This window comes from Bradyrhizobium sp. 956_D2_N1_4 (genome assembly GCF_052076025.1).
GTDB lineage: Bacteria > Pseudomonadota > Alphaproteobacteria > Rhizobiales > Xanthobacteraceae > Bradyrhizobium > Bradyrhizobium barranii.
In genome coordinates this window covers 1,956,456-2,013,516 of sequence record NZ_CP197237.1, presented here as the reverse complement: position 1 = coordinate 2,013,516, position 57,061 = coordinate 1,956,456, and the positions used below count along the sequence as shown (strand labels likewise).

The 57,061-nt window shown below is 63.9% G+C and carries 50 protein-coding genes and 2 pseudogenes (2 of these 52 only partly in view); 21 read left to right on the top strand and 31 right to left on the bottom strand.

The annotated features are described in order from the left end of the window. Together AB7535_RS09015 and AB7535_RS09010 are read right to left on the bottom strand one after the other, a co-directional pair. Positions 1-485, bottom strand: the 5' portion of a protein-coding gene (locus tag AB7535_RS09015) for a TauD/TfdA dioxygenase family protein (RefSeq protein ID WP_085404214.1). The gene continues 442 nt to the left of window position 1, outside the view; the window shows 485 of its 927 coding nt (coding positions 1-485); the start codon lies at positions 483-485; the stop codon falls past the left edge of the window. Positions 486-782: 297 nt separating this feature from the next. Further along, complete coding sequence (locus tag AB7535_RS09010; RefSeq protein WP_085404167.1) at positions 783-2,222, bottom strand: FAD-dependent oxidoreductase; 1,440 nt, start codon at positions 2,220-2,222, stop codon at positions 783-785. Positions 2,223-2,595: 373 nt separating this feature from the next. On the opposite strand from AB7535_RS09010, the gene AB7535_RS09005 reads away from it, so the two are divergent. The 11 genes from AB7535_RS09005 (at position 2,596) to AB7535_RS08955 (ending at position 13,921) form a co-directional block, all read left to right on the top strand. Continuing rightward, positions 2,596-3,432 (top strand): class I SAM-dependent methyltransferase, encoded by an 837-nt coding sequence (locus AB7535_RS09005; protein WP_085404168.1) that lies wholly within the window; start codon positions 2,596-2,598, stop codon positions 3,430-3,432. Between the two features lie 36 nt (positions 3,433-3,468). After that, on the top strand, positions 3,469-4,812 hold the full coding sequence (locus AB7535_RS09000) for an LLM class flavin-dependent oxidoreductase (RefSeq protein WP_439037276.1): 1,344 nt from the start codon (positions 3,469-3,471) through the stop codon (positions 4,810-4,812). Between the two features lie 45 nt (positions 4,813-4,857). Then, a complete protein-coding gene (locus AB7535_RS08995) occupies positions 4,858-5,673 on the top strand; it encodes a MetQ/NlpA family ABC transporter substrate-binding protein (RefSeq protein WP_085404170.1) in 816 nt (271 codons plus the stop codon). Positions 5,674-5,682: 9 nt separating this feature from the next. Further along, positions 5,683-6,009 (top strand): hypothetical protein, encoded by a 327-nt coding sequence (locus AB7535_RS08990; RefSeq protein WP_085404171.1) that lies wholly within the window; start codon positions 5,683-5,685, stop codon positions 6,007-6,009. 213 nt (positions 6,010-6,222) lie between these two features. Next, entirely contained in the window at positions 6,223-6,375 is a 153-nt protein-coding gene (locus tag AB7535_RS08985) for a hypothetical protein (protein WP_155795282.1), read from the top strand. A 45-nt stretch (positions 6,376-6,420) separates the two neighbouring features. Then, positions 6,421-6,930 (top strand): Lrp/AsnC family transcriptional regulator, encoded by a 510-nt coding sequence (locus AB7535_RS08980; protein ID WP_063984182.1) that lies wholly within the window; start codon positions 6,421-6,423, stop codon positions 6,928-6,930. A gap of 867 nt (positions 6,931-7,797) precedes the next feature. Next, positions 7,798-8,187, top strand: a complete 390-nt coding sequence (locus AB7535_RS08975) for a hypothetical protein (RefSeq protein ID WP_085404172.1) — start codon at positions 7,798-7,800, stop codon at positions 8,185-8,187. A 511-nt stretch (positions 8,188-8,698) separates the two neighbouring features. After that, complete coding sequence (locus AB7535_RS08970) at positions 8,699-10,351, top strand: ABC transporter substrate-binding protein (RefSeq protein ID WP_085404215.1); 1,653 nt, start codon at positions 8,699-8,701, stop codon at positions 10,349-10,351. 38 nt (positions 10,352-10,389) lie between these two features. Further along, the gene (locus AB7535_RS08965) at positions 10,390-11,400 is read left to right on the top strand and encodes an ABC transporter permease (RefSeq protein WP_085404173.1); all 1,011 of its coding nucleotides are present in this window, start codon (positions 10,390-10,392) and stop codon (positions 11,398-11,400) included. Continuing rightward, positions 11,397-12,245: an ABC transporter permease gene (locus AB7535_RS08960; RefSeq protein WP_354114257.1), complete on the top strand. Its 849-nt coding sequence runs from the start codon at positions 11,397-11,399 to the stop codon at positions 12,243-12,245. Before AB7535_RS08965 ends, AB7535_RS08960 begins: the two co-directional genes overlap by 4 nt. Beyond that, positions 12,224-13,921, top strand: a complete 1,698-nt coding sequence (locus AB7535_RS08955; protein ID WP_135215578.1) for an ABC transporter ATP-binding protein — start codon at positions 12,224-12,226, stop codon at positions 13,919-13,921. Before AB7535_RS08960 ends, AB7535_RS08955 begins: the two co-directional genes overlap by 22 nt. A 43-nt stretch (positions 13,922-13,964) precedes the next feature. On the opposite strand, the gene AB7535_RS08950 is transcribed toward AB7535_RS08955, so the two are convergent. Both AB7535_RS08950 and AB7535_RS08945 read right to left on the bottom strand, forming a co-directional pair. Next, on the bottom strand, positions 13,965-14,978 hold the full coding sequence (locus AB7535_RS08950; RefSeq protein ID WP_085404176.1) for a DUF2891 domain-containing protein: 1,014 nt from the start codon (positions 14,976-14,978) through the stop codon (positions 13,965-13,967). Further along, on the bottom strand, positions 14,975-15,898 hold the full coding sequence (locus AB7535_RS08945) for a hypothetical protein (protein WP_085404177.1): 924 nt from the start codon (positions 15,896-15,898) through the stop codon (positions 14,975-14,977). Before AB7535_RS08945 ends, AB7535_RS08950 begins: the two co-directional genes overlap by 4 nt. A gap of 89 nt (positions 15,899-15,987) precedes the next feature. Here AB7535_RS08945 and AB7535_RS08940 point away from each other — a divergent pair, with 89 nt between their 5' ends. Continuing rightward, positions 15,988-16,902: a LysR family transcriptional regulator gene (locus tag AB7535_RS08940; RefSeq protein ID WP_085404178.1), complete on the top strand. Its 915-nt coding sequence runs from the start codon at positions 15,988-15,990 to the stop codon at positions 16,900-16,902. 25 nt (positions 16,903-16,927) lie between these two features. Here AB7535_RS08940 and AB7535_RS08935 read toward each other — a convergent pair whose 3' ends face one another. The 13 genes and pseudogenes from AB7535_RS08935 to AB7535_RS08875 form a co-directional block, all read right to left on the bottom strand. Continuing rightward, positions 16,928-17,329, bottom strand: a complete 402-nt coding sequence (locus tag AB7535_RS08935; RefSeq protein ID WP_135215579.1) for a VOC family protein — start codon at positions 17,327-17,329, stop codon at positions 16,928-16,930. A gap of 134 nt (positions 17,330-17,463) precedes the next feature. Beyond that, positions 17,464-18,270 (bottom strand): annotated as a pseudogene (locus AB7535_RS08930) (class II aldolase/adducin family protein); the annotation flags it as partial. Further along, positions 18,264-19,256: an NAD(P)-dependent oxidoreductase gene (locus AB7535_RS08925; RefSeq protein ID WP_135215581.1), complete on the bottom strand. Its 993-nt coding sequence runs from the start codon at positions 19,254-19,256 to the stop codon at positions 18,264-18,266. The pseudogene AB7535_RS08930 and the gene AB7535_RS08925, both read right to left, overlap by 7 nt. Positions 19,257-19,855: 599 nt before the next feature. Continuing rightward, positions 19,856-21,553 (bottom strand): GMC family oxidoreductase, encoded by a 1,698-nt coding sequence (locus AB7535_RS08920; RefSeq protein ID WP_439037275.1) that lies wholly within the window; start codon positions 21,551-21,553, stop codon positions 19,856-19,858. A gap of 63 nt (positions 21,554-21,616) precedes the next feature. Next, the gene (locus AB7535_RS08915; protein WP_085404182.1) at positions 21,617-22,948 is read right to left on the bottom strand and encodes an MFS transporter; all 1,332 of its coding nucleotides are present in this window, start codon (positions 22,946-22,948) and stop codon (positions 21,617-21,619) included. A 72-nt stretch (positions 22,949-23,020) separates the two neighbouring features. Continuing rightward, on the bottom strand, positions 23,021-23,827 hold the full coding sequence (locus tag AB7535_RS08910; protein ID WP_085404183.1) for an enoyl-CoA hydratase/isomerase family protein: 807 nt from the start codon (positions 23,825-23,827) through the stop codon (positions 23,021-23,023). Between the two features lie 29 nt (positions 23,828-23,856). After that, complete coding sequence (locus AB7535_RS08905) at positions 23,857-25,401, bottom strand: AMP-binding protein (protein WP_085404184.1); 1,545 nt, start codon at positions 25,399-25,401, stop codon at positions 23,857-23,859. Beyond that, on the bottom strand, positions 25,394-25,912 hold the full coding sequence (locus AB7535_RS08900) for a (2Fe-2S)-binding protein (protein WP_085404185.1): 519 nt from the start codon (positions 25,910-25,912) through the stop codon (positions 25,394-25,396). The genes AB7535_RS08905 and AB7535_RS08900 overlap by 8 nt, the downstream gene beginning before the upstream one ends. Continuing rightward, positions 25,909-26,724, bottom strand: coding sequence for an FAD binding domain-containing protein (locus tag AB7535_RS08895; protein WP_085404186.1), 816 nt, complete (start codon positions 26,722-26,724; stop codon positions 25,909-25,911). Before AB7535_RS08895 ends, AB7535_RS08900 begins: the two co-directional genes overlap by 4 nt. After that, positions 26,721-29,720: a xanthine dehydrogenase family protein molybdopterin-binding subunit gene (locus tag AB7535_RS08890; RefSeq protein ID WP_085404187.1), complete on the bottom strand. Its 3,000-nt coding sequence runs from the start codon at positions 29,718-29,720 to the stop codon at positions 26,721-26,723. Before AB7535_RS08890 ends, AB7535_RS08895 begins: the two co-directional genes overlap by 4 nt. A gap of 143 nt (positions 29,721-29,863) precedes the next feature. After that, positions 29,864-30,703 carry a helix-turn-helix transcriptional regulator gene (locus AB7535_RS08885; protein ID WP_439037274.1) on the bottom strand — a complete coding sequence of 280 codons (840 nt, stop codon included), beginning with the start codon at positions 30,701-30,703 and terminating at the stop codon, positions 29,864-29,866. 127 nt (positions 30,704-30,830) lie between these two features. Continuing rightward, entirely contained in the window at positions 30,831-32,252 is a 1,422-nt protein-coding gene (locus AB7535_RS08880; RefSeq protein ID WP_085404189.1) for a UbiD family decarboxylase, read from the bottom strand. Positions 32,253-32,277: 25 nt separating this feature from the next. After that, a complete protein-coding gene (locus AB7535_RS08875) occupies positions 32,278-32,898 on the bottom strand; it encodes a UbiX family flavin prenyltransferase (protein ID WP_085404190.1) in 621 nt (206 codons plus the stop codon). A 173-nt stretch (positions 32,899-33,071) separates the two neighbouring features. Between AB7535_RS08875 and AB7535_RS08870 the strand changes: the two genes are divergently transcribed. Both AB7535_RS08870 and AB7535_RS08865 read left to right on the top strand, forming a co-directional pair. Further along, positions 33,072-34,043, top strand: a complete 972-nt coding sequence (locus AB7535_RS08870; protein WP_085404216.1) for a LysR family transcriptional regulator — start codon at positions 33,072-33,074, stop codon at positions 34,041-34,043. A 212-nt stretch (positions 34,044-34,255) separates the two neighbouring features. Beyond that, entirely contained in the window at positions 34,256-35,296 is a 1,041-nt protein-coding gene (locus AB7535_RS08865; protein ID WP_085404191.1) for a Bug family tripartite tricarboxylate transporter substrate binding protein, read from the top strand. Between the two features lie 75 nt (positions 35,297-35,371). Here AB7535_RS08865 and AB7535_RS08860 read toward each other — a convergent pair whose 3' ends face one another. From AB7535_RS08860 to dctA, 3 genes are all read right to left on the bottom strand, one after another. Next, positions 35,372-36,208, bottom strand: a complete 837-nt coding sequence (locus AB7535_RS08860; protein WP_085404217.1) for a bifunctional allantoicase/(S)-ureidoglycine aminohydrolase — start codon at positions 36,206-36,208, stop codon at positions 35,372-35,374. 62 nt (positions 36,209-36,270) lie between these two features. Continuing rightward, positions 36,271-36,786 (bottom strand): ureidoglycolate lyase, encoded by a 516-nt coding sequence (locus AB7535_RS08855; protein ID WP_354114255.1) that lies wholly within the window; start codon positions 36,784-36,786, stop codon positions 36,271-36,273. Between the two features lie 21 nt (positions 36,787-36,807). After that, a complete protein-coding gene (gene dctA / locus AB7535_RS08850; protein WP_439037273.1) occupies positions 36,808-38,139 on the bottom strand; it encodes a C4-dicarboxylate transporter DctA in 1,332 nt (443 codons plus the stop codon). A gap of 224 nt (positions 38,140-38,363) precedes the next feature. On the opposite strand from dctA, the gene AB7535_RS08845 reads away from it, so the two are divergent. Beyond that, entirely contained in the window at positions 38,364-39,269 is a 906-nt protein-coding gene (locus tag AB7535_RS08845; protein ID WP_063984203.1) for a LysR substrate-binding domain-containing protein, read from the top strand. A 119-nt stretch (positions 39,270-39,388) separates the two neighbouring features. On the opposite strand, the pseudogene AB7535_RS08840 reads toward AB7535_RS08845, so the two are convergent. After that, positions 39,389-40,269, bottom strand: a pseudogene (locus tag AB7535_RS08840) (LysR substrate-binding domain-containing protein). Between the two features lie 181 nt (positions 40,270-40,450). Here AB7535_RS08840 and AB7535_RS08835 point away from each other — a divergent pair. Together AB7535_RS08835 and AB7535_RS08830 are read left to right on the top strand one after the other, a co-directional pair. Further along, a complete protein-coding gene (locus AB7535_RS08835) occupies positions 40,451-40,819 on the top strand; it encodes a nuclear transport factor 2 family protein (RefSeq protein ID WP_085404219.1) in 369 nt (122 codons plus the stop codon). Between the two features lie 24 nt (positions 40,820-40,843). After that, on the top strand, positions 40,844-41,680 hold the full coding sequence (locus AB7535_RS08830; protein ID WP_354114254.1) for an MBL fold metallo-hydrolase: 837 nt from the start codon (positions 40,844-40,846) through the stop codon (positions 41,678-41,680). A gap of 50 nt (positions 41,681-41,730) precedes the next feature. Here AB7535_RS08830 and AB7535_RS08825 read toward each other — a convergent pair whose 3' ends face one another. From AB7535_RS08825 to AB7535_RS08815, 3 genes are read right to left on the bottom strand one after another with little or no spacing between them, the layout of a single operon-like run. Continuing rightward, the gene (locus AB7535_RS08825; protein WP_085404194.1) at positions 41,731-42,162 is read right to left on the bottom strand and encodes a RidA family protein; all 432 of its coding nucleotides are present in this window, start codon (positions 42,160-42,162) and stop codon (positions 41,731-41,733) included. An 18-nt stretch (positions 42,163-42,180) separates the two neighbouring features. Beyond that, the gene (locus tag AB7535_RS08820; RefSeq protein ID WP_085404195.1) at positions 42,181-43,359 is read right to left on the bottom strand and encodes an acyl-CoA dehydrogenase family protein; all 1,179 of its coding nucleotides are present in this window, start codon (positions 43,357-43,359) and stop codon (positions 42,181-42,183) included. Positions 43,360-43,375: 16 nt separating this feature from the next. Beyond that, positions 43,376-45,694 (bottom strand): bifunctional salicylyl-CoA 5-hydroxylase/oxidoreductase, encoded by a 2,319-nt coding sequence (locus AB7535_RS08815; protein ID WP_085404196.1) that lies wholly within the window; start codon positions 45,692-45,694, stop codon positions 43,376-43,378. A gap of 290 nt (positions 45,695-45,984) precedes the next feature. Between AB7535_RS08815 and AB7535_RS08810 the strand changes: the two genes are divergently transcribed. Continuing rightward, entirely contained in the window at positions 45,985-46,488 is a 504-nt protein-coding gene (locus tag AB7535_RS08810; protein WP_028149405.1) for a MarR family winged helix-turn-helix transcriptional regulator, read from the top strand. Between the two features lie 12 nt (positions 46,489-46,500). On the opposite strand, the gene AB7535_RS08805 is transcribed toward AB7535_RS08810, so the two are convergent. The 7 genes from AB7535_RS08805 to AB7535_RS08775 are packed head-to-tail and all read right to left on the bottom strand — an operon-like array spanning position 46,501 to position 53,872. Further along, complete coding sequence (locus AB7535_RS08805) at positions 46,501-48,162, bottom strand: ATP-dependent acyl-CoA ligase (RefSeq protein WP_085404197.1); 1,662 nt, start codon at positions 48,160-48,162, stop codon at positions 46,501-46,503. Between the two features lie 9 nt (positions 48,163-48,171). Then, a complete protein-coding gene (locus tag AB7535_RS08800; RefSeq protein WP_085404220.1) occupies positions 48,172-49,329 on the bottom strand; it encodes an ABC transporter substrate-binding protein in 1,158 nt (385 codons plus the stop codon). Positions 49,330-49,386: 57 nt separating this feature from the next. After that, positions 49,387-50,169 carry a cyclase family protein gene (locus tag AB7535_RS08795; protein WP_085404198.1) on the bottom strand — a complete coding sequence of 261 codons (783 nt, stop codon included), beginning with the start codon at positions 50,167-50,169 and terminating at the stop codon, positions 49,387-49,389. Positions 50,170-50,203: 34 nt separating this feature from the next. After that, entirely contained in the window at positions 50,204-51,445 is a 1,242-nt protein-coding gene (locus tag AB7535_RS08790) for an SDR family NAD(P)-dependent oxidoreductase (protein ID WP_085404199.1), read from the bottom strand. After that, complete coding sequence (locus AB7535_RS08785; RefSeq protein WP_085404221.1) at positions 51,442-52,620, bottom strand: thiolase family protein; 1,179 nt, start codon at positions 52,618-52,620, stop codon at positions 51,442-51,444. The genes AB7535_RS08790 and AB7535_RS08785 overlap by 4 nt, the downstream gene beginning before the upstream one ends. A 24-nt stretch (positions 52,621-52,644) precedes the next feature. After that, the gene (locus tag AB7535_RS08780; protein ID WP_094184397.1) at positions 52,645-53,073 is read right to left on the bottom strand and encodes an organic hydroperoxide resistance protein; all 429 of its coding nucleotides are present in this window, start codon (positions 53,071-53,073) and stop codon (positions 52,645-52,647) included. Positions 53,074-53,089: 16 nt separating this feature from the next. After that, positions 53,090-53,872: an aspartate/glutamate racemase family protein gene (locus AB7535_RS08775; RefSeq protein ID WP_063984212.1), complete on the bottom strand. Its 783-nt coding sequence runs from the start codon at positions 53,870-53,872 to the stop codon at positions 53,090-53,092. 619 nt (positions 53,873-54,491) lie between these two features. Between AB7535_RS08775 and AB7535_RS08770 the strand changes: the two genes are divergently transcribed. The 3 genes in view from AB7535_RS08770 to AB7535_RS08760 are tightly spaced (at most 43 nt apart) and all read left to right on the top strand, a layout consistent with a single transcriptional unit that may run on beyond the window. Beyond that, positions 54,492-55,640: an ABC transporter substrate-binding protein gene (locus tag AB7535_RS08770; protein WP_135215582.1), complete on the top strand. Its 1,149-nt coding sequence runs from the start codon at positions 54,492-54,494 to the stop codon at positions 55,638-55,640. 43 nt (positions 55,641-55,683) lie between these two features. Then, complete coding sequence (locus AB7535_RS08765) at positions 55,684-56,727, top strand: branched-chain amino acid ABC transporter permease (RefSeq protein ID WP_085404201.1); 1,044 nt, start codon at positions 55,684-55,686, stop codon at positions 56,725-56,727. Then, a protein-coding gene (locus AB7535_RS08760) for a branched-chain amino acid ABC transporter ATP-binding protein/permease (protein WP_085404202.1) crosses the window boundary here: on the top strand, positions 56,724-57,061 show its beginning. The gene runs 1,432 nt beyond the window's last position; the window shows 338 of its 1,770 coding nt (coding positions 1-338); it begins with the start codon at positions 56,724-56,726; its stop codon lies beyond the right edge, outside the window. Before AB7535_RS08765 ends, AB7535_RS08760 begins: the two co-directional genes overlap by 4 nt.

The window sequence follows — 57,061 nt, the reverse complement described above, 5'->3', positions numbered from 1 at the left end:
TGCACCGCCCACAGCTCGTCCGCGAGCTTGCGCAGCGGAGCCGGCAGATCCAGATAGGACGCCGCCGTGTTCGACCAGATCGTGTCGCCGCCGAACTCGGGGATCACGACGCCGCGCAAGACTGAGATCTTCGGATAAGCGTCGACGAATGTGACGTCGGTGTGCCACTGGTCGGCGCGCCCGCCTCCGCGCGCGGAGTCAAGTTCGAGGATCGAGGCCGTTCCCGTGGTGGCGCCGACCGTGGGATGTGGCACCAGCTTGCCGAGCCGATGGGCAAAACGCTCCTGCTCGGCATCGTCGAGATGATTCTGGTCACGGAAGAAGATGACTTTGTGCTCGAGCAGCACCTGGTTGATCGCCGCAATCGTGCGATCCGGAAGATCGCCCGAAAGCTTGATGTTCCTGATTTCGGCGCCGATACGGGCCGATCGCTTGACGATATCCGAACGCGGAATGACGTTGTCGATGGTGATTCCGTCTGTCATGTCATCTTCCCCGAGACCGCGATCCATTTGGACAAGGCTCCGCCGTTCGCCGATCGCTGCTGCGATGGCGGAGTGAAAGGCAGTGATGTTGCGATCGATCCTCTTGCGAGACCGCCGTCTGCTCTGGCAACAATCGCGTCTGGCGGGATCTTCCCCAGGGGCTGCATCGATGCAGCCCCTTGTTCAGTCACAGGATGCTAACTCAAGGACTTCGGAAATAGCTTCCAAAGTTCGAGGCCGTTAAGAAACAGACGCATCCACGATCATGGCGTGTCCAGTTGCTACTTGCACTCTGCTCTATTCTGCCGCGACGATATTCGGCGACCGCCAGACGGCCGACGCGTAAAGGGCCGGCTCGAAGTCGTCGGCGATCGGCCCGTTGATCCGCGCCTCGTGCGCCGGAAGGTCGTCAAGGAACAGATCCCTGCTGATCCGCGCCACGACGCCCGGAATATCGCGCTTGAAGCTCGGCACGTCCCCAATCGGCAGGCCGAAGCTGACGAATGCCGCGGGGTTGAACACGTGGATGTTCCGCAAGTAAGGCGCGCGGCCGGGCTCCTTCTCCAGGAATTCATGGCCCGCACCGAGATAAGGGTGTGCGCCCAGGGCCTCGTCCTGCTCGTCCGCGGCCGGAGAATAGCGGTCGCGCCATAGCAGGATCTCGTCGGAAAAGGCGACGAGCTCAGGCCGCTTCGCTAGATCGACCTGGTAGCCCGTACCGGCGATGACGAAATCGAATGCGATGTCGCCCTCCGTCGTGGTCGCGAGCAGCCGCCGTCCGAACGGCTTGGCTGACGTCCACGACGCTGCCAGATGAAGGTGGAAGTTGGGAAACTTGACCGCACGCGCGATTGCATCGGGCGGCGGCGTCGATCCCGCGCGACGGAAGCGAATGGCCTGATGCCAGCGCACCGCGTCCGGGAGCACCCCGTAATTGTCGTATGCGCCCGGATATCCACGCGTCCTGATCACAGGCTCCGAGGCCACCCTGCCGCGTCGCGCAAAGAGATGCACCTCCCTCGCCCCTGCTTCGAGCGCAACTGCCGCGGCATCGAACGCAGAGGCCGCACTGCCCAGCACCGCAACCGACTTGTTTCGCAGCTTGGCGAAATCGATCGCCTCCAACGTATGCGCGTAAAGCTCCTTTGACAGATTGCGGGAGAGCACGTCGGGGACGGACGGACCGCCGTTGCTTGGGAAACCGCTGGCAAGGATGATCTTGCGGGCCGTTTCCGTCTTCGCTTCGCCCGCTATATCGAGATGAAGCCGCAGGTGGTCCTGCGCCGGTTCGATACGAACAAGCTTGGTACGATAGCGCACCTCGATGCCGAGCGTGTTGCGATACCAGTCGAGGTAGGCGGCCCAATCCACGCGAGCAATACGATCGATCGCTTCATATGCGACCGCGCCATGGCGGGCTTCATACCAAGCCTGAAAACTCAGCCCCGGCAGACCAAGCTCCGGTCCGGGCAGCCCCTTCGGCGTGCGCAGCTTGTGCATGCGCGCGCTGCTCAGCCATGGACCGGACGACGCCGCGTCATGTGATGCATCGATCACCGTGACCCTGCCGATGCCGGCACGGCGCAATGCAAAGGCGAAAGCGCTTCCGGATTGCCCGCCCCCGATGATGGCGACGTTGTGGTCGCCCCCATGACGATCCGGAACCCAGTTCTGCGGATCTGGACCAATCAGACGCAAGGTCTCGCGAGCCGCCTCGTCGACATCAGACTGAAACATGTTGCACCCGGATTTGTCTGCATCAGATGCGACCAAATCGTAGAAGCCAACGACACTCAGTCAATGAAATGGAATCGGTTTTGTTTGGCGGCCCGAACAACGAACCCACCGCGAGGGCACAGCGTGTTGAAAGATTTGCGCCGACAGCGCGGAGCAAGCCAGGAAGGGCGACGGGACATTCGCTCGCACGTCGGCTTTCAGTTGAAGCGATCGGTTCGTGACATCATCTACATAATTCGTTCCCGCCGCTAGATTCATGCTCGCGTCGCACCGAACAACGCAAATCCATTTCATCGACTTTTCTTAGCCTGGCAACATAGAGTTCGTCCCGATCAAGCCGTCTCGACGGCTGTTGGAGATTTTGGACAGCACGATGTCGACCCACGGCGTCATCAGCCTCGAACAGGACACGCTCGAGCTTGCACGGACCTACGAGCAAGCCGGCATCCTCCAGTTTCACCATGGCAAATTTCTCATTGGACCGCTGGCTTTGAAGTCAGGGGATCGCGTGCTCGATATCGGTGCCGGCACCGGCCGCCTGAGCGAATTCGTCGCGGGACTTGTCGGCCCGACCGGGCGCGTGATCGGCATCGATCCCCTGGAGAACCGGGTCGCCATCGCGCGTCTGCGCGCCTCGGGGACGCTGACCTTCGATGTCGGCCGTGCCGAGGACCTTTCGCGCTTTGGACCCGCGGAATTCGACGCCGTCTACCTCAACAGCGTCTTCCACTGGATCGCGGACAAGCGGCAGGCGCTGCGCGAGATCGAACGCGTCCTCAGGCCGGGCGGCCGGATCGGGCTGAACGTTCAGGATCCGACCAAACCTCACGAGTCGCGAACCCTGCTCCGCCAGGCGATCGAACAGGCCGGCTTCGGCGAGAGAAGCAGCGAGTCGCATCGCGTGCTCGGATCGACTGAGGACGAGCTAAAGGCTCTGTTTGCCGAGGCGGGCTTCGTCGATTACCGAAGCGATCTGCGCTCGCTCATCGATCTCCACGACGACGTGGACTCGGTGCTCGGATGGTCCGAAGCCAGCGCATTCGGCAACTTCCTTGGCAGCTTCTCCTCGGAAGAACGGGCAGCGATTGACGCTGCCTTTGCCGCGCTCGTCGAGGCGAAGCGCACTCCGGAGGGCCTTCGCCTGGAGCGATATCTGCGTTTCGCCTTCGCGCGAAAGCCGAGGTCACGCACCGTCACTTCCGTCTCGTAGCCGCTCCGCCTCTTCTCGCATCTGGACATTCGAACCATGGGCAATCAACGGCAGCTTGTTCTCAACCTCTTCATCTATCCCGGCGGCCATCACGAAGCCGCGTGGCGCTACAAGGGATCTGAACCAGATCGCATTCTCGACATCACCCACTATCAAGAGCTTGCGCAGCGCGCCGAAGCCAGCAAGTTCGACGCCATCTTCTTTGCCGACGGACCGGCGCTGGCGGACAATGTCCGTTACGCCCAGCGCTTTCGCTTCGAGCCGATCACATGGCTCGCGGCTATCGCCGCGGTGACCAAGCGCATCGGCCTGATCGCAACGGCATCGACGACCTATACCGAGCCTTACAACCTCGCGCGCCTGTTCGCCTCGCTCGACCATCTGAGCCAGGGCCGCGCCGGCTGGAATATCGTGACGACCAGTGCGCCACAAGCAGCGCAGAACTTTGGCCTGCCCGAACACCCCCCGCATCACGAACGCTACGAGCGCGCCCGCGAATATCTCGACGTGATCTCGCGGCTCTGGGACAGCTGGGAGGATGACGCGCTCGTCAACGACCCCATCTCGGGCATTTTTGCCGATACCAGCAAGATCCACACGCTCGACCATGTCGGCAAACACTTTCGCGTGCGCGGCCCGCTCAACATTTCGCGCGTGCCGCAAGGCCGGCCGGTCTATGTGCAGGCCGGCGCCTCCGACGACGGTCGTGCCTTCGCCGCCCGTTTCGCGGAGGCAATCTTCACCGCGCACCAGACCCTGGACTCGGCTCAGGCTTTCTATGCGGACATCAAGCGCCAGGCCCGCTCCTTCGACCGTAGTCCTGACGAGATCAGAATCCTGCCCGGTATCAGTCCCTTCATCGGCAGCACGCAAAAGGAGGCGGATCGCCTCCAGGACGAATTCAACGCGCTGATCCAACCGGAATATTCCCTGACCCAGCTGCGCCAAATGATCGGCGTCGATCTCTCCGGCTATGATCTCGACGGCCCCATCCCGCGCCATCTCATCGACACCGCGAGCGCGCGCGGCGTTGCAAGCCGCTTCAAGCTGGTGGTCGACATCGTCGACCGCGAGAAGCCGACCATCCGCCAGCTGGTGCAGCGCCTCGCCGGCGCGCGCGGCCATTGGGTCATTGCGGGCACGCCGGAAAAGATCGCCGACAACATCCAGAGCTGGTTCGAGGGCGGTGCGGCGGACGGATTCAACGTGATGCCACCCTGGCTGCCCGGCGGCTTCGACGTCTTCGCCGAGCAGGTCGTCCCGATCCTGCGCAAGCGCGGCCTGTTCCGCGAGGACTACACCGGAACGACCCTGCGCGAGCATTACGGCCTGGCGCGTCCCGCCAGCATCTACTCCAACGCGGTCAAGGCGATCGCCTGACACCGCTTCCGCACTGACATCCCAACTCGAGACCAGTAAGAAGACATGAAGACAGCGTTGTTTCTCCTCTCCGGCCTTTTGGCTCTTTCCCCTTTCGCCGCCGAAGACGCCTTGGCACAGCAGCCCGCGAAGCCGGAGCTCCGGGTCGGCTTCGTGCCGGGACCGTATATCGACGAGTTCAAGATCGGCGTCGAGCCCGAGCTGAAGAAGAAGGGCTACAAGATCCGCTATGTCGAGTTCTCGACCGGCCTTGAAGCCAACAATGCGGTATTCAAATCCGAGATCGACGCCAATGTGATGCAACACACGATCTTTCTCGATTCCTACAACGAGCGGCAGACGACCGATCTCGTCGGCATCGTCCACGTCCCCACCCCGCCGATGGGCCTCTATTCGAAGAAGCATCCGCTGGGCACGCCGATCAAGCCGGGCTCGAGCGTCGCCGTGCCGAACGATCCGGTCAATCTGCAGCGCGCGCTGTGGGTGCTGCGTGACCTCGGCCTGATCGAGATCCGTGATAGCAAGTCGGTCGACGTCACCGAGCTCGATGTCATCAAAAATCCCGGCGGCATCAAGATCGTGCCGCTCGAGGCCGCACAGGCGCCACGGGCGCTCGACGACGTCGATTTCGCCGCCGTACAGGGCAATTTCGCGATCTTCAGCGGGCTGAAGCTGACCAATGCCTTTGCGCTGGAGAAGATGACCACGCCCTACATCAACGTGCTCGCGGTGAAGAAGGCTAACGCCAATGCCGAATGGGCCCAGGACATCGTCGCCGGTTACAAGTCGCCGACGTTCAAGACGGCAATCCGGGCCGACCGGTTCTATGACGGGTTCACTTTGCCCGATTACATGAAGTGAGGGAATCGCATGTTCGATTTCACGCTTGAATGGGCCAGCCGCCGTTCCACCGCCGAGCGCGCGATCGACGCGCGAGCGATGACCAGTAAGCTTCGTTTCCAGGAGGCTTTCGTCCTCCCGCTGGTCTTGCTGATCATCTTCCTGTTCGCACTGGGCATCATGACAGGAGCTCATTTGAACAGACGAGCAAACCACGCTTTGCCGTATCTCGTGTCGGGGGGCATGGGTATGCCCATGCTCTATCCCGCATCGGAGTCCTGTCGCAGGCCATCGAACCTCGGTTCCCTGCCGCGGCTCCGGCAGGCTGAAGTGCTTGCGCTACTGACGGCCGACTAGCGGCAAGACTATGCCTTCCATGCTTTCGGCGCGGCGATGGATATCAAAATCATCCATCTCAGCCGAGCATCGTGGAATTTTCCAGCCGCGCTCGCGACGACGCCAGCATGATTCAACCAAACTGATTCCGACGAGTGTGTAGCAATGTTCAATTCCACCCCCGCCGTGATAGCTTTTCCGGGTTCTCGTCCTACACCGTCGTCCGGAGTGAACATGAGCTACGTCATCTCGCTGCATTCAGGCTTCGCTCGTTTGATCGAACAGGCACGTGGATGGTTCCGGCGCTCGCTGCGGCCACGGACAGGCGGCTCGGACAACACGCAGGACGATCTCTACGAGATCTTCCTGTTTGGGCCCCACGGCTGACGCCCGGCAACGCGTCCAACTTTTCATCACACTGAGGTTTATGACATGACCGACGCTGCGTTGCAGCTCGCCGAGACTGGACGCCGCCTCGACGCCATCGACCGCAAGATCCTGACGGTGCTTCAGGAGGATGCTTCGCTCTCGGTGGCCGAAATCGGCGACCGGGTCGGCCTGTCGTCCACGCCCTGCTGGAAGCGCATTCAGCGGCTCGAAGCCGACGGTGTCATCCTCAAGCGCGTTGCGCTGGTGGACCAGAACAAGATCGGCCTCGGCCTTTCGGTGTTCGTCTCGGTGGAGAGCGCGGATCACTCCGACGTCTGGCTGAAGCGTTTCGCCTCAGCAGTCAGCGCAATGCCAGAGGTGATGGAATTTTACCGGATGGCCGGCGACGTCGACTACATGCTGCGCGTCGTCATTCCGGACATGCCGAGCTACGACGTGTTCTACAAGAAGCTGATCCACGCCGTCCCGCTCAAGAACGTCACCTCGCGCTTCGCGATGGAGAAGATCAAGTCGATCACGGCGCTGCCAGTGCCGCCGATTGCCGTGGAATAAGAGCCAACAAAAGACGAGCCAATTCCACGCGACGAATTGACAGATCGCGAACCGAGGCATCCTTAGACGACGGCGCCGCAAATCCTCTCGTTTCTGGTTGGATTGGAGTGCGTGGTGAGATTTGGCGCTACTATCTGCGCACTACTGCAATCGCCCGCCGCTACGCCACATGTACCCGATCTCAGACATTCGTATCGTAGCGCCTGCTGAGCGCTTCGATCCACCTTTGGACGCCTGCTCACACTGGCTTTGATGGGATTTTTCTTGATCCCCCGGTGCACACGTCGTGCACACGCCACTATCTAACCTATTGAAGGACTTTAATTCTCGCTCCGGTCCATCATGGGCGCCACGGAAAAATTCCAGTAATTACAAGCGCTTATCTCAGCCAATGAATGTATTCCTGAAGTCGCAAGGCCCTGATCCGCAACGCTTTTATTTGCGGCGGAGATAGTTGGCCGCCAGCGGTACAACATGAGGTGCCGCATGCGCAAATGTTGTACCGCACATCTAAGCGATTGGCCGCGTTTTGCTTTCTTTTTCGCGGTCGTAATGCCAGTCCGTCGGCCGGAAGTGCCGTGATTCTCTCTGGGTCGTACAACAAACTCACACTACTTGAGCGCGACAATATCCATCTCGGCGTGAATATTTGAATCGGAAAGTAAACAGGAAAATCGACGATGGATCGTGATCGCCTGCTGAATGATCTGCTTCCGCATCGGATGCAGGCAGTTGCCACGCTCAATCTCGCGCTAAAGCTCTACGCTACGTATGGCGTAGCGCCGATGAATCTCCTATGCAGGCGATAAGCTGGTAGTCGAAGGAAACCTGCTCGCCTTCATCAACCCAGCAATCGAAGCCGGAATAATGCACTGTCGTGCGCTGCTGGAGTTTCTTGGGCTATGCAACGACAACGGGCGGCTCGGTAACATCAGCCGACCACGTCGCCCCACCGACGTTGGAATTGAGCACTTCAGCACATCAGAAGGGTCGCTGGAGAAAGTCACGCCAGATAAGGTGCTGCGCCTGTACCCAGGGCCGAGCGATGAAGCGGAAAACGCATTGCTCGCTGTATTTCACGTGACGAACAAAGGACTCGCTCACGTCACCAAGGATCTGAGCGAAAACCCTGGGTACGGCCCGCTGGTGGAGATTGCCAGCAGAGGCGTCCCATCGCTGATGGTGAGTTACCTCTACACACCACTTGGTCTGCCTGCACCGGAATACAAGCTCACACACCGACCGCGCGGCGAGTGACTGGCTCGTTGTCGTTCGACGGCTCGAACACCACAACTGCGCTCGGGAAAGGTGCGCTGTTTTTCGATCCTCCGAACTTTACCGGAACCTTCCACAGACTGCAGCGCGCATTTCGATGGTAGAAAAATTCATTCTTCGCGCGCCGGCATCAATGCCACTCTACTCCGCGCGGGGTCTTGCGGAATGTCCTTTCAAGCCGGCGACACACCACGAGAGTTGACGAGCTCGAGAAGATCGTTTCGACGCCGGACTCGAATTGGCATACGACCAAGAGCGGCAATCGACGGGTATTTGGCCGCAAGACGACCTCGGTCGAGTGCGTTCGCGCTGGCAACAAGATAACCGTCACTCACATCGTCCTGATCCCGAGGCATTTGTTGTCCATCTCCAGCGAAATTTGGAATGGCCAGGTCCGTTCGTTTCGCCTCTCCTACGCAGAAATGTCGATCGTGCCCAAACATCTCTATGAATGGGTGCTCCGACCAACGCCACCAATCGCCAGGGGCTATCCATGTCTGCGCGCTTCTTTTCGCTCTTGCTCACCCGACGTCGGCTGTTGGTCGCGACCTCCGTGGTAACAGCCGTCGCCGTGACGGCAATGGCAGGTCTCTCTCCGGCTCAAAGTGCTGGCGCTCCACCGAACGGCGGCGACATCACCTTCCTCATCGACTCGCTCGGCAGCACCTGGATTCCGAACAACAGCGCGATCTCCAGCTTCCAGGGCCACATCTGGGGCCACGTAGCCGACAAGCTCGTCTATGTCGATGCTGACGGCAAGGTTAGCCCCTGGATCGCCGAAAGCTGGGAGCAGAACGGCGAGGCCACACAGTTCACCCTGCACCTCAAGAAGGGTGTGACCTTCTCCGACGGAACACCGCTCGACGCGTCAGCCGTGGTCGCCAATCTCGACATCTGGCACGCAGGCCGGCGGAACGAGGGGATCAATCCGATTGGCCTCTTCCCGAAGACTTACGACCATGCTGAGGCGGTCGATGCCACCACAGTGAAGGTTGTCTTCAAAGCGCCGACGCTCGGGTTTATCCCGACGCTCGGCTATCACGGCTCGATCCTCATCTCCCCGAAAACGATCGCGCAGCCCGCAGCCCAGCAGGCTGATCTGGCCAAGACATCCGGCAGCGGCCCGTATGTGGTCGCTTCCTGGAAAGAGGGCGACTTCGTCAAGCTGGTCAAGCGCAAGGACTACAATTGGGGGCCGGCAGCCGTCGGCCACACCGGTCCGGCCTACCTCAACTCTATCGCCTACAAACTCGTGACCGAGCCGTCGCTGCGGGTCGCCGCTGTCCAGTCGGGACAGGCCGATGTCGCCTACAGCCCCTCACCGCAGGAACTGAAATCGCTCAAGGAAGCGGGCTTCACGGTCGCAACCCCGCGCTATCTCGGTTTCGTCAACGGCCTCGCGATCAACACCAAGCTGGAGCCATACAATGACGTGAAAGTGCGCCAGGCTCTTCAAGCCGGCATCAACCGGAAGGAGATCATCGACACCGTCTATACGCCTGACTGGAAGCTGGCGACGTCTTTCATCCAGAGCAACGTGCCGGGTGCGACCGACCATAGCGAGCTCCTGGCCTACAACCCCGGCAAGGCGGAGAAGCTTCTCGACGAGGCCGGCTGGATCAAGGGTGCTGGCGGCGTCCGTGCCAAGGACGGCAAGCAGCTGTCGCTGACGCTCCACTCCAACCCCTATCTTGCGACGGCAAAGTCGATCGACGAGCTCATCGCCCAGCAACTCGGCAAGCTCGGCTGGAAGGTCACCATTCGCGCCTACGACGTCGTGACGTTCGGCGAGAAGGTCCGGTTCGGCGGGCCGGCCGTGCCGGCCTACGAGGTGACGCGCAGCTTCATTGACGCCGGCACGGTGGCCAGCATCCTCACCGACGCCAACAACGGCGAGAACTGGTTCAACCTCGGCGACAGCGACAAGAAGCTCAATGAACTGCGCGACAAGATCGCCGGCGCGGCCTCTCTCGACATTCGCAATCCGCTGCTCGATGAGTTGCAGACCTACGTTCTCCAGCAGGGCTATTTCATCCCGCGCACGCAGATCGTCCAGCGGATCTACGTGCAGTCCCCGAAGCTCAAGGGGGAGGTCTACAACGGCATCGCCTACGCCAGCTATTACACGGCAACGATCGGCGAGTAATCCGCAGTGCAAACAAGCAGCGTGAGGAGGCGACCGGCATGAGAAGCGCCTACCTGTCCTATGCCGCGAAGCGCTTCGCCCAAGCCGTCGTCGTTATCCTGCTGGCTTACGTCTTCACTTTCGTCGTCGTGAGTATTTTGCCTGGTGACCCCATCACCAACGTGCTGCGCGACCCGCAGAATGGATTCAGCGAGGATCAGATCAACGAGATCATCGCCGCCCAAGGCCTGGACCGGCCAATTCCGATCCAGCTGTGGGCGTCCTTGTCCAACTTCGTGACCGGCGACCTCGGCCTGTCGATGCGATCCAACCGGCCTGTGACGACCCTGATCGCCGAGGTTCTCCCTTCGACACTGATCCTTGCATCCGCAGCTTTCGCCATCGCGCTGCTGCTGGCGGCCACGATCGCCTACGGCACCCAGTTCCTTCCGAAACGGTTCGGCCAGGGCTTGCTGCGTGGCTTCCCATCGTTATTCCTGTCAGTGCCGAACTTCGTGATCGGCTTGGTGCTGATCCACATCTTCGGCTTCCAGCTCGGGTTCTTTCGCGTGATCGCGCCGGACAGCTTCTGGGCGACCTTCTTCGCCGCGGTCGCGCTCGGCATCCCCATCTCCGCACGGATCACCGAGGTGCTGATCGCGAACCTCGACAACGAGTCCGAGCAGGAATACGCCGCCGTTGCGCGCAGCCGTGGGCTCGGGCAGATGCGCCTCTTTGCCAAGCACCTGCTCAAGCCGTCTTCGCTCCCGGTCATCACCGTCATCGCACTCGCCATCGGCGAACTGCTCGGCGGTTCGCTGATCACCGAGACAGTGTTCGGACGCACCGGCATCGGCAGCCTGGTGCAGCGTTCGGTGAGCACGCAGGACCTGCCTGTCCTGCAAGCGGTCGTCTCGCTTGCGGCAGTGGTGTTCGTGCTCGTTAACCTGATCGCCGACCTCGTCTACCCCCTGCTAGACCCGCGCGTGAAGCTGATCGGCGGTCGCAAGGTCTGCCCGACCACCGCCGACGAGAGCTCCGCCAATCTTTCCCAGGCGGTGACGCCATGACCGTCGCCTCCGTCTCGCCGGCCTCGCGCATCGCGGCGATCAGCCGGCTGACAGCCCTTCGGGTGCCGCCGACCGTCGCGCTCGCCTTCGTGGTCATCGCGCTCGTGATCGCCTGGTCGCTCGCACCTGGCCTGTTCACGAGTCATGATCCCGCCAACGGCGTCCCCGCTGACAAGCTGCTCAGCCCCAGCGCAGCACACTGGTTCGGTACCGATCACCTCGGTCGCGACCTCTATACCCGGGTCGTCTATGGCACGGCCTCCTCGGTGACGAGCGCGCTCATCGCGGTCGTCATCGCCGCGGTTGCCGGCGGGCTCATCGGCCTCCTGGCCGGCTTCCTCGGCGGCTGGATGGACATCGTGCTCGCCCGCCTGGTGGATGTGCTGCTGGCGATCCCGAACTTCCTGCTGGCGGTCATCGTTGTCACCGCGATAGGTTTCGACACCACGAACGCTGCGGTTGCGACCGGCGTCTCGGCGGTCGCCGTGTTCACGCGGGTGATGCGCTCGGAAGTGATCAAGACCCGGCAGGCCGTTTTCGTCGAGGCATCGTTCCTGATGGGCGGCTCGCGCCGGCACATTCTGTTGCGGCACGTGCTGCCGAATGCATCGCGCTCGGTGCTCCCGCTCGCGGTGCTGCAGTTCGGCCTGTCGATCCTGGTGATCGCCAGCCTTGCTTTCCTCGGCTACGGCGATCCGCCTCCCGCCTCCGACTGGGGCCTGCTGATCTCGATCGGCAAGGACTACCTCAAATGGCCGTGGCTGGTGTACGCCCCCGCCTTCGTCACGATCGCGACCGTCCTCTCCGCAAACAGGATCAGCCGATGGCTCCGCAAGACAGACTGACCGCCACGTTCACCCGCGCCGAGCGCGTCGCGCCGACGCCGCTGCGGTCGATTCCGCAGCTCCGGGTCGACGGCCTGTCGGTCTCCTATGGGCCGCACGAGGTCGTGACCAACGTGAGCTTTGAACTCGGCCGCGGCGAGAGCCTCGCCCTCATCGGGGAGTCCGGCTCCGGCAAGTCGACGATCGCCCGCGCGGTGCTGCGGCTGCTCCCCAGCGGCGGGCACGCCACCGGCCGCGTCGCGTTCGACGGCCAGGAGGTGCTGGGGATTTCCGAGCGCGGCTTCCGGCCGCTGCGGGGACGAGCCATCGGGTTCGTCCCGCAGGATCCCGCCAACTCACTCAACCCGGTACGGACAATCGGTGCCCAGGCGCAGGAGGCGGCTGCGCTGCTCGACGAGCCCGACAAGACGATCCGCAAGCAGCTCATCCTGGAGACGTTCGCCCAGGTTGGGCTCGACACCCCCCTGCGTGTCTACGACTCCTACCCGCACCAGCTGTCCGGCGGCATGCTCCAGCGCGTGCTGATCGGCCTTGCGATCCTGCCACGGCCGGCACTGCTGGTCGCGGACGAGCCGACCTCCGCGCTCGACGTCACGATCCAGAAGCGGATCCTCGACCTGCTCACGCGGCTGCAGCACGATCTCAAGATCAGTCTGCTGCTCATCACGCACGACCTTGCAATCGCCGCCGAGCGAGCGGACTCGCTCGTGGTGCTCAAGGACGGCGTCATCCAGGAGGCTGGCCGGACCGCTTCCGTCTTCTCCTCGCCGGCGTCGGCCTACGCAAGGAAGCTGCGCGCGGATGTCCCGGCCCTCAACCCCGACCGTTACGCCGCACTGCGCGACACGGGCTTCCGTTCCCTCAAGACCGGCCAGGCACCGAAGATCGAGGTCAGCGCCGTCACGAAGACGTTCACAGTCGACGGCAAGGCGCTGACGGCCGTCGACGATTTGTCGTTCAGCGTCCCTGCTGGCACCACGCACGCGCTGGTCGGCGAATCGGGCTCGGGAAAGACCACGACGGTCCGGTTGCTGCTTGGGCTGGAGGGACCCGACACCGGGAGCATCTCGGTCGCAGGCGAACAAATCACCGGCCGCTCGCCCGAGGCACTGCGGACGGTGTGGCGCCACCTTCAATTGGTCTACCAGAACCCGTTCACCTCGCTCGATCCGACCTGGACGATCGAGCGGCTCGTGCGCGAGCCGCTCGATCGATTCAAGATCGGAACGCAAAAAGAACGGGATGAGCGCGTCCGCGAAGCGTTGGCCGATGTCGGACTTGGCGAGCACCTGCTCTCCCGCAAGCCCGGAGCCCTGTCAGGTGGCCAGCGCCAGCGCGTGGCCATCGCCCGGTCGCTGGTCCTCAAGCCCGACGTGATCGTGCTCGACGAACCCACCTCCGCGCTCGACGTCAGCGTCCAGGCCGGCATCGTCGAAGTCCTGCTCTCGCTACAGACTACTCTGGGCCTGACCTACGTGTTCGTGTCTCATGACCTGGCGCTGGTGCGTCAGCTCGCCCACACCGTCTCCGTGATGCATCGCGGACGCATCGTCGAACACGGGACCGTCGCCGACATCTTCGACAACCCTCAGCAGCCCTATACAAGGTCGCTGCTGGCGTCGATCCCGTCGGGTGGCGACGATGTCGCACACATGCGCACGCGCGCCTTCGGTTGATCATGACCGCGGATTGAATGAGCCGCGGAAGGCCCCTGCCCGCTCAGTTCTCATCATCCAATGCAAGCACGGCAAAGCTCGCGAGCCAGTGCTCTCCCATGTAGTGACCGGCGATATGGGGGAGGCCTGCGGCCAGATGCTCGCGCGCCGCTTCGTGAGCAACGACGCGGCGGGGGTCGCTTGCCGGCAAGGCGTCGCCGAGAGAACGCCAGCACCAGGCGCGGCTGAGATTGAGTCCGTCGAGATGAGCGATCTTGCCGTCGGTGCGATCGGTGACCGTCGCAGGCTTGAACAGCGTTGCCGGCCGTCGTTCGACCAGCCGCGGCAGAAACCGATCAAACCAGGGAAGGAACGCGTCCGAGGGCAACAGCCGCCGCATGCATTCGGCCTCGATAAGAGCCGAGGACTGGAAGTCGTCGCCACTCGGCTCACCCCAGGCGGGACAGTCGGTGTCCTCACCATACCAGCGCTGGCCAGTCTCGTGCAGCAACCTGGCAAGCGCTTCATCCTTTTTGATGCCGGCGTAGTCTGCCGCCATCCGCAGGCCAAACGCCGTATTGAAATGGGTGCCGACGCGTACGGGATAGAACGCCAACGGCAGGAAGTCGCGAAAGCGTTGCGCGATGATTTCGGCCAGCGGCGCGAGATTGCGACTCCAGCGATCGTCAGGGTGGAGCGCCAGTTCAGTCGCGAGCTTCAGGAGCCAGGCCCAGCCATACGGCCGCTTGAAGCCGCGGGCAGTCGGGCGGGCGAAGTAAGCACGTTCGGCGGCGACCTTCTCGGGCACGAATTGCGTATCGAAGAGAGCGCGAATGTCGGAGGCTGCCGCAAAGTCGGGAAACCTGCGCAGCAGTCGCGCCAGCATCCAATAGCTGTGGACGCAGGAATGCCAGTCATAGCTGCCGTAGAAGATCGGATGCAGCTGGCTCGGCGTGCGGGCATCCGCAGGTTCAGCCAGCGCGTGGTCAACGTTATTGGGATATTCGCGCCCGACATGGCCGAGCGCGATGTTGGCAAAATGCGAGGCATGTTCGCGGGTAAGACGGGGCGTGGTCACGGCTTGGCCTTTCCAGTGTCCCGGCCGATCAATGTCTCGATCAGGCGCGGCAGGAGGTAGATCGGAAATTGCGTCGCGGCGAAGTATAGCGCCATGCGTGGCGAGGCGGCAGCACCCAGCGCCGACCAGACCAGGCCGACATTACGGTTGCCGAGGATGAGCCCGACGGTCAGCCGCTGGCTCAAATTGCCCGGCAGCAGCACGACACCAGCTGCTTGAAGGGCGATATTGCATGCAAAGGCGAGCCCGAGGCAGAGCGTGGCGGCCCGCACATCCGCCGCGATCTGCGCGCGAATGTCAGCCATCGTCGCCACCGCAAAGACGAGGAGCGCCGCGACGATGATCCCGTCGACCATCCTGCCATGGGCCGCCAGCACCGGGGCTGCATGCCGGCGGACCAGGAAGGCCACCCCTTCGGCGCCGCCGATCAACAGCGCCAGACGAAGCGCGAGCTCGAGCGCGCTGATCTCGAGTCCGCCGAACCAGCCTGCAAGAAGCGGCACGGTGACCGGAGCCAGCACCATGGACAACACCGTCACCACGAGCGGCACCGCTCCGTCGAGCCCGAGCATGCGTGCCACCGCTGCCGTTCCGCTCGATGGCGGCGCCGAGACGGCGAGCACCGCCGCGAGCGCGATCTCCGGACCAAGGTTCAAGGCGTGACCGGCAACACCGACGACGAGTGGACAGGCCACCATGACGACGGCCGGCAAGAGCACGGAAAGCGATGGCCGTCGCAGCGTTGCGACGACGGCCTGACTGTCGATCCGCAACAGCGTTCCCAGCACGATCAGGAAGATCGTGGTTGGCATCAGGGGGCGAGCGAGGTCCGCAAGAGCCGGAAAGACCAATCCAAGCAGGACGCCAAGCGCCAGCAAGGTCGGTCCGCGCGGGATGAAGTGCAGGAGTGAGGATCGCATACGCCGCGCCCAATCATGTCGTCTCCGCCAGGAGACCACACCCCGCATCATTCTTGAAATCGATTATTACTATATCTATCATCGTTCAAATGAATTTGGCTTCCGTCGACCTCAACCTCCTGGTCGCCTTCGAGGCGCTGATGGAGGAACGCCATGTGACCCGCGCCGGCCAGCGCATCGGCCTGGCGCAACCGTCCATGAGCAGCACGCTGACGCGGCTGCGTGCGCTGTTTGGCGATGAGCTCTTCGTGCGCTCGGCCTCCGGCATGCAGCCGACGGCCAAGGCGCTGTCGCTGGCGCGGCCGATCAGCGACGCTCTGGGCCAGATCAGGGGCGTGCTCGAACCCACATCAGCCTTCAATCCGGCAACAGCCCGCCATCGCCTGTCTATTGCGGCGACCGACTATGGCGACCTCGTCGTGGTGCCGCGACTGGTCGAGGCGTTGCGGCGGGAGGCGCCTGGTATCGATCTCGTGGTGCGCCCCATCATTGATCCGGCCGCGAGTGTCGCAAGCCTGGAACACGGCGATGTCGACGCGCTGATAGGTGGCCATCTTCCCGCTTCCCCGCGCATCATCCGATCCACGCTTTTCACGGAGAGTTTCGTCTGCATTCGCGACGCCAAACGCGCCAAACTGAAAGCCCGTCTCACCAAGGACGATTACACGCGGCTTCCGCATGTGCTGTTCTCCTCCGCCGGCGGCGACGGGCTTCCCGGCGCAATCGACACGATGCTGAGCCGGCACGGACGCAAGCGCCGGACCGCGATCACGCTCGCCCATGTCGTCGCGGTGCCGTTCGCCGTCGCCGGCACCGATCTCGTGGCAACCATGGCCGAGCGCGTCGCGCGCCGCTTCGCGACAGCCGCCGGCGTATCTGTCGTTCCGGTTCCCTATGATGTGGAGCCATTCACCATCGACCTTCTCCACACGCGCCGCGCCATGGCCAATCCGGCGCTGCGCTGGTTCATCGAACTGGTCAATCGCGTCTGTGGGACGCTGTAGCGATCGGCGGGCCGGCAGCAGGCTGCTACTTCCGCTCAATCAGCTGCGCGATCTCCCAGACATGGCCTGAGGGGTCGGCAAAGGACGCAGTTCGTCGCCCCCACGGACGGTCGATCGGGCCATTGAGCAGATCGACGCCAATCTCCCGCAGGGCTGAACAGACCTGATTGACGTCGACGACCCTGATCGTCAGGAGTGCGCGCGCCCCTGCGGAGGACAGCGCGACACGCAGCGGCTCGACAAGCGGCGGTGCCTGAGACGCGTCGAGAAGATTGACCAGGAGCCCACCAAATCGAAGCACGGATGAGACCTCATCCTCCCAGACCGTCTCAGATTTGAAAACCTTGGCGTAAAACGCTTTCGACGAGACAATGTCATCGACGAACAATGTGATGACTTCAACTTCGCTTGGCAGACCATTGACCATGTCGCCCTGCTCCTCACCGTTGCTGCGGCAGCCTGCACAAGCGTGACAAGCCGCTTGCCGCTATATCTCACGATGTTAGAGCGTGGCGCAATTCGGCTAGCCGGGTCATCGGCCCGGCTTGGAAGCCTCGATCCCTAATTGAATAGATCCGGTTCCGCCTCGGTGATCCAGTCCCACAACGGCTGGAAGCTGAAATAGCCGCCCTTGTGCGTTCCGACCTGCCGCGAGGTCAGGCTGGCGATCTCGTGCGGGATCGGCTTTGGCGTACCGGCGGCTTCCGCAAGCAGCTGGGCGCGCGCAGCATTGTCCATGGCGATGTACCACCAGGCGGCGGCCTCGATGGTCGGTCCGACCGTGAGCAGGCCGTGGTTCTGCAAGATGGCCGCCTTCTTTGATCCCAGCGCCTGCGCGATTTTGCGGCCCTCTTCCGCCTCCAGCACGACGCCGGAGAACGGATCGAACAGCACGTGATCCTCGTAGAAGGCGCAGGAATCCTGCGTCAGCGGATCGAGCAGGCGGCCGAGCGCCGACCAGGCCTTGCCATAGGTCGAATGGGTGTGCGCGGCCGCGATCACCTCAGGATGCGCGGCGTGGATCGCGGAGTGAATCACGAAGCCGGCTTGGTTGATCGGCTTGTCACCGATCAGGATGTTGCCGTCATGGTCGACGAGTTGAAGGTCGGAGACCTTGATCTGACTGAAATGCTTCGACAGTGGATTGATCCAGAACCGTTCGGGAAACTCCGGATCGCGTACGGTGACATGGCCTGCGAGCCCCTGATCGAAACCGTAGCGCGAGAACAGGCGGAATGTTGCGGCAAGCCGCTGTTTGCGGTGCAGCCGCTCTTCCTCGAACGTCGCGGCCGGCGTGCGCTCGACCAGAGAGTATTTCTTGGGCTTCTCGACGACCTTGTTCATTGCTGCGGTTTCCTTCTCTAGTACTCGAGATTCTTGTCGAAGACGTCGGCCAGCGCCACGCCATGCGCATAGGCGTCGAGGTTGACCAGCGTCTTGTCGGCCAGCCGCTTGGCATCCTCGCCACCCGTCCATGACACATGCGGGGTCAGGACGACCTTGGGATGGCGATAGATCGGATCGCCCTCCGGCGGCGGCTCGGGATCGGTGACGTCGAGCGTCGCGCCGGCAATCCGCCCCTCGTCGAGCGCCTGCAACAGCGCACTCTGATCGACGATCCGCCCACGCGCGACATTGATTAGGTGCAGCGACGTCTTGGCCCGCGCCAGCACATCGGCGTTGATCAGACGCGCGGTCTTGGTCGTCGCCGGCAGAGCAAGGACGAGATGATCGGAAACCGCGACCAGTTCCTCGATGCTATCAACCGGCTGGATGCCCGGAAGGACATATGGCCAGGCCGAGCGCCTGAGAACCCTGATGTTGACACCGAACGGCTTGGCCCGCTCGGCGACTGCGCGGCCGATCGCGCCGAAGCCGGCAATCCCGATCGTCTTGCCGGTGAGCGAGCCCAGCGGGCCGATCTTCCACTGCTCGCGATTGCGCGGCCGGATGTCATGGATACGCTTCTCGAAGCCGAGAATCGCCGCAAGGACATATTCCGCGATCGGATCAGCCGAGATGCCGCGGCCGACCGTGACCACCGGACCGTCGAGCAGCCATGCCGGAAAGAAATCGACGCCCGTCGAAGCGGTCTGGATCCAGCGCAGGCCGAACGGCCAGCCGGCCGGCTTCTCCGCAGGCGCCTTGTGCCAGCCCACTAGCGGCCGCGTCAGCAGCACGTCGGCTTCGGGAGCAACATCCCAGGGCGCGCGATCGGCGGGATGATCGATGATCAGCGGGCGCGACCAGTGATCGACCAGCGCCGCACGAATGTCCGGGCCAAGCTGATTGACGATGATCGGCGATCGCACGCTGGTGGAGGCGCGCTGGTTTTCAACTCGGGGAGTGTTCATGTCACGCAGTCACGATGGCAACGATCCGGATATGCTAGGCGTTTGCGGCAAGATAGTCCTTTCAAAGATGACGGGTGTCTTGCAACAAGAGGACGACGCGCTTCGGCAAGACAAAAGGATTTGTCTCTGGAGCCCTGGCGTCTCTGCGGGGGCTCGCGCCCGACGCGGCAAAGGCTCGAACCCGAGCCCCGCTGATTAAGAGCCAGTTGGTCCCATCCCAAGACGTCGCGTCATTGATCGAATAGGTCGCAGTTAGCTGCGTGAGTGCAAAGCAGCTGCGCTTTCCGCGACCAATCCGCCTGCTTCAAAACGCCTGCTCACGTTGGCCTGCGCAAGATTTTCTCGATCTCCCGGTGCACACGTCATGCACACGCCGCCCTTTAACTGATTGAAACAATCTAACCCTCGCTCCAATCCATCACGGGCCACTTTCGGCTAACAACAGCGAAGAAGAGCGAGCCCGGTCTAACGTGAACCGCTCGATGCCGCAGTCGGTCGTCGCGGCGCTTCCTGTTCAGGAGTCGAATCCAATGGAGTGACCTCGTGGAACTCGAATACCTAACGCAGGAGGGCGTTTCCGCGCTGGCGCAGCACAAAGCTTAATTTCGCGACAGCAGGGCATCACTGATCTTCTCGGCCGCCATGATCGCGGGGATGTTGGTATTGGCCGTCGGCAGCCGCGGCATGATCGAGGCATCCGCCACAAAGATGTTCTCACTGCCGATCACTCGGCCCCCGGGATCGACCACCGCCATCCGGTCGGCGGGATCGCCCACGCGGCATGTCCCCACTGGATGCCAGACTCCGAACACGCTTTGCCGTACGAAGGCTTCGAGGGCACGGTCGTCGGCAAGCGTCGCTTGGAAGGCCGTGCCGTTGAGCAGCACGAGCCGGATCACAAGCGCCCTGAGGCCCGCGGGTATGTCGAGCATTGGCCCGAGGATGGACGCAACAATGCGATTGACGGTGCCGTACCGGCTCAGCCGCTTGATCCGCGGAGAAAAGGAGGCCGGGAAGAAATCGCCCGCCTCCGGGTTGAGCGCGGGATGAACGACAAGCTTCGCGAGCAGCCGGACGGCCGCGACCATCCGTTCGAGATCGCGTCGGTCGGACAGCAGGTTGAAATCGACAACAGGATAGGTTTTCGGGTCGCGGCTCGCCAGCGTGAGCGAGCCACTCGAATACGGCCGGTTGCACCAGAGAAAGTAGAGACCAAGCCGCGTGCCCAGCGCATGCCACCCGCCGCGCGCCGAGGCAGTGATGTACATGTCGGAGGCGTCGCAGCCGGGATGTTCGGACGAGAAGCGCATCGCCGCGAAATTGGGACGCCGCCGGGCAAGCGGCAACCGCAACCGGCGCGGCAAATATTGACAGAAGGTCAGTGCGGGATGATCGCGCAGATTGCTGCCGACGCCGGGCAGATCGATCGCCACGGGAATGCCGAGCGCTTGCAGCGCCGCACCCGCGCCGATGCCCGCCCGCATCAGGATCGCCGGCGATTGCAGCGCGCCTGTGGTCAGGATCACGCGGCCGGCGGCGACGGCGAGCTTCTGCCCGCCCCGCGCGACCACGACGCCCGTCGCGCGGCGGCCATCGAGTTGGAGTTGTTCGACCTCGCTGTCCGCCCAGATGGTCAGGTTCGGCCGCGCGCGCGTTGCCGCGTCGAGATATCCGGCGGCGGTCGAGACGCGCCGGTCGTTGCGATTGGAGAAGGCCGGCGGAAAGATGCCGTCCTCGAACTCGCCGTTCTGGTCCTTTCGGAACGGCAGGCCGGTCGCCGACAACGCTTCGCCGACGGCGTGGCCAAACGGCGGCATCGCCTCGCGCGCGATGCGGCGGATTGGGATTGGGCCGTGCTTGCCATGCAGCGGGCCGTGGAAATCCAGGTCCGTTTCGAGCTTGAGGAAGTACGGCAGCACATCCGCCCAGCCCCAGCCGCGCGCGCCGAGATCGCGCCATTCGTCATAATCGCGCGGCAGGCCGCGATTGGCCGATTGCACGTTGATGCTGGAGCCACCGCCCATCACCCGGCCCTGCTCGTAGGCGCGGACGACCGGCTTGCCCTCGGCATTGCGGCCGGCGGCCGCTGACAGGCCCGGCCAGATGTATTTGTCGCCGAAGAACAGCGTCATCGGATAGCTGTCGAGTATTTCCGGCGGCGTCGCCTCGGGCGGCGTGTCCATCCCGGCTTCGATCAGAAGCACGCGGCGGCTTCCGTCTGCGGAAAGCCGGTTGGCGAGCACGCAGCCCGCCGATCCGCCACCGACGATCACGTCGTCGAAATGCAGCCCATCCATTCCCGTCTCATCGCGCAATTCGATGGATCGGCGCGCCCACGAAAGCGGCCGCGCCGATTTGGCTCAGCGGAAGTTACCCTTGGTCTCGGGGATCACGACCGCACCAATCAGGTAGATCACGAACACGCCGACTGCGAAGTAGGCCAGCGACATCGGGATCTCCGCAGGGCTGCCGCTCACCAGCGAGACGAAGGTCGGCATCATGCCGCCCAGCGCAAAGCCGATGTTCCACGACAGACCCGTGCCGCTCGCGCGCAACGCGGTCGGAAAACGCTCGTTGAGGAAGATCAGCACCGGCGCATAGCCGGCATTGCCGATGAAGGCGATGGCGAGCGCATAGAGCGTGATTTGGGTCGTGTCCTTGGTCGCCGCGAGATTGAGGTAGCACAGCGGCAGCAGCACCGCGGCCAGGACGCCGATGATGAGGAACGTCTTCTTGCGGCCGATACGATCGCTGAGCGCGCCGACCAGCACCGCGGAGAAGAACGCCGACACGCTCGCACCCATCAGGATCAGCGACGAGGTCTGGTTCGGGACCGCGTTGATGACCTTCAGGAAGCTCGGCAGATAACCCGAGGTCAGATAATAGCCGGCACCACCGCCGAAGGTTATGAGAAGGTTGACCAGCAGTACGCCGCGATACTCGCCGGAGAACACGTCCCTGACCGGCGCCTTCGAGACCTTCGCCTGCTTGTTGCCCTGCTGGCGCTTGAGCTCCTTGAAGTAAGGCGACTCCTCGAGGTTGCGGAAGATGAACCAGCCGAGCAGCGAGCTCAGCAGCCCCGAGAAGAACATGAAGCGCCAGCCCCATACCGCGAAGGCATCGCCGGGGAAGATCGAGGACGTGATCAGGAAGATGAAGGACGCGAGCAGCGCACCGATGCCGGCGCCACCGCCGCCGACCAGGCCGGACATCGCGCCGCGCCATTGCGCCGGTACCGACTCGGTGCCGATGGTGTGCGTGGAGGCCACGACGCCGCCGACGAAGATGCCCTGCACCAGACGCAGGATCAGGAAGAGGATCGGCGCGATCACGCCGACCTGGGCGATGGTCGGCAGCAGGCCGAACGCCGCCGTGCTGATGCCGACGCCGATGATGGCGATCAGCATGGCCTGCTTGCGGCCGTGCACGTCGGCATAATGCCCGAACACCGCCGAGCCCAGCGGCCGCATCAGGAGCGTCACGGCGAACGAGCCGTAGACCGCAGCCAGCGACAGCGCTGGGTTGCTCGACGGAAAGAACAGCGCGCCGACGACCGGCGCCACGTAGAGCAAAATGAACAAATCGAACAGATCCAGCGCCCATCCGAGCACCGATGCGATGATCGCATTGACCATCTGCTTGTTATCCGCCGACGCCTGTGCGCCCGCGGCCGGCATATCCATCTCAGCCATGCTGTTTTACCTCCCCCGTTTTGATAGAGCCGCGGCTCGCGTCATTGCGAACCGCGGCAGTTTTGTCGCGCATCAGCGCCCGGTGAACTTCGGCGGACGCTTGGCGTTAAAGGCTTCGACGCCTTCCTTGAAGTCTTCCGACTGGCGCAGGCGGCTGTAGCAATGGCCTTCGAGCTCGATCGCGATAGCGAGCGTCGAATCCTCGGTGTCGTTGAGGAGCTTCTTGGCGGTACGTTGCGCCAGCGGCGAGAAGGTGCGGAGCTCGTCGACCAGCTTGTCGGTCGCCTTCTCCAGCTCGGCATCCGGCACACACTCCGTGGCGATGCCCCAGTCGAACGCCTGCTTGGCCGAGATACGCTTGGAGCGCATCACGATGTCCTTGGTGCGGGTGATGCCGACCATCTTCTGCAAGCGAGCCGAGCCGCCCGAGCCCGGGATCTGGCCGAGCTTCTGCTCCGGCAACGCGTATTGCGTGGTCTCCGAGGCGATGCGGAAGTCGCAGGCGAGTGACAATTCGAAGCCGACGCCGAAGCAATAGCCGCGATTGGCAACAATCACGGGCTTGGCGCAACGTGCAGGCGCGGCGATGTTCCAGGCGAGCTTGGAGACGTGCTCGGGGCTCGCTTCCATGAAGCCACCGATATTGCCGCCGCTGGAGAAATGCTCGCCCTCGCCGCGCACCACGATGACGCGCACGCGCGGATCCTCGTCCAGCGTTTCGAAGGTCAGGCGCAGCTGGTCACGCTGCGGCATCGCCACGACATTGTAGGGCGGCCTCCCTAAGATGATGTCGGCGCGCTCATGCGCCTCGTCGATTTCGACCTTGAACCCGTCGAGCTTGGCGAGCCGCGGATCGGCAAATGTGTAGGGTGATGGCATCGGTGCTTCCTTCTGTTGATGATTGATGATCAGGCGGCGTCTGATGGTGGCAGGCGCTCGGCTTCGTATTCACCGGCGACGAGCAGTCGCCGCAGCAGTTTGCCGACCGGCGATTTGGGAATGGCGTCGACGAAGACGTAGCGTCGCGGCCGCTTGAAATTGGCAAGGCCCGTGGTCCGGCAGAACTGCTCCAGCTCGACGTCCGACACGGGGCGATTGCGCTTGACGAAGGCGGCAACGACCTTGCCCCATTTCTCGTCGGCGACGCCGACCACTGCGACCTCGTCGACCGCCGGATGCAGCGACAGGCAGCTCTCGATCTCGACCGGCGAGACGTTCTCGCCGCCGGTGATGATCATGTCGTCGACGCGCCCGGTGACGAACAGGTCGCCGTCGGGATCGACGAAGCCGGTATCGCCCGTAAAGTACCAGCCCTCGCGCAGCGACTTGGCGTCGGCTTCAGGGCGGCGCCAGTAGCCCTCGAAGGCCTCGTCGCCAGCGAGCGTCGCGATGATCTCGCCCTCCTCGCCGACCGCAGCAAGCTCCGCGACCGACTTCGCGCCGATGCGCACGACCTTGACGTGCTGGTTCAGCCCCGCCTTGCCGGCCGAGCCGGGCTTTGCGGCGGCGTTCTGGTCGATCGTAAAGGTGTAGATCTCGGAGCTGCCGTAGTGATTGACGAACAGCTCCGGCTTGAATGCCTCGTTCAGCTTCTTCAGCAAACCGTCGGTCATCGACGCGCCGGCAAAGCCGAGCTTGCGGACGCTGGAGACGTCGGTTTTGGAGAAGGCCTCGTGATGAACGAGGTCGTGATAGAGCGTCGGCACCAGATAGAGGTTGGTAATCTCCTCCTCCTCGATCAGCGCCAGCGCCTGGCGGCTGTCATAGCGCGGCAGGCAGATGAAGCTGCCGCCGATCAGCGACATCGCCAGCAGCGAGCGGACGCCCATGGTGTGGTAGAGCGGCATCACGCCGAGCGTGCGCTCGCCGCGGCCGTAGAGATTCTGCGCGACATGGGCGATCGCCGCGGCGCGTTCGGCCCGATGCCGCCGCGGCACGCCTTTTGGCCGCGAGGTCGTGCCCGACGTGTAGAGCATGATCGACCAGGCATCGGTGCCGACGCGCGGCTCGGCGTCCGGCGCGCCGTCCCTGATCAGATCGGCAAAGCTGGTGGCCTCCCCCGTCCCGGGATCGACGGAAACACGCAGCAGCTTGCCTGCCAACCCCGAGCCCTGCACCGCCTCGGCAGAGATATCCTGATAGACGATCGCGCAGGCTTCGGCGTTCTCGATGCAGTAATCGAGCTCGTCGGCCTTGGCGCGCCAGTTGATCGGCGTGATCACCAGGCCTGCGAACTGGCAGGCCCAGTGCAGCGTCGCCGCCTCCCAGCGGTTTTGCAGCAGCGTGACGACGTGATCGCCGGGCTTGAGGCCAAGGCGGTCGAACGACGCCACCAGTGCGGAGATCTCGCCGTACCATTGCCGGTAGGTCAGGCGCAGATCACCGTCGACAAGCGCAATCGCATGGGGATCGCGCGCGGCGCTGGCGATGAAGCTGCTGGCGAGATCAAGCATCGGACGTCTCTTTTTTGGATGAAGCGAGTTCGGCGGCGGCTTCGAGCGCCGCCTGGATGATCGGTGTGTAGCCGGTGCAGCGGCAGATATGCCCGCTGAGGAGGTCGCGGATCTCGGCCTCGGTCGGCACCGGGTTCCTGGCGAGATAGTGGTCGAGCGACATCAAAATGCCAGCGGTGCAGAAGCCGCACTGGAGCGCGTGGTTGCGGCGGAACGCCTGCTGCAGCACGCCGAGCCGGTCCGCCGACGGTGCGAGGCCCTCGACGGTCCTGAGCTCGCAACCATCGACCTGCGCAGCGAGCGTGAGGCACGACCGCGTCAGCATGCCGTCGACGACAACAGTGCAGGCGCCACAGACGCCGTGCTCGCAGCCGACATGGGTGCCGGTCGCGCCCAGCTGGTGGCGCAGGAAATCGGAGAGCAGCATGCGCGGCTCCGCCTCGCCCTCGACCGGCTTGCCGTTGAGCGAGAAACGGACGGCATGGCGCTGATCTGCCTTGAGACGCGTCATTGCAGCACCTCGCCGATCAGGTCGCGGCCGATCATGCGCACGAGGTCGCGCCGGTAGCGCGCGGTGGCGTGGACGTCGTCACGGGCGCCAAGCTCGTAAGCGAACGCGTTGAGGGCATCATCGAGCGCGCTGCCCTCCAGCCGCGGCCAGTCGCGCACGGTCGGAACGTCGGCGACGCCGCCAACGGCGATACGGACGCCCGTCGGTATCTTCATTGCCGCGCAGGCGACAATGGCGAAATCGCCATGGCGTCGCGCGACCTCGCGGAAGGCGAAGCGCGATCCCTTGACGGCGGGCAGCGAGATTCCTTCGATCAGTTCGTCATCGGCGCGCGCGGTCAGCATCATGCCGGCGAAGAAGTCCTTGGCGGCAACGCGCCGCCGCCGCTTGGCGCTGCGCAGCAACACCTCGCCGCCGAGCGCAACCAGCGTCAGCGGCATCTCGGCGCTGGGATCGGCGTGCGCGAGCGAGCCGCAGATGGTGCCTCGGCTGCGGGTCTGCACGTGCCCGACCCAAGGCAGCGCCAGCGCGACAAGCGGCAGCGCCTCGGCAAGGTCAGGCCATGCCAGGAGGTCGGCCTGGCGCACGCCGGCGCCGATGATGACGGCATCGGTCTTCCGCTCGATCCGGCGGAGCTCCTTCAGACGCATGATGTCGATCAGCAGCTTCGGCTTGGCGAGACGCATGTTGAGCATCGCCATCAGCGACTGCCCGCCCGCGAGCACGCGGGCATCGCCACCCTGCTGCGCGAGGCCTTCGAGGACCTCGCCGACGGTTTCGGCGCGGAGATAGTCGAATGCGGGCGGCTTCATCGGCGCCCCCCGAACAGGCTCGCCACCTTTGCCAGCAGCGCGAACAGCGAGAAGCCGCCCTTCGCACCACCGCCGCCAGCCTTGCGGGCCAGTGCGGTGAAGAACTGGCCGATGATCACGCGCGTCGCGCCATCGAGCAGGCGACCGCCGATGCTCGCCACCTTGCCGCCGATCGCGGCGTCGTAGCTGTAGCTGAGCCGCGTGCCACCGTTGCCGTCCGGTTCCAGCGTAATGCGTCCCTCCGCGTTGCCGAAGCCGAGTGCGCCGGTGGCTCCTCCGCGCAAGGTGACGGCGCGCGGCGGGTCGAGATCGAACAGCTCAACATCGGCGCGATAGCGTCCGCTGACGGGGCCGATGCCCAGCGTGACATCGGCGCGGAAATGCGTGTCGGTGATCTTGTCGACGCGCTGGCAGCCAGGAATGACCGATTGCAGGGTGGCGGGATCGAGCAGCATCGCCCAGACCTGCTCGGGCGCCCCCTTTACCGAGGCCTGTCCCTCGCCGCGCAAGCGCCGGTCGCCTTCGCGCACAGGCGCAGCCGTCGCGCCGCCAGCGGGAGGCGGCGGTTCGGCACCGCGCACCAGCTCTGCAAGTCGCGCCGGCACCAGCGGCAAGGTGATATCGGCAATGCCGAGCGCGTCCGCGACTGCATTGGCGAGGCAGACGGGTGTGGACATGCAATTGCCTTCGCCGACGCCCTTTGCACCGAGCGGCGTGAACGGCGACGGCGTCTCCATGTGGATGATCTGCGGCTCCGGCACCTCGGTCGTGGTCGGCAACAGATAGTCGGCGAGCGTTCCCGTCAGAAAGCTGCCGTCCTCGGCGTAGGCATATTCCTCAAAGAGCGCGGCGCCGAGCGCCTGGGTAAAGCCGCCGCGGATCTGGCCGTTGACCATGCCGGGATGCAGGATGGTGCCGCAGTCGTGCATGGTGACGTAGCGATCGATTCGCGTCTCCAGCGTCGTCGGATCGATCTCGACGCCGCAGAAATCGAAGATGAAGCCGTGGCAGAGCGAGGAGTTGATGCGGTCCTCGTCGTCGGGCGGCGTCAGTTCCGGCGGCGTCCAGAACACGGTCTCGCGGATGGTCTGGCCGGCATCATCAGGCAGCGAGCCCGGCGACCAATGGCTGAGCGCCGCGACGCGCGAGAACGCGATCCGGTTCTCCGGATTGTGCCTGGAGGCAACGAAGCCTTTCGCAAACACGATGTCGGCGGCTTCGACGTTCAACTGGCTTGCGGCGATGCGGGCGAGCCTGCCGGCGACGCGCTCGGCGGCGATCTTCGCGGTGCCCGCCACCGCCGCCGCAAAACGGCTGGCGTAATTGCCGGACGCGATCGACCAGGCGTCCTTGGCGGTGTCGATCTCGGTGTTGACGCGGATGTCCCTAGGCTGGAGACCGAAGACGTCGGCGACGACCTGCGACAGCACCGTGCGATGGCCCTGCCCCTGCGGCACGGAGGCGACGTGAACCGTGACGCTGCCGACCGGGTCGAGCCCGACGGTTGCGGTTGCCTGCGCGCCGTTCTTGGGACCTGCCTTGCGGCGCTCGGCCGCCGTCAGCACGGTGGTGATGTAGCCCATATTGGAGACGCTGGGCTCGACCACCGCGGTGAAGCCGATCCCGTAGAGCCGCCCCTGCGCTCGCGCCTCGTCCCGCTTCGCCTTGAGCTCAGCGAACCTGCCTTGCTCGACCGCAAGCGCGACGGCTTCCTGGTAGTTGCCGGAGTCGAGCAAGGCACCGGTCGCCGTGCGATACGGAAACGCGCCGGCGTCGATCAGATTGCGCTTGATGACATCGAGCGGATCGAGGCCAAGGCCGATCGCGATCCGCTGCACCAGGCGCTCCAGTGCGAAATAGACCTGCGGGCCGCCAAAGCCGCGGTTGAGACCGGTCGGTGTCTTGTTGGTGACGACGACGCGGTTGCGGATCTTGACGTGGCGGATGTCGTAGGCACCGGTCAGATTGCCGTGCATGCGATAGAGCGTCGCGGGTTCGGGCGCGCGCAAATGCGCGCCGCAATCCTCGACCTGGTCCCAGTCGAGCGCGAGGATCTTTCCGTCTGCTGCGACCGCCGCCGACAACGTCGTCGCGCGGTTGGTGGCCGACACCGAGGCAGTGAGATGCTCGAGCCGGTCCTCGATCCACTTCACCGGCCGTCCCGTGACGCGCGCGGCCGCCGCGATCAGCACGATGTAGGGAAACACCCCCTGCTTGACGCCAAAGCTGCCGCCGGAATCCGGCGGTGTACGCAGCCGCAGCCGGTTGCCCGGCACTTTTAGCGCGCGCGCAATCACCGTGTGGATGCTGAACGGGCCCTGGAAATTGGCGAGCACCTCATAGGCATCCTCGCCGGCATCGTGCGAGGCGACGACGCCATAGGTCTCGATCGGCGTGCAGGAATTGCGGGGATAGCGGATGTCGATGGAGAAGCGATGCGGCGCATCCGCAAAGGCCTTTTCAGGATCGCCGTAGCGGAAATGGCGGTCACTGGCGAGATTGCCGGGAAAGCCTTCGTGCAGCACCGGCGCGCCCGATACGAGCGTCCCGAGCGGATCGACGACAGCGGCACGCGGCCGATATTCGACGTTGATCAGCTCGGCCGCATCCTCGGCGCGCGCACGGTCAGTTGCGACGACCAAAGCGACCGGTTCGCCGACATAGCGCACGCGGTCCATCGCGATCGGCCAACACTCCACCGGCGCCTTCACGCCGACGACGAGGCTCGTCGTGACGGCCTTGACGTCGCTGCCGGTCAGAACCGCGGCAACGCCCGGCAGACGCTTGGCGGCTTCAACGTCGATCGAAAGAATATCGGCATGCGCATGCGGCGAGCGCAGGATCGTCGCGTGTAGCGTGCCGGGCTGGACACCGAGATCGTCGATGAAGCGGCCGCGGCCAGACAGCAGCGCGGCGTCTTCGACGCGCTCGATCGAACGCCCGACCCACGGCTCATCGCCACTTCCCGGATTTGCGGATTTGACCGCCTGCAACATGTCCCGGCATACCTCCCGACGCGTTCTTTGACGCGACGATGACGTTTGTCAGGACTGGGGGTGCGGGAGCCATACCGCCCGCTCTCACGACTTACCAAATCGTCTCATTCGAGAGCGTGCAGCGCAATATCGGCCCGCAAGACTCAACCCGCACGACGCGAGACGTTGCGAAACTCGCGCGGGCTGACGCCGGCGTGATCGCGGAAGAAGCGCGTGAAATGCGCCGGTTCCGGAAACCCAAATCGCTCGCTGAGCTCGCCGAGCGGCGTGTCCTCGCGCATGACGGCGTCGAGCGCGCGCTCCATGCGGACGACATTGAGATACAGCTTTGGCGAGACGCCGAGCGAGGTCTCGAACAGGCGGAAGAACTGCGCGCGCGAGAGGCCTGCGCCCCTCACGAACTGATCGACGTTGGCATAGGAATCGTTCACGCGCATCGCGTCCATCGCGCGGCGGATGCGCCAATCGCAGCTCACCGCGCTCATGCCGCGGATCGTGGTCGGGAAGCTGCGCCAGGGCGTGAATCGCTCGATCACCGCGATCATGAGATCCGAGAGCGTCTGCTCGTGGGTCCGCACCGCATCCGGATTCGCCATCATTTCGGCCGCCAGATGCAGCGTGAGCTGACGGATGCGCGGCGACACCTCGCCCGACGGCCGCTCGAAAAAGCCCGGCGCACCGCTGGCCGCCCAGCCGGGACGGAACTCCTTCAGCCATTCCGGCTCGATATAGAGCGCCATGATCAGCGTGCGCGGGCGATTGGCGTCGTGCACATAGGCATGCGGCTTCCAGCCGTCGACGAGCACGGCGGCGGTGTCCGTCAGCGGCGTGACCCGGTCGCCCACAAGAAACTGCGTGTCGGAGCCCTCGACCTTGAGCAGGACGTGGCAGTGATGATGAGCGTGGCGGACCAGCGAACGGTCCATGTCGAGCAGAGCGACCCTGCCGAAAGCGCCATGAGCGATGCGCAGGGCCGTCGACATCAGTTCCTTCCTCCTGGCAGCGTTGCGCTGCAAAATGATTGCTTCATCGGCGCGGCACTATAGGCAGCACCCGCTTCATATTCCAACGGCGCAAACCGACGCAAGTTGCTTCCGAGCGGTAATCCGCTCATGCGCGCGTCTCCGAAAGAAACCGCGCGACCGCAGCGCCGGGCTCGGCCTGCAAGGCAGTGGCGAGATCGACCTCCTCCTCGCCCTTGACGCGAATGCGCTTGAAAGCGAGCTCGGGCGCGTTGACCGGCGCGGTCGCATCGAGACCCATCTTGGCGCTGATGCCGTTGTCGGTGGTCGGATCGAGCTTGGAGCCGAGCGCGCCGGCGACGACCATGAGGTCGCGGTCGGCCTGGAAGCGCGTCGCCACCGCCCATTCGATTTCCTCGGACGAGGAGATGTCGACGTCCTTGTCCACCACGATCACCTGCTTGATGTCGTAATGGGCGCCGAAGGCGCACATCATGATGTTCTTCGGCTCGCCGTCGTTCGCCTTGTCGATCTTGATCGCGAGGTGGTAGCGGCAGGTGCCGCCGCGCGTCAGGCGAACGTCGATCACGCCAGGAAAACTGCGCCGCAGATGCTGGAGCAGCGTCGCCTCGCGCGGCACGCCGCCGAGGATCAGGTGCTCAAAACCGCCGCCCACGATGGTATGGAAGATCGGTTTCGCACGATGCGTGATCGCATCGACCTCGATCACCTCGCGATTGGCGCGCGGACCATAATATTGGGGGAATTCGCCGAACGGACCTTCCGGTTCGCGCACGCCCTGAAGAATGCGTCCCTCGATGACGATCTCCGCGTGGGCGGGCACGCGGACTGAATTGGTGCGGCACTTCACGACGTCGACGGGCGCTCCGAGCAACGCACCGGCAATCGCCATCTCGTCCTCGTCAAGCGCGGCGATCGCCTGCGAGGCCAACATCAAGGCCGGATGCGCGCCGATCACGATCGCGATCTCCAGCGCCTGGCCCAGCTCCTCCGCGAGGCGGTAGTAGGAGAAGGTGTGCCGCGGCAGCAGCAGCACGCCGATGCGGTTCTTGCTGCTGATCTGACAGCGGTGGATCGAGACGTTCTGTACGCCGGTCTTCGGGTTGCGCGCGATCAGCAGGCCGGCCGTGATGTAGGGGCCGCTGTCGCGCTCATTGTGCTTGGGCACCGGGAGTTGGCGCAGCAGATCGACGTCCTCGTGGACGACGTCCTGCACCGGTCCGCTCGCGACCTCATGCGTCGGCAGCGGATGGCTTGCGGCAGCCAGGAACCGTGGCAGCAACTGGTCCTCGGTCACGCCGATGGAATCGGCGACCCAGTCGCGGCCAGCAAAGAGGTTTGCGACAACAGGAATCTCGTGCCCGTCGGGGCGCGGAAACAGCACGGCGCTATCGCGCTCCAGCCGCTTGGCGACGGCGGCGAGCTCGTCAGCCAGCCCAATGCCCTCGCGGGCGATCGCGAGCTTGCCGCGCTCGGCGAGAAACGCGAGCCAGGCGCGCAGATCGGCGGGCGCGTTCGCGCCTCTCCTCGCAACATTTTCCATTCGCATACGGGTCATTCCTCAGGTCTTCAGGTCAAGGCACGATCTTGCGCAGCGGCGGCGAGCGGCGCTTGAGCGCCTCGTCCTCGCCCCAGCGGCGCACAACGCCGATATCGATGTCGAACAGGTCGAGCACACGGCCGACGGTGTGCTCGACCATGTCGTCGAGGTTCTCGGGTTTTGCGTAGAAGGCCGGCACGGGCGGGGCGATGATCGCGCCCATCTCCGACAGGGCCGTCATCGTCCTGAGATGCCCGGTGTGCAGCGGCGTCTCGCGCACCATCAGCACCAGCCGCCGGCGCTCCTTGAGCACGACGTCGGCAGCGCGGGTCAAAAGCGTCGTGGTCACGCCGGAGGCGATCTCGGACATCGAGCGCATCGAGCACGGCGCCACGATCATGCCGGCGGTGCGGAACGAGCCGCTGGAGATCGCCGAGGCCATGTCGTCGATCGCATGGCAGACATTGGCGAGCTCCCTCACCTCCGCGATCTTCAGGTCGGTCTCGTAGGCAAAGGTCAGCTCAGCGGTCTTCGACATCACCAGATGCGTCTCGACGCCGGCATTGCGCAGGAGCTGCAGCAGGCGCACGCCATAGGTGACGCCGGAGGCGCCGGAAATGCCGATGATCATCCGCTTGGGTGTGGCGTCCTGCATATATCTGATTTCGCTCCCAGACGGCGCGGCCCTCGAGGCCTCGCGGTCCGCCACGAGACTAGGCAATCCCACCCATCACTACAAATAATGATTGATTATATCATCCATCATCTGTGATGATGGCCTCGCGCAAGGAACAGCGAACAAAGGACAGCTCCGTGGAACTCAGGCAGATGCAATATTTCCTTTGCCTGGCCGAGGAAAAGAACGTCACCCGCGCCGCGCGCCAGCTCAACATCGTGCAGCCGGCGCTGAGCATGCAGATCGCCAAGCTCGAGGCCGAGCTCGGCCAAAAGCTGTTCGACCGCAGCGCCCAGGGCATGAATCTGACCAGCGCCGGCGAGGCGCTGGTGCGGCTGACCGCGCCGATCGTGCGTGACGCCGAGTACGCGCGGCAGGAGATGGCGCAGCTCGGCGGGCGCATTTCGGGGCGGGTCTCGGTCGGCCTCATCACGTCGGTGGCGCAGAGCACTATGGCCAGTTCGTCGGCGACGGTCGCCAGTCGTTATCCCGAGATCACGCTGTCCGCCTGCGAGGGCTATACCGAGACGCTGGTCGACTGGGTCAACACCGGCCAGCTCGATTTCGCGCTGATCAACGTGCCGCGCCGGAAGACGCCGCTGGCCGCGCATCACATCATGGATGAGGAGATGGTGTTCGCCTGCCGCAAGGACAGCCCGGTCAGGCCACCGGCAAAGCTGCGCTTCGACCACATCGCGAATTTCGACCTCGTGCTGCCGTCCAAGCGCCACGGCCTGCGGCTGATCCTGGATGAGCACGCCGCCGCCGTCGGCATCGACCTGCGGCCGCGGCTCGAGCTCGACACCCTCCCCGCGCTCTGCGACGTGATCGCGACCACCGACTTTGCCACAGTGCTGCCGACCATCGCGCTCCGGCAATCGCTCGCGAGCGGCGCCATCCGGGCGCATCGCTTCGACCAGCAACGGATCGTGCGCTCGATTGCCTGGGTGCATCACCCGCGGCGAGCGGTGTCGGTCGCGGCCAAGGCGGTGCTCGATGTCATCAGCCACGATCTTGCGCAAGCGGCCGCCGTCGCGAGAGAGTTTGTGGAGCCATTCATCGGCAGCACGACCTCATCGCCCCGCAAGGCGCGCAGCAAGACGCGGCGGAAAGCGATCTCTTGAGTGCAGGATTTCTGCTCGGACAAGATGTCGCGCCCACTGCAAAATGAGACGGGTTGGTAAGTTTTGAGACGTGCAGGCATGACGGTCGTAGCGGCCTGCTAACTACGGTCCAGGCGCAGAAAAACGCGACCTGGCGCTCATCCCCGACGACTCCCGTCCCGGACGCTCCCTGGGCTCGCAGAACAAGACACAGTCGGGAGATTCAGTCCGAGATGGCACGGTTCGGTCGCAGCAAGATCACAGATGGCGCTCACCAGGAGAGCGAGGGATTTCGTCCTGACCGGAGGTCGCTGCTCACGCTCGGTGGTGGCGCCCTGCTCGCAGCAACGGGAATGCGGCATGCAAACGCGCAAGACTATCCGACCCGCCCGGTCCAGGTGCTTGTGCCCTTCGCCGGCGGCAGCGCCAGCGACGTCATCACCCGCATCCTGCTCAACCGCATGTCCATGTCACTCGGGCAGGCCTTCGTGGTCGACAACCGCCCCGGCGCCGGCGGCAATAACGGCACCGCGGCTGCGGCGCATGCCGCACCCGACGGCTACACGCTCCTTATGAGCACCTCCGGTCCACTGGCCGCGAACAAGTCGCTTTACAAGGAGCTGCCCTACGATCCGCAGAAGGATCTCGTCCCGATCGGCCTGTTCGCGACGTTACCGAATGTCATCGTGATCAATTCGAGGCTGCCACCGAAATCACTGAACGAGCTGATCGACTATGCCAAGGCGCATCCGCGGGAGCTGAACTACGGAACGGTCGGCGTCGGCTCGTCGCAGCATCTGGCTGCCGCCTATTTCGAGCAGCTCACGGGCACCGAGATCACGCACGTTCCCTATCGCAATATCGCCGCCTATACGCCGGACTTCATCGCGGGCCAGGTCCCGCTTGGCTTCCAGCTCTTGCCGAACGTCATCAGCCTGATCAAAAGCGGCGATGCACGCCCGCTCGCGGTGGCCAGCGACAAGCGCATGACCGCGCTGCCGGATGTACCGACCGCAGCGGAGGCGGGCCTCAAGAATTACGAGAGCGCCGCTTGGCTTGCTCTGCTCGCGCCCGCGAGCACAGGCAAGGCCGTGCTCGACAGGCTCTATGCGGCAATGGCGGAAGCCGTGAACGATCCGAAGGTGCGTGCCCTCTTCGTCGAGCAAGGCGCCGAGCCCATGGTGATGGACCCACAAGGCCTGAAGGATTTCATGACATCGGAAACGACGAAATGGGCCGCGGTCATCAAGAAGATCGGCATCGAGCCGATGTAACCCCGAGCTTTTGTGCAATTATCGGCATCGTCCGGATGATCCATCCGCGATAGCTCGCCAAAAAGCGCCTCCAACTTACGCTGCCGTGAAGGGCCGCAGATCCATGTGCCGGTTGACATCCTTATAGAGGAGATAACGGAACCGACTTGGGCCCCCGGCGTAGCACGCCTGCGGACAGAACGCCCGCAGCCACATAAAATCTCCTGCCTCGACCTCGACCCAGTCCTGGTTGAGCCGGTAGACGGCCTTGCCCTCCAGAACGTAAAGACCGTGCTCCATGACATGGGTCTCTGTGAAGGGGATAGATGCGCCCGGCTCGAACGTGACAATATTGATGTGCATGTCATATCGGATATCGGCCGGATCGATGAAGCGTGTGGTCCTCCATCTCCCATCCGCATCTGGCATTAGCGTCGGTGCGACCGAGTCCTCGTTGGTCACGATGACGTCGGGGTGAGCAAGCCCCGGTACGCCCTGATACAGCTTGCGGATCCAATGAAAATGCGCGGGGCTCGAGCCGCGATTGCGAATGCTCCAGCCGCGGCCGGGTGGAAGATAGGCAAAGCCCCCGGGTCGCAGCTCCCGCTCCTTGTCCGCCACCTCGAGGCTCAATTTGCCACCCGCGACGAACAGCGCGCCTTCGGCATCCTTGTCCGGCTCCGGCAACTCGCTTCCCCCACCCGGTGCCACCTCCATAAGATAATGGGAAAATGTCTCGGCGAAGCCGGAGAGCGGTCGCGCCAGCACCCACACACGCGTGTTATCCCAATGCGGCAGATGGCTGACGACGATATCGCGCTGCACACCGCCGGGTATGACCGCATATGCGTTCGTGAAGACCGCCCGGCCGCTCAAGAGCTCCGTCTGGGCCGGATGGCCGCCCTGCGGCACGTGATAGGTTTGCGATGGCATGGACGTGGCCTCCGATAGGTTTCCCGTGTGGTGTGTCGTTGCGCGGCTCTGCTTGCCGCGCGTCATTTTCCGAGAATGCTGTCCGGCGCAAGATCGAGCTGCATCACCTCTTCCAGCCAATATTCCTCAAGATTGTCGCCCCCGCCCTTCCGGTCGACGACGAAGAACGGACTGGAGTCTTCCAGAACAAGCAGCGGATGGTGCCAGCAGTTGCGGGCATAGTTTACGCCCTGGTGTCCCGTTGCAGCGAAGGCCCGATAAGTCGAGGCGATATGCGGATTCGTGCAGACGACGATCAACCAGTCCTTGCGGTTCAAGGGCATGAACAATTGACTTCCAAGCGGATGGCGCTCCATCAACCGGATCGCGATCGGCGCAGGCCGGGTGGAGGCGACAAACCAACTGATGTTGATCTGTCCGCCTTGCGCGGTGACGTCGATCGTGGCGAGATCGTTGAAGCGCCGGGCAAAGCCTTCGTTGATCGGCAGGGGCGTCAACCCATCCGTATCGACGACATCGCCAAACGGCGCAAATGCCTTCCTCGTTAGAGGCTCAATCGAAAGCGTCAGCATCGCCATATTCCAACCAACACTCGCGCTTCACGCCGTCTGTGCACTCGGGACGGGCTCATCTCCGCCGACGGCATCGACCAGCGCCTCACTTGAGGGATTAATCTCGCCGTTCAGGATACGATGCGCCTTTGCCCTGTCGATGTCGCCTTCCCAGGACGCGACGACGACGGTGGCAACGCAGTTTCCGACATAATTGCCGAGGGCGCGGGCAATGCAGATGAACCAGTCGACCGACAGGATGAGCACAAGGCCGATCGCCGGAATAGCCGGGATAGCGGCAAGCGTCGCGGCGAGCACGACGATGGCTGATCCCGGAACGCCGTGCGCGCCCTTCGAGGTGAGCAACGCGATGCCAAGAATCGCCAGGAGATCGCCTGTCGCAAGCGGCGTGTTGGTCGCCTGTGCAATGAAGACTGCGGCCAGGGTCAAGTAGATGGAGAACGCGTCCAGATTGAACGAGTATCCGGTCGGTATCACCAGACCAACCGTCGACCGCTTGATGCCGAGCTGCTCGAGCTTTCGCATGGTTTGCGGCAGAACGCTGTCGCCTGCGGCGGTGCCGAGAACGACCATCAACTCTTCGCGCAAGTAGGCGAGCAACTTGAACAGGCTGAAGCCGGACAGTCGCATGATTGCGCCAAGCACCACGATCACAAACAGGACCACGGCCAGATAGAACAGGCCGACGAGCCCGCCGAGTTGCTTGAGCGAACCAACGCCGTACTTCCCGACCGTGAAGGCGATGGCACCGAAGACGCCGATCGGCGCGAGCCGGACGACGAAATTCATCATCTTGAAGATGATCTCGTTCACGCGCTCGATGAACTCGACGACCGGCTTCGCTCGCTCGCCGCACAAGGACACGGCGCAGCCGAACATGATCGAGACGATCAGCACCTGCAGGACGTCGCCGGAGCTGAAGGCCCCCACAATCGTCGAGGGGATGAGCTTCATCAGGAATTCGGAGACGCCGCCTCCCGCGACCTGAACCGCGGTTTGGCTGAACCCGCTAAGGGCCTTGGCGTCGAGGGTCTTCGGGTCGATGTTCATTCCTGCGCCCGGCTCGAAATAGTAGGCAAGCCCAATGCCGAACACCAGTGCGACGGTGGTGACCATCTCGAAATACAGGAGAGAGCGGATGCCAACCCTTCCAACCTTCGACAGGTCTCCCGCCGCGGCGATACCGTGCACGACGACGCAGAACACGATCACAGGCACCAGCATCTTCATCAGCTTGATGAAGCCGTCGCCGAGCGGCTTCATCTGAAGGGCGAGGTCGGGATTAGCCATGCCGAGGGCGATGCCCAGCATGAGCGCAATGACGACCTGGAAGAAGAGTGACTTGAAGATCTTGGGCACGGCTTTTCCTCGCTTGGCTGGTCTTCGGCTGGCGCGGCTTGGTGGGCCTTCAGGCCTCCGCCTATCTTGTTGTTTGGTGGTGACGTGTCGTCGTACGCACAAAGGAGCGCGCTTGCCGTGATCGCGGACCGCGCCCGGCTCGCAGAGGGCTCCGTCGGGCATTCGTTGACCATCGCGGATCTCAAGTCCAATATATAGAACGACACGATTGATAGGTTTTCCAAATGGATCTCCGCCAGCTCCGATATTTCATCGCCGTCGCCGAAGAACGCAGTTTCACCCTCGCCGCTCGGCGACTGAACCTTTCCCAACCACCGCTGAGCCAGCACATCCAGACGCTGGAGGCCGAGCTCAAGACGCAGCTTCTCCACAGGACCAGCCGCAGGGTCGAACTGACTAAGGCCGGCGAAGCCCTGCTGGGCCGAGGTCGCGCCATTCTCCAGCAAATCAAGCTCGCGGAAGACGAAGTTCAGTCGATCGGCGCTGGCCTTATCGGCACGCTTGACGTTGGTGCAACCGGCTCCATCCTGCGCGGTCGGCTGGCGGAACTGCTTGCCGCCTACCGAAAGGTTGCTCCGTCGGTGAAAACCACGGTGCATGAGCAGGCGCCTGCACTGCAGATCGCAGCACTCCTCAACCGCACGACCAACATTTGTCTCATTCGCAGCGTTCCGACCGAACACGGCCTGACCAGCAAGCTTGCTTGGCGGGAAGAGGTGGTCCTCGCACTGCCGCACGCGCACCCGTTGGCCGGGCGCAAGCGGGTTGCGCTTAGCGAACTAGCATCGGAGGATCACATCGTCCTCGACCCCAATAGCTCGGAGTTCGCACGCTACATCCAGAAATGCTGCGTCGATGCCGGCTTTTTGCCGCGGGTATCCCAGCAGGTCGTCGACGCCCAGTCGATTCCGAGCCTGATCGTGGCGGGCTTCGGCGTGGCACTGGTGCCCCAGTCCATTGCGCGCTTCACGACAGCCGACATTGTATTCCGGCCCATCAGACCCTCGCCACCCTCGGCCGATGTGTTTCTGGTATTCCGAGAGGATGAGACGTCGATGGTCGTGCGCAATTTCATCAAATTGGCCGTTCGGTACCTAAGCCACCGCAAAAGCCCGAGGCAAGCCTCCTGAAAGAGCACGACGGTCGTTGACGCCAGCTCGCTTGCCCGCATTGACGTCAGGCTTCCCTGCGTCGACGCCGCGCATGCCGGCATCTACGCCACTATACAGTTCGTCGCGTCGAATTATGGTTAAGAGGCTCGCAGCGCGTTCGTTAGCGCAGACAGCGCAGCCGGCTGATGCTGACGACTGGGGTAATACATGAAGAACCCGGGAATTGGCGGCGTCCAATCCTCGAGCACACGAACAAGGCGACGTTTCGCAACATGCTCCGCGACCTGCTCTTCGAATGCGAGTCCCAGGCCGGCGCCAGCGAGTGCCGCCTGAATCACCAGGTGGGTGTCATCGATGATGAGCGGGCCATTCACGCCGATCGTGACCGCCTTTCGTCCTTTCTCGAATTCCCACCTGTATGGCCGCCCGGAAGACGCAGGCTTATGCATCGATGGTCATTTAGATCCTTGGGTTTCCGGGGGATGCTTCGTGATGAAAAATAGCTGGGCGATCCGACCACCGCCAATCGCAACTCCTGGGTGACCCGCACCGCGATCATGTCTTTCTGAATGTACTCGCCAAGTTGAATACCGGCGTCGAACTCACCCGCAACGAGGTCGACGGGGCCAGTGACGGTAACAACGTCAAGAACGATATCGGGGTAGGCTTCCGCGAACGCCGTGAGCCGCGGCAACAATACCATCACGGCAGCCGACCGGGACATTACAATCCGAAGGCGCCCTGCAGGCCGGTGCCGAACGTTTCGGGCTTCGTTGATGGCACGAGCAATCTGCTCGAGTGCCGGAGACAATTCCTTCAAGAGAGCTGCCCCCGCGGCGGTTGGTGCGACGCTCTTGGTCGTTCGAGCAAGAAGCTGCAGCTCGAGCCGTTGCTCAAGTCCCCGGATTGTGTGGCTCAGGGCAGACTGAGACACACCGATCTTTGCCGCAGCCCACGTAAAGCTCCGTTCTCTGGCGACGATTGCAAACGTAGCGAGTTCGTTCAGTTCGTTTCTCATGATTTATGAATATTCCTCATAACTCCATGTTGTTCAACATGCCTATCCTCATAAGCTACTTTGTCCTAGGTTCGGTCAGCAAGGAAGACTTGAGGCAACATTCTGCAGGTTTCGGCCGGAGACCAGGCTTTCCAGCCACGCGCAGTTTCTTCCCGTTCCAAACGTTATGGATAACAGGCCTATGGATACCGATGCTCGTGCCTTGCGCTCCCTGGCGCAGACCTATTTCGACAGTGCCTATGAAATGGATGCCGACAAATTCGCGTCTATATTCCATCCCTCGAGTTCCGTGACCAAGGTCGGCGACGATGGCAACGTGAGCGTGACGCCAATTGCGACGTGGCTGGCAGCTGTCCGCAATTTGAAAGCTCCGAAGCAACAGGGCCTGGAGCGCCAAGATCGGATCCTCTCAATTGACGTTGAGGGAGAGCTCGCGCTTTTGAAGCTGAAATTGCAAATTCCGCCGCGCTACTTCACCGACATGTTGTCGTGCTTGAGGGTCGACGGAACCTGGAAGATCGCTCAGAAAGTGATGACTTCGAAGCTCTGACGGCTTCTTTGTCGTTTTGAGAGAGTGAATCAAACGCTTGTCAGGTTGTCCGTGAAAGCTCTGTCACAAAGCGCCAACACCTTGGGCTGCGCTTCGGGATCATGGAGGATTTGGTCACTCTCTGATGGATATGTCGACCTGCCCGCCGAGGCCCTCAAATATCCAAACGACAAAGTAGGCAGGCAGACCGAACCGCCTCAGCGGGACGCTTCGCTGGTTCGATTGTCGGTCAACTGCTTCCTATTCGATCGCTCTGGCATGGATCGCGTCTTGATCGATTGTGGAGCGGGCGCGAGCTGGGACCCGTCCATGGGACATCTCGCGGAGGCGATTGCGGAGGCAGGCATCGACACGTCATCGATCACGATGATCGCCCTCACCCATGCTCATGGCGACCACATCAATGGTCTCCTGATGCCTGACGGTCGACGAGCGTTTGATGGCCTGAGGAAGATCGTGATTGGGGAAGACGCCGTCGGGGAGTTTCTTGCCGAGCCCGTGCTGGAGCAGTTTCGTTCGCTCCTTGCCCCCATTAACGGAGGAGATCGGCTGGCCGATCATTTACTGGCGGTGGATATACCTGGGCACGCTCGGGGCCATATGGGTTATCTCCTCAACACTGACGAGGACAATGTCTTGTTCTGCGGCGACCTTATCCACGTTCCCGCCGCACAGTTTTCTCGTCCCGAGCTTACCTGGGCCTATGACGATGACGAAGCCGTGGCGAGGGCCAGCCGGATCAGGCTGCTCCAGGACGCAGCAAATGCGCAGACGTGGCTGGCCGGCGCTCATCTAGGTCGACCAGGCATCGGCAGAGTGGTCGAAGACGCGAAAGGATATGCGTTCATTCCGGTCGCGTAGCGGCCCATGAGCCCGCGCGATGGGCGGCAGCACCTTCGCGCACTCCCTCGTCAGCGCGGGACGACGGCAGTCGCTTCGATCTCGACGCGCGCCGATGGCTCGACGAGGCGCACCACCTGCACGAGCGCCATGCTGGGGTAGTGGGTGCCAACCACCTCGCGATAGGCCTTGCCGAGCGCCCTCAGATTCGCGGTGTATTCATCCATGTCGACGACATACCATGTCAGGCGCACGAGATGGTCCGGCCGGGCGCCGCCTTCCGCCAGGATCGCAACGATGTTTTCGAGCGTCTGCCGAACCTGCGCGACAAACCCGTCGGCGAACCGACCCGCGATATCCCAGCCGACGACACCACCCGTCACAACGAGACGTCCATCGGCCATGATGCCGTTGGCATATCCCTTCGGCTGCGGCCAGCCACTGGGCTGAAGCACTTGAAGGCCGCTTGTAGCGGCGGCTTCTGATTTCGACATCGTACTCATGCGGAGTTCTCGATCCTCTCAGCGCGGCTTCAGGAGATCGCGCGCGACAATCAGTTTCTGGACCTCGGTCGCGCCCTCGTAGATGCGCAGCGCGCGGATTTCACGGTAGAGGCTTTCGACGATCTCACCCTTGCGCACGCCGCGGCCGCCGAACATCTGGACGGCGCGGTCGATGACGCGCTGCGCGGTCTCGGTTGCCGTCAGCTTCGCCATTGCAGCTTCGCGCGTCGTCGGAAGCTTCTGGACGTCGCGACGCCAGGCCGCGCGGTAGGTCAGCAGCGCGGCGGCGTCAGTCTCCGTCGCCATGTCGCCGAGCGCGGCCTGGGTCAGCTGGAGATCCCCCAGCGTCGCACCGAACATGTGCCGGTTGCGCGCATGCGACAGCGCTTCGTCCAGTGCGCGCCGCGCAAAGCCGAGGGCTGCGGCGGCGACCGATGCACGGAAGATATCGAGGGTCTGCATCGCGAGCTTGAACCCGCCGCCCGGCGCGCCGAGGCGACGGCTCGCCGGAATCCGGCAATTGGTGAAGCGCAGCGTCGCCAGCGGATGCGGCGCGATGACGTCGATGCGGTCGGCGATGCCGAAGCCGGCATCATCCGGGAAGACGACAAAGGCCGAGATGCCGCGGGCGCCGGGCGCCTCGCCCGTTCGCGCAAACAGCGTGTAGACGTCGGCAATACCGCCGTTGGAGATCCAGGTCTTCTCGCCATCGATGACGTAGTCGTCGCCGTCGGCGCGCGCGGTGCAAGACATCGCCGCGACGTCCGATCCGGCCTCCTTCTCGGACAGCGCGAAGGCCGCCAGCCATTCGCCGGAGCGAACCTTCGGCAGCACGGCCATGCGCAGGTCGGCCGAACCGCCGAGCGCGATTGCGCCGGAGCCGAGCCCCTGCATCGCGAAGGCGAAATCGGCGAGGCCATCGGCATAGGCGAGCGACTCCCGCGACAGGCAGATCGAGCGGGAATCGATCGTCGTCGCATCGCCGTCGGGCGCCGCTACGGCGCAATCGAGCACCCCCGCCTCGCCCATCGCGCGCACCAGCTTGCGGCAAGCGCCATCGACATCAGTGTGATCGATTGTGTCGAGAGCCCCCGACTGCACGAAGCGATCGAGCGCCTCGCCGACCGCATGATGACGCGGCTCGAAAAACGGCCAGTCGAGCCATTCGCGTCGGATCACTTTCGCCGTGGAGCTCATCTGATCCCTCCTCCGCTCATTGCCCGGCCGCAGCCGCGGCGCGCGCCAGATTGGTTTCGTATTGTCCCTTGGCGGACAGATACTGCTTCGGCCACTCGACCTTGGTGATGCCGATGCGCGCGGCTTCGTGCAGCGTCCAGGCCGGGTCGGCAAGATGCGGCCGCGCGATGGCGCAGAGATCGGCGCGGCCGGCCGCGAGAATCGAATTGGCGTGATCGGCCTCGGAGATCGCACCGACTGCGATGGTCTCAATGCCGACCTCGTTGCGGATCAGGTCGGCGAACGGCGTCTGGAACAGGCGTCCATAGATCGGCCGCTCGTCCTTCCAGACCTGCCCCGACGAACAATCGATCAGGTCCGCCCCTGCCTCCTTGAACATGGCGGCGAAGATCGCCGCATCGGCCGGAATGTTGCCGCCCTCGGTCCAGTCATGGCAGGACAGGCGCACCGACATCGGCCGGTCGGACGGCCACACCGCGCGCATCGCCTCGAACACCTCCAGCGGAAAGCGCGCGCGGTTTTCATGGCTGCCGCCGTATTCGTCCGTACGCCGGTTGGTCAACGGCGAGAGGAAGCTCGACAGCAGATAACCGTGCGCGCAATGGAGCTCGAGCCACTCGACGCCGGCGGCAGCGGCACGACGTGTTGCCGCGACAAAATCGTCGCGCACGCGGTCCATGTCGCCGCGGTCCATCGCCCGCGGCATCTGGCTGTGCGGCAGATACGGCAACGCCGACGCGGAGATCAGCGGCCAGTCTCCGGATTCAAGGGGTTGATCGATCCCTTCCCAGGGCACCCTGGTCGCACCCTTGCGGCCGGCGTGGCCGAGCTGAATCCCCACCTTGGCATGCCCGACGCCATGGACGAGCTCGACCAAGCGGCGCCACTGCGCCGCCTGTGCATCGTTCCAGAGCCCGAGGCAGCCCGGCGTGATCCGCGCATCGGGCGAGACGCAGGTCATCTCGGCGAAGACCAGCGCGGCGCCGCCCATGGCGCGCGCGCCGAGATGGGCGATGTGGAAGTCGTCGATGAGTCCGTTCTGCGCCGAGTACATCGCCATCGGCGAAACCATGATGCGGTTCGCAAGCGAAAGGCCGCGCACGCGGTGTGGCGTCAGCATCGGTGGCGGCACCCGCTCGCCGTCCTTGACCGCGATCCCTGAGCGTTCGGCGAACCAGCGCTCAAAGCCTTCCAGCCAGGAGCGGTCGCGCAGGCGAAGGTTTTCGTGGCTGATGCGCTGCGAGCGCGTCAGCATCGAATAGAAGAATTGCGGCGGCTCGAGCGTATCGGCATAGCGGTGGCCGACCACCTCGAACCATTCCATGGCGTTGCGCGCCGCATTCTGGATGCGCGCCACGTCGACGCGGCGCACCTCCTCGTACGCGTCCAGCACGGTTTCGATGCCGGCGCGACCGTGGCCATGGCGATCGAACTGGTTGGCGAGCTCGATGGCGTCGTCGAGCGCGAGCTTGGTGCCCGATCCGATGGCGAAATGTGCGGTGTGCGCGGCGTCCCCCATCAGCACGACATGAGACTTGCCGTTGAACACGCTCCATTTGCCGCAGATCAGGCGGCTGAAATTGAGCCAGGCCGAGCCGCGCAGATGGCGCGCATTGGTCAGGAGCTTCGCGCCATCGAGCGTCTCGGCGAAGATTTTTTCGCAGAACTCGATCGAGGCCTGCTGATCGAGCTCGCCAAGCCCGTGGGCGTTGTAGGCTTCTTCCGTGGTCTCGACGATGAAGGTCGAGGTCTCCGCATCAAACTTGTAGATGTGCGCCTGGAACCAGCCGTGCTCGGTCTTCTGAAAATCAAATGTAAAGGCGTCGAACGCCTTCTTGGTGCCGAGCCAGATGAAGCGGTTGGGCCGGATCACCATGTCGGGCTGGAATTGCTCGGCATAGCGAGCGCGGATCCTGGAATTGACGCCGTCACAGGCGACGATCAGGTCGGCGTCGGGGTATTCGAGATCGGATTCGACCTCGCGCTCGAAGACGAGCTCGACACCCAGCGCTTCACAGCGCCGCTGAAGAATATTGAGCAGATGCTTGCGCCCGATACCGATGAAGCCATGGCCCGTCGTGCGCTGGCGCGTCCCCTTGAAGACGAGCTCGATGTCGTCCCAGTGATTGAAGGCGTCCTCGATCTCGGCCGCGCTCTCGGGGTCGGCAAGGCGCATCGCGGACATCATGGCATCCGAGAACACGACGCCCCAGCCGAACGTGTCGTAGGGCTTGTTGCGCTCGACGACCGTGATGACATGCTCCGGGTGCCGGCGCTTCATCAGCAGGCCCAGATAGAGACCGGCCGGGCCGCCGCCGATACAGACTATGCGCATGATCCCTCGCTTTCGCGCGTCGCGCCGTGTGCCGAGCTTTCACCCAAATTATTTTAAGCATAAAATATTTCCTCGGCGCGCGTCTTGTCAAGGCGGTTCTGCAAAGACCCGGCCCACGGGCTGGTCTCCGCGGCGTCGATCTGGAGATTCAGTGTAAATTGGACACACGGCAGCGCCGATTCCGCGCCGCTCGGGCGCAGCCTTGAATTTACTTTTGGCACGAACTATCTTGCCAATGACCACGACAGCTGCGCCGGCTTTCGTCAGGCCACCAAGCCCGGGAGATTCGATTGGCACTCGCGAAGGAGTCCACGCCTGTTTCAAAGAATGGGGCGGATCAGGACGCCGAGTACAGGGCTCAAACGCGGGTCTGGCTCCGGCTGCTCGCCTGCACGACCCTGATCGAAGGCGAGTTGCGGCGCCGGTTTCGCGAAGAGTTCGATTTCACGATGCCCCGCTTCGATGTTCTGGCCCAGCTCGACCGCGAACCGAGCGGGCTTGTGCTGGGAGAATTGCCCAAGCGCCTGATGGTCTCGGCCGGGAACCTCACGCCGATCGTGGACCGCCTGGTTGAGGACGGATACATCACGCGCACGCCCTCGAACCTCGACCGCCGCGTGCAAATTGTCTGCATGACGGTCGAAGGCCGCAAGACCTTCAGACGGATGGCAAAGAGCCACGGCGCGTGGCTTGCCGAGCTGCTGGCGGATTTCCCGGCGGACCGGTTCGACGGATTGATCGGCGAGCTCGACGACCTCAAGGGTGCCGTCAGGGACGCCCTGCAAAAACCCTGAGCGGACCGACAGTCAGCGCCGCACCTTCACTCCGGCCGCCTCGCGATCCCAGGTATCCGTGGTGATGCCCGCCTCGCGCAGCACGCCCTTCTTGATCTTGCCGTTCTCAGTCAACGGCATCTGGCCCAGAATGCGCACATAGCGCGGGATGGCGAAATAGGCGATCTGGCCTTCGCAGTGCCTGACGATATCGACGGGCTCCAGCGATTGGCCCGGTTCGAGCAGGATCGCAGCCGCAACCTCGTCCTCGCCCAGCTCCGACGGCAGCGGGTAGATCGCGCAGGCGGCGACCGCGGGATGGGACTGGATGGTCTGCTCGACCTCCCATGAGGATACGTTCTCGCCGCGCCTGCGTATCGAATCCTTCATGCGGTCGATGAAGCGATAATGTCCGTCAGCATCCCGAACGACCCGATCGCCCGAATGGAACCACAGATTGCGCCAGGCCTCGACCGTCTTCTCCGGCATGCCGAAATAGCCGGTGGCAAAGGCAAAGGGTTCTCCCGCGCGAAGCACGAGCTCGCCGGCCTGCCCGTCAGGAAGCGCTGAATCATTCTCATCGACGATCCGCGCCTCGATTCCGTAGGCCAGATAGCCCATCGTTCCCGGACGATCCGACGGGATCGTGCCCGCGAACACGAAGTTCGTCTCGGTCGACCCGTAGCCGTCGACCAGCGGCACGCCAAACCGCTGAAGGAACGGACCGTGGATTTGCGGCGGCACGCCGCCGCCAAGCGCGACGCGAAGACGATGCGCCTTGTCGTTCGCATTCGTCGGCTGCGCCAGCAGCATCGACGCCATCGCGCCGAGCAGATAGCCGACCGTCGCATTGCGCCGTTGCGCGGCCGCCCAGAATCCGGACGCGGAGAATTTCGGCTCCAGCACGTAGGTGCAGCCGTTCAGGAGCGCCTGATAGAACGCGTTGAGCGCGTTGGTGTGAAACAGCGGCAGTGTCGTGAACAGCACATCGCCCTCGCGGATGCCGAGCGCTCGCGCCGAATAAATGCCCCACCAGAACAGCTGCGCCTGCGGACAGCACACACCCTTCGCTGGCCCCGTCGTGCCCGAGGTGTAGAGGATCGCAACGGTGTCGCCGGGACGCACGGCACCCGCCGGGGCCGCGGCTCCCAGCGCCGGCAACGGTACGGCGGAAAGCCGGGCATCGACTGCACCGGCGGCAGCTCCGACGATCCAGGTGCGGGGTGGCAGTTCAACACCCGCCTCGACGCTCTCGATCGCGTCGACGAACTGAGTCTCGACGACAAGGAGCGCGGGACGCGAGTTGCGGAAGATGTGGGAGAGCTGGAAGCCGCGCAGCGCGGTATTGATCGGGACCGCGATGGCACCAAGCCACGCGCAGCCGAGATAGACCTGCAGGAACTCCGGACGGTTCGAACACATCAGCGCGACCCGATCGCCCGGCCTGATCCCGGCGTCGACGAGCGCCTGGGCCGACGCGGCCGCGATCGCCGCGGTCTGCCCAAAGCTCCAGCGCGTCTCACCGGCGACGAGGAGCACGCGCTCGCCGTAGCGCTCGGCCTGCCGGGTGAGGATCGTTGAGAGGATGCGGTCCGACGCCGGAAACAACGTCACTGCACACGCCCAGGCCGGCGTCACGTTCCCCCGGCCGACCGCGTCGCTGACGTTCACCGGCGCGTTCTCCGTCACGATCATGCTCCCGTCTCAGGGCAACAGCTTGTATTTGCCGTTCTCAATCTGGACCATGACGCGCGAGCGATCGTCGACGCCATGCCGATCCGCCGGTGTATAGGTGTAGACGCCCTGCGTCCCGACGACCTCCTTGGTCGTGAACAGCGCCTGACGAAGCGCGGTGCGGAATTCCGGCGAACCCGACTTGGCACCGGTTGCCATCGCGCGCTTGGCGGCATCGGCGAACACGAGCCAGCCGTCGAAGGAATAGGACGAGAATGAATCCGTCGGCGCCTCGCCGTTCGCCTTCTCGAAGGCAGTGCGGAAATCCAGGGCCACCTTCTGGATCGGATTGCTCGACGGAAGTTGCTCCGCCGCGGTCACGGGTCCAGTCGGGCAGATGATGCCGTTGGCGGCCTTGCCGGCGAGACGCAGGAAATCGGCGCTGATCAGCCCATGATTGCCGTATAGCGGCCCTTTATATCCCCGCTCGGACAAGGCGATGACCGGCAACGCGCCGGGCGTTCCAGTGCCGCCGAGCATGATCGCGTCGGGACGTGCGGCGAGTGCACGCAGCACCTGAGCCGTCACCGAAGAATCCGATCTGGCGTAGCGTTCGTTGGCAATGATCTTGATGTCGGTCGTCTTCACACTCTGCTCGAGCGAGTTGTACATGAGGTCGCCGAACGCATCGGAGAAGCCGATGAACGCGACGGTCTTCAGGCCCTTCGTCTTCATGTGATCGACGATGCCTTGCACGAGAAGCGGCGTCGGCTGCGGCGTCTGGACGACCCAGGGGCCGCCGTCGCCCGGCGGCACCGGCGCGATCGGTGACACCGCGATCATCGGCACTTTCATCTCGATCGCGGCGGTCGCCATCGCCAGGGTCTGCGGCGCGCCCGACGTTCCGATCAGGATATCGACCTTCTCCTGCTCGACGAGCTTGCGCGCGTTGCGCGCCGAGGCGGTGGCATCGGAAGCGTCGTCGAGTTGGATGACGCGGACCTTCTCGCCGCTGATCTCACCGACATAGGCCTCTCCCGCGGCGATGCCCTTCGCATTCGGGATGCCGATCGAGGATACCGGCCCGCTGAGACCGGTGACGAAGCCGACGAGGATCTCGGCCTGCGCAAGTTGCGGGACGGCGAGAAGCAATGCGGTGGAAGCCAGCAGGCTCTTGATCAAGTTCATGGCACCTGTCTTTCGTGAGGATGTCTTGTTCCGATTGGCAAGCGCCATGGATTGGATTCAGGTTGACGCAACCAGCGCGATGACGCGAAGCGGACTGCCGGAGCCGTTCTGGATCTTCAGCGGCGAGGCCACGATGACCGCCCCGGTGGGTGGAAGCTGATCCAGGTTGCACAGGCATTGCAGGCCGTAGCGTCCGGCGCCGTGCAGGAAATGATGCGCTGGATAAGGCGGCTCGAAATGACCGGCCTGGCCCGCATCCGTACCGATGGTCTCGGTGCCGAACCCGATGACGCCGCGCTCCTCCACCAGCCACTTCATGACGGCCGCGTTGGGGCCGGGCGTATGTGCGCCGTCATCCCTGAGATTGGAGTAGTCGCGCCAGCCCTTCTTCGACCAGTCGGTCCTGAGCAGCACCCAGTTCCGCTCGGGGATCCGGCCGTGCTTTGCTTCCCAGGCCTCGACGAGCGGGACCGTCAGCAGGAAATCGGGATCCTGCGCCGCCTGCGCGGAGCAGTCGATCACGCAGGCCGGCGCGATCATGTCCTTGGTCGGCATCGTGTCGACGGCATTGTTCGGCAGGTTCTTGCCCGTGAACCAGTGAATCGGCGCGTCGAAATGCGTGCCGGTGTGTTCGCCAAACGTGACGTTGTTCCAGTACCAGGCCGGACCGCGACCGTCATAACGCGAGATTTCCTGGATACGGACCGGCGCGGCCTGGCCGAACTCCGGCGGCAGCACGATGACCGGAAAATCCGGACTGAGCGTAAACGTTAGATCGACGACGCGCACCGCGCCGGAAGAAACCGCACCCGCCAGCTCCAGGAGATTGTTGCTCTGCATCGTCACGTCCTCCGGCTTGGTTGAAATCCCGATGTCACCTGTCGAGCTCGCGCTCGAGCGCTTTCGGATTGGCCGCGAGACGTTGCCGGATCTCTTCGGCGACATCTCCCACATACATCTCCTCGAGCCCGCCTTTGAGACCCGACACGATCGCCTGCGCGATTGCGCGCGGCGCGACCTTCGGCGGCGGTACGGTCTGGAACCACTCGGTGTCGACGGGCCCGGTGAACAGATTCATCACCCTGACGCCGCCGGGCCTGAGCTCGGCGCGGAGGCAGTGCGAGAGCGAGAGGCACGCCGCTTGCGAGGCCGAGTAGGCGCCAAAGGCAGGCCAGTTCGCCAGCGCATGGACCGAGAGAATGTTGACCCACGCGGCACTGTTGTTGATGCCATCGGCACCCCGCATCCGCATGGCAGGGCCGAAGGCCTGTGCGAGGTTGATGAAGCCGAGATAGGCTTGGTCGATCTCGTCGCGCGCGATGCTCGTGCCCCTGCGGTCGAGCAGGCCTCCCGGCCGCACATATTCCGTCGTGTTGACGAGGATATCGACCTTGCCGCCGATGTCGGCCGCGAGATCCGCCGCAGATTTCTCGTCGGCCGCGTCAAGAGTCACGATCTCGACTCCGTCCTGGCCGCGCAGCAGCTGCTCGCCGGCGAAAGGCCGCCACGGTTCGGCAATGCCGACGAACACCGTCTTGGCGCCTGCAGCCTTCAAGGCGGCGACGGCCTCCTGACCGATCACGCTCCGACCGTTGGTGACCAGCACGCGCCGGAATTTCGGATCGGCCGTCATTTCCCGCCATTGCTTGTCGTCTGCCATGTTGGGAGTCTCCCCCTCGGGATGGGCAAAGGCCACTGCCTGACCGCTCTTGTCGAGTTGAAACGACATGCGGACCGGTGCCCCCTCCACGCAGTCGGCATGGAGGTGCGTCACAATCGTCGGACCGCATTCCATCTTCACGAGGCCGATGCGCCAGGGCGCCCGCTCGCGAAAATAGACATCGCTCGGCACGCGCGCAGTCGTTTCGGCAAGAAGAACACCGCGTCGTGGCGCATCGACGAAGGCAAGGCCGGCCGACAGGCAAGACGGGCAGGCCTCCCGCGCCGGATAAGCAAAAGAACCGCAGGCGTCACAGCGTTGCAGCATGAAGCGGCCCTCGGCGGCTGCCCGCGTAAACCCATGCGACGTCCTGCTGCGCGGTCGCGGCGGCGAAGCAGGCAGCCGCGTCCGCAGCAGCGGGTCCTTGCGCCGGGGCGGCTTGATCGGCTCTATCATCGCGACGACCCTGCAAAGATCGCGGCGCCCGAGGCGAGACCACGGTCATAGTTGATCATACCGAACCCCGAGGCCAAGGCGAGGCTCGCGTTCTCGACCTGCGTGGGGCCTGCAGTCCCCAGAACCTGTCGAAGTCCCTCGACGAGACCGAGATAGGCGCCGGCGGCGCCGGCCTGTCCGGCCGAGAGCTGTCCGCCCGACGTGTTGTGCGGAAAGTCGCCGTCGATGGTGAGATCGTGCTGGCGCACGAACTCGGCCCCCTCCCCCTTGTTGCAGAATCCGAGGTCCTCGAACTGCATCATCGTGATGACGGGGTAGTCGTCATAGGTCTGTACGATATCGAGATCGTCGGGCCTCACGCCGGCCATCGCGTAGAGCTCGCCGACGTCCATTGCCCAGCCGCCGCGGACCTGCATCGGATCGTCGGCAAAGGCATTGTGCCGCTCGATCGTCGAAAGCAGCCGTGCTGCCGTCAGCCCGAGCGAAGCCGCGGTCTCGTCCCGCATCACCAGGAAGGCTTCGGCGCCGGCGCATGGCATCACGCAGTCGAAGAGATGGATGGGATCGGAGATCGGCCGGGCCGCCAGATATTGCTCCATCGTCAGCGGCGTCTTCATCAGCGCATGCGGGTTGCGCAGGGCATTGGCGCGCTGGGCGACGGCGATCCTGCCGACATCCTCACGCGTGACGCCGAAGCTCCGCATGTAGTTGCGGGCGATCAGCGCGAAGCTCGCATTGGCGCCACCGGCGCCATAGGGATAGACGGCATCCTGGTTGAAGCGCGAGAAGTTCTCCAGCGTCAGCCGGAAGGAATCGACGTGGTTGGTATCGCCGGCGATGCACGCCACGATGTCGGCGTCGCGCGCCTGAACCGCGCGCGCCGCTTTTCGCAAGCCTGCGATGGCGCTGGCGCCACCGAGCGGAATCGTATCCAGCCAACGCACGCAGAGCCCGAAATGCTGCGTCAACCCGATCCCGCTGTCGGTGCCCATGGTGAAGCTGGAGACGCACAGACCGTCGATGTCGGAAGCCTTGATGCCGGCCTGCGCAACGAGCGTACTCAGTGCCCGGCCGATCCACCACTGCGCACTCTCGATGGAGTAGCGCGCATAGGGAATCGTGACGGGCGCCGCAATCACGACGCCGTCGTACGGTGTGCGCAAGGTATTGGTCACCAACCGTCCGCCTCGTTCGTTGTCTCAGATGACCGTCAGCTTCACGGCAATATTGCCGCGGGTTGCATTCGAATAGGGGCAGCGCTCGTGCGCGCCCGCGACGACCTCCTCGGCCACCGACCTCTCGACACCGGGCAGATTGACCTTCAGTTCGACGGCGAGCGCATATCCGACGGGAACCGGACCCATCGCAACCTTCGCGGTCACTGACGGCTCAGCGGATGGGACGACCTTCCGGGTACGCGCGACGAGCTTGACCGCACCGAGAAAGCAGGCGGCGTAGCCGGCCGCAAAGAGCTGTTCGGGGTTGGTGCCTTCGCCCCCGGGACCGCCCAGCGATTTCGGCACGGACAGCGATACCGACAACAGGCCGTCGGCGCTGGCGGCCTTGCCGTCCCGGCCGCCGGTCGCCGTCACCTCGGTCTCGTACAGGATCTTTTCGGGAGTCATCATCATTCATTCTCCAGTCCTAGCGGCTGTTGCGAGCAAGCAGTGCGCGGAAATCGTCGCGCGCCTGGGCGCTGGCCCGCTTGAAGCTCGGCCCGCGGCTGGGCTCGGTGCCATTGAGCTGCCGGAGCTGCACCCACATCTCGGCACTTTTCAGCGCCACCGCCGCGCAATTGACCACCGGCGCGTGCCCGACCTTCAGGCCATGCTCCCTTCCGATCAGAAGGCCCGGCAGTACACCGGCGGGGATCACGACGTCGGCGCCGTGCTCGATCAGCGGGCGTGCGCAGGCGACAAAGTCCTTGATCATGCGGGCTTGCGCGGCCTGATCTCCGTCAAAGGCATCGGCGAAATCCGCCGGCTTGCAGCCAAGGCCGGTCACATGGACCACGCGATCGCCGAGGCCATAGCGCTCGGCCTGCTCGTAGTGCCAGACCTCGAAGACGGGATCGAGCGTCACAAGGCCGAGCCTCCGGCCGAGTTGAGAGGCCGCCAGCAATGTCGCCTCGCCGGTCCCGATCACGGGAATGTCGAGCGTCGAACGCAACTCGTAGAGTCCGGGATCCTGGAAATGTCCCATCACGAAGGCGTCGAACCCGCCCTCCTCGGCCGCGATGCCGTTGTCGATCGCCTGGACGGCGCAGCGCAATTCCGCGAGCCGTCCGAACTCCCGGTCGGGCGGCGAAATGCCCTCGACGTGAACTGTCGTGCCCGATGCGGCGATGTTGTTGAGGTATTCCGACAGCCGCGCCATGTAGGGCGCGTTCACGCTCGCATCAACGAAGCTCTGCCAGAAGATGCGCATCGTCCTTCTCCTCAGGCGGTGATCGGAGGATCGGTCGTCGACGGCCGATAAATATATTTCAATCATAAACTAATTCACGCGTCAAATGCGCTCGGCGTCGTCGCCGACGGCCACCGCCACCGCAAGGGAAGCCCGGCCTTTTCGTACGCTCGATCGGCATTGAGGCGCCGCACTCTGGCGAAATTGTATGCAACAACATTTTTTCTGACAGAGCCGTGACACGTGTTGACGGCTCCACCAACAATACTTTAGGCTTTAAGTAATTCCTCGCCGGCCAGGGACCGGTGGATGTTGCAGGGCACCGATTTTGAGAGACTCGATCGTGTGGACAGTCGCCGTGCTCGAACAGCCGGCAGCAACAGCATCGCCGGCCGCGCATCGCGGCCGGGCCAACGGCCTTTCGTTGCTTCAGGAAAGTCCCGCCCGCATCTGCGGATGGGCCTGTCGTTCGAGCGGCAACCAGCGCCATGGCCGCTGAGATCCGGCCGAGCAAACCCTCTTCGGTCGCGCCCGGATTTCGGCGCTGCAGCAAAGCTTTCAATCGGTTCATTCGTCGTTCGGGCTCCCCGCACGGCAGCTTCGAGGCATTCCTATCCAGCACCAACGGAGGAGAACGCGTATGCGCAAGACTCTGAGCCTACTCGCACTTGTCGCCGGACTCTTCGCAGCGCCGGCTGCGCAGGCCGACATCACCATCGGCTTCGTCACCTCGCTGAGCGGCAACGGCTCGTCGATCGGCATCCCCTATGGGCGCGGCATCAACGCCGCTTATGAGTACAAGAAGACCATCAACGGCGAGACCATTCGCCTGATCCAGCTCGACGACGGCTCCGACCCGTCGGCCGCGACCCGCAATGCGCGCAAGCTGGTCGAAGAAGAGAAGGTGGACCTCCTGATCGGCACGGCCACGGCGCCCTCGACCATCGCCATGGCGGCGGTGGCGAGCGAGCTGAAAGTGCCGATGATCGCGGTCTCGCCGATCGGCAAGCTGCCGGATACGCCGGAGCAGTGGGTGGTGTCGGTGCCGCAGCCGGCCTCTCTCCTCGTTAAGATCGTCGCCGACCGCATGAAGCGCGACGGCATGAAGAACATCGGCTATGTCGGCTTCTCCGATGCCTGGGGCGACCTCGTCTACAACGGCGCCAAGGCCGCCGAAGCCGCCGGTGACATCAAGATTCAGACCAACGAGCGCTATGCCCGCACCGACACCTCGGTCACCGCGCAGATTCTCAAGGTGATGGCCGCGCGTCCCGACGCCGTGCTGGACGGCGGCTCGGGTACGCAAGGCGCGCTGCCGCTCCTCACGCTCGCCGAGCGGGGCTTCAAGGGAAACACCTACGGCACGGTGGCACTCGTCAATCCGGACTTCGTCAATGTCGGCGGCAAGGCGGCCGACGGCATTCAGGTCTCCGCGGGTCCCGTGATCGTCGCCGAGCAGCTTCCCGACGAGCACTTTGCCAAGAAGATCGCGCTGGATTTCCGCAGCGTCTACCAGAAGATCCATAACATCCCGACCACCGACGGCTTCTCCGCCTATTCCTTCGACGCCTGGCTGATTTTCGCCAACGCTGCCGAGCGCGCGCTCAAGACCGCCAAGCCCGGAACGGCGGAATTCCGTGCGGCGCTGCGGGACGCGATCCTCAGCACCAAGGAGCTGCCGGGCGTGCATGCCGTCTACAATTTCAAGCCCGGTGCGGTCACCGGCGTCGACGAGCGCTCGCTCGTCGTGGTGCGCCTGACCGGCGGCGCCTGGAAGTACGCGCCATAACCGGATCAATGGCCCCGGCATCACAGGGAGCAACGACGTCTCAATGACGAGCGACATTGCAGCCATTCTCGCGATCGACGGGATCGCCACCGGGGCCGTCTATGCCCTGGTGGCGATCGGGACCGTCCTGATCTTCACGGTGACGCGCGTCATCTTCATTCCCTTCGGCGACATCGCGGCCTTCACCGCGCTGACGCTTGCCGCCCTCGACGCGAAGCGCTTTCCGGGCACGGGAGCGCTGGTCGTGATCCTGGCCTGTCTTGCGACCCTGATCGAGATCATCTCGCTGGTGCGCTCCGGCGAACTCCGGCTGCTGCCCCGTGCGCTGTCCTTCTATCTCCTGCTTCCGCTCGCCGTGGTCGGTGCAGCCTGGCTTGTCATGCGCCTGGACCCGCCGCTTGCCGTCAGGCTCCTGCTGGCGCTGATGCTGATCACGCCGATCTCGCCGCTTCTGGATCGGATCGTCTTCCGTCCAATTGCTGACGGCACCGTGCTGCTGTTGCTGACGGTGTCCGTCGCGCTGCATTTTGCGCTGGTCGGCCTCGGCCTGTTGTTCTTCGGGCCCGAAGGGGTCCGAACCGAGCCGCTGACCTCGCTCTCGACCGAGTTCGCGGGCGTGCTGATCTCGGGCCAGACCATGCTGATCGTGATCGCGGCCCTCGTTTTCAGCGGCCTCCTCTACCTCTTCTTCGACTTCACGCTGGTCGGAAAATCGCTACGCGCCACGGCCGTCAACCGGACCGGCTCCCGGCTGATGGGAATACGCCCCGCCCGCGCCGGCACGATCGCCTATCTGCTGGGATCGCTGATGGCCGGCGTATCCGGCATCCTGATCGCGCCGGTGAACACCGTGTTCTACGATTCCGGCTTCCTGATCGGCCTCAAGGCCTTCGTCGGCGCCATCGTCGGCGGCATGACCAGCTATCCCGGTGCGGCGATCGGCGCCGTCGGCGTCGGCATCCTCGAAAGCTTCGCCTCCTTCGAGAGCAGCGCGCTCAAGGACGTCATCGTCTTTTCGCTGCTGATCCCGATCCTGATCTGGCGATCTCTCGCCTCGCTGCATTCCGAGGAGGAGATCGAGGAATGACGCGCCTCCACATCCAGCTTGCCGCCGTCCTCGCCGTGCTGTGTCTCGCGGTGGCTCCCTTCGTGCTCAGTCCGTTCAGCATCACGCTGATGAACTATATCGGCATCTATTCGCTGGTCGCCATTGGTCTTGCACTCCTCACCGGCGTCGGCGGTATCGTGTCGTTCGGACAGGCGGCGTTCGTCGGTGTCGCGGCCTATGCAACCGCGTGGGTCTCCGCGTTGAACGGGTACTCCCCGTGGCTCGGCCTCGTGTTCGGCGTGGTGCTGACCTGCGGCGTCGCAACCGTTCTCGGCGTCGTCACCCTGCGACTTCAGGGCCATTTCCTGTCGCT

Bases quoted from the DNA above. Each gene is read 5' to 3' on its own strand.
- AB7535_RS09010 (WP_085404167.1), bottom strand. From the start codon at position 2,222: ATGTTTCAGTCTGATGTCGACGAGGCGGCTCGCGAGACCTTGCGTCTG.
- AB7535_RS09005 (WP_085404168.1), top strand. From the start codon at position 2,596: ATGTCGACCCACGGCGTCATCAGCCTCGAACAGGACACGCTCGAGCTT.
- AB7535_RS09000 (WP_439037276.1), top strand. From the start codon at position 3,469: ATGGGCAATCAACGGCAGCTTGTTCTCAACCTCTTCATCTATCCCGGC.
- AB7535_RS08995 (WP_085404170.1), top strand. From the start codon at position 4,858: ATGAAGACAGCGTTGTTTCTCCTCTCCGGCCTTTTGGCTCTTTCCCCT.
- AB7535_RS08990 (WP_085404171.1), top strand. From the start codon at position 5,683: ATGTTCGATTTCACGCTTGAATGGGCCAGCCGCCGTTCCACCGCCGAG.
- AB7535_RS08985 (WP_155795282.1), top strand. From the start codon at position 6,223: ATGAGCTACGTCATCTCGCTGCATTCAGGCTTCGCTCGTTTGATCGAA.
- AB7535_RS08980 (WP_063984182.1), top strand. From the start codon at position 6,421: ATGACCGACGCTGCGTTGCAGCTCGCCGAGACTGGACGCCGCCTCGAC.
- AB7535_RS08975 (WP_085404172.1), top strand. From the start codon at position 7,798: ATGCACTGTCGTGCGCTGCTGGAGTTTCTTGGGCTATGCAACGACAAC.
- AB7535_RS08970 (WP_085404215.1), top strand. From the start codon at position 8,699: ATGTCTGCGCGCTTCTTTTCGCTCTTGCTCACCCGACGTCGGCTGTTG.
- AB7535_RS08965 (WP_085404173.1), top strand. From the start codon at position 10,390: ATGAGAAGCGCCTACCTGTCCTATGCCGCGAAGCGCTTCGCCCAAGCC.
- AB7535_RS08960 (WP_354114257.1), top strand. From the start codon at position 11,397: ATGACCGTCGCCTCCGTCTCGCCGGCCTCGCGCATCGCGGCGATCAGC.
- AB7535_RS08955 (WP_135215578.1), top strand. From the start codon at position 12,224: ATGGCTCCGCAAGACAGACTGACCGCCACGTTCACCCGCGCCGAGCGC.
- AB7535_RS08945 (WP_085404177.1), bottom strand. From the start codon at position 15,898: ATGCGATCCTCACTCCTGCACTTCATCCCGCGCGGACCGACCTTGCTG.
- AB7535_RS08940 (WP_085404178.1), top strand. From the start codon at position 15,988: ATGAATTTGGCTTCCGTCGACCTCAACCTCCTGGTCGCCTTCGAGGCG.
- AB7535_RS08935 (WP_135215579.1), bottom strand. From the start codon at position 17,329: ATGGTCAATGGTCTGCCAAGCGAAGTTGAAGTCATCACATTGTTCGTC.
- AB7535_RS08925 (WP_135215581.1), bottom strand. From the start codon at position 19,256: ATGAACACTCCCCGAGTTGAAAACCAGCGCGCCTCCACCAGCGTGCGA.
- AB7535_RS08920 (WP_439037275.1), bottom strand. From the start codon at position 21,553: ATGGATGGGCTGCATTTCGACGACGTGATCGTCGGTGGCGGATCGGCG.
- AB7535_RS08915 (WP_085404182.1), bottom strand. From the start codon at position 22,948: ATGGCTGAGATGGATATGCCGGCCGCGGGCGCACAGGCGTCGGCGGAT.
- AB7535_RS08910 (WP_085404183.1), bottom strand. From the start codon at position 23,827: ATGCCATCACCCTACACATTTGCCGATCCGCGGCTCGCCAAGCTCGAC.
- AB7535_RS08905 (WP_085404184.1), bottom strand. From the start codon at position 25,401: ATGCTTGATCTCGCCAGCAGCTTCATCGCCAGCGCCGCGCGCGATCCC.
- AB7535_RS08900 (WP_085404185.1), bottom strand. From the start codon at position 25,912: ATGACGCGTCTCAAGGCAGATCAGCGCCATGCCGTCCGTTTCTCGCTC.
- AB7535_RS08895 (WP_085404186.1), bottom strand. From the start codon at position 26,724: ATGAAGCCGCCCGCATTCGACTATCTCCGCGCCGAAACCGTCGGCGAG.
- AB7535_RS08890 (WP_085404187.1), bottom strand. From the start codon at position 29,720: ATGTTGCAGGCGGTCAAATCCGCAAATCCGGGAAGTGGCGATGAGCCG.
- AB7535_RS08885 (WP_439037274.1), bottom strand. From the start codon at position 30,703: ATGTCGACGGCCCTGCGCATCGCTCATGGCGCTTTCGGCAGGGTCGCT.
- AB7535_RS08880 (WP_085404189.1), bottom strand. From the start codon at position 32,252: ATGCGAATGGAAAATGTTGCGAGGAGAGGCGCGAACGCGCCCGCCGAT.
- AB7535_RS08875 (WP_085404190.1), bottom strand. From the start codon at position 32,898: ATGCAGGACGCCACACCCAAGCGGATGATCATCGGCATTTCCGGCGCC.
- AB7535_RS08870 (WP_085404216.1), top strand. From the start codon at position 33,072: ATGCAATATTTCCTTTGCCTGGCCGAGGAAAAGAACGTCACCCGCGCC.
- AB7535_RS08865 (WP_085404191.1), top strand. From the start codon at position 34,256: ATGGCACGGTTCGGTCGCAGCAAGATCACAGATGGCGCTCACCAGGAG.
- AB7535_RS08860 (WP_085404217.1), bottom strand. From the start codon at position 36,208: ATGCCATCGCAAACCTATCACGTGCCGCAGGGCGGCCATCCGGCCCAG.
- AB7535_RS08855 (WP_354114255.1), bottom strand. From the start codon at position 36,786: ATGGCGATGCTGACGCTTTCGATTGAGCCTCTAACGAGGAAGGCATTT.
- AB7535_RS08845 (WP_063984203.1), top strand. From the start codon at position 38,364: ATGGATCTCCGCCAGCTCCGATATTTCATCGCCGTCGCCGAAGAACGC.
- AB7535_RS08835 (WP_085404219.1), top strand. From the start codon at position 40,451: ATGGATACCGATGCTCGTGCCTTGCGCTCCCTGGCGCAGACCTATTTC.
- AB7535_RS08825 (WP_085404194.1), bottom strand. From the start codon at position 42,162: ATGAGTACGATGTCGAAATCAGAAGCCGCCGCTACAAGCGGCCTTCAA.
- AB7535_RS08820 (WP_085404195.1), bottom strand. From the start codon at position 43,359: ATGAGCTCCACGGCGAAAGTGATCCGACGCGAATGGCTCGACTGGCCG.
- AB7535_RS08815 (WP_085404196.1), bottom strand. From the start codon at position 45,694: ATGCGCATAGTCTGTATCGGCGGCGGCCCGGCCGGTCTCTATCTGGGC.
- AB7535_RS08805 (WP_085404197.1), bottom strand. From the start codon at position 48,162: ATGATCGTGACGGAGAACGCGCCGGTGAACGTCAGCGACGCGGTCGGC.
- AB7535_RS08800 (WP_085404220.1), bottom strand. From the start codon at position 49,329: ATGAACTTGATCAAGAGCCTGCTGGCTTCCACCGCATTGCTTCTCGCC.
- AB7535_RS08795 (WP_085404198.1), bottom strand. From the start codon at position 50,169: ATGCAGAGCAACAATCTCCTGGAGCTGGCGGGTGCGGTTTCTTCCGGC.
- AB7535_RS08790 (WP_085404199.1), bottom strand. From the start codon at position 51,445: ATGATAGAGCCGATCAAGCCGCCCCGGCGCAAGGACCCGCTGCTGCGG.
- AB7535_RS08780 (WP_094184397.1), bottom strand. From the start codon at position 53,073: ATGATGACTCCCGAAAAGATCCTGTACGAGACCGAGGTGACGGCGACC.
- AB7535_RS08775 (WP_063984212.1), bottom strand. From the start codon at position 53,872: ATGCGCATCTTCTGGCAGAGCTTCGTTGATGCGAGCGTGAACGCGCCC.
- AB7535_RS08770 (WP_135215582.1), top strand. From the start codon at position 54,492: ATGCGCAAGACTCTGAGCCTACTCGCACTTGTCGCCGGACTCTTCGCA.
- AB7535_RS08765 (WP_085404201.1), top strand. From the start codon at position 55,684: ATGACGAGCGACATTGCAGCCATTCTCGCGATCGACGGGATCGCCACC.